The sequence below is a fragment of the Cupriavidus sp. 01T418 genome (genome assembly GCF_056398885.1).
The window spans coordinates 1-55,225 of record NZ_JBFTQG010000026.1 but is presented as its reverse complement, the minus strand read 5'-3'; the positions used below and the strand labels follow the sequence as shown (position 1 = coordinate 55,225).

The 55,225-nt window shown below is 64.5% G+C and carries 52 protein-coding genes, 2 pseudogenes and 1 riboswitch (1 of these 55 cut by a window edge); of the genes and pseudogenes, 29 read left to right on the top strand and 25 right to left on the bottom strand.

The genetic code is table 11. The features are described from left to right. Positions 1 to 482, bottom strand: the 5' portion of a protein-coding gene (locus AC1DQ3_RS22890; protein WP_477122436.1) for a putative bifunctional diguanylate cyclase/phosphodiesterase. Its footprint begins 1,654 nt before the window's first position; only the first 482 of its 2,136 coding nucleotides appear in the window; its start codon is at positions 480 to 482; its stop codon lies beyond the left edge, outside the window. 659 nt (positions 483 to 1,141) lie between these two features. Further along, on the bottom strand, positions 1,142 to 1,516 hold the full coding sequence (locus tag AC1DQ3_RS22885; protein WP_477122435.1) for a hypothetical protein: 375 nt from the start codon (positions 1,514 to 1,516) through the stop codon (positions 1,142 to 1,144). Positions 1,517 to 2,028: 512 nt separating this feature from the next. Between AC1DQ3_RS22885 and AC1DQ3_RS22880 the strand changes: the two genes are divergently transcribed. The 4 genes from AC1DQ3_RS22880 (at position 2,029) to AC1DQ3_RS22865 (ending at position 5,755) form a co-directional block, all read left to right on the top strand. After that, a complete protein-coding gene (locus AC1DQ3_RS22880; protein ID WP_477122434.1) occupies positions 2,029 to 3,792 on the top strand; it encodes an FAD-dependent oxidoreductase in 1,764 nt (587 codons plus the stop codon). Between the two features lie 205 nt (positions 3,793 to 3,997). After that, on the top strand, positions 3,998 to 4,285 hold the full coding sequence (locus tag AC1DQ3_RS22875) for a hypothetical protein (protein ID WP_477122433.1): 288 nt from the start codon (positions 3,998 to 4,000) through the stop codon (positions 4,283 to 4,285). A gap of 293 nt (positions 4,286 to 4,578) precedes the next feature. After that, entirely contained in the window at positions 4,579 to 5,265 is a 687-nt protein-coding gene (locus tag AC1DQ3_RS22870; RefSeq protein WP_477122432.1) for an alpha/beta hydrolase, read from the top strand. Between the two features lie 94 nt (positions 5,266 to 5,359). Then, positions 5,360 to 5,755 (top strand): hypothetical protein, encoded by a 396-nt coding sequence (locus AC1DQ3_RS22865; RefSeq protein WP_477122471.1) that lies wholly within the window; start codon positions 5,360 to 5,362, stop codon positions 5,753 to 5,755. A gap of 32 nt (positions 5,756 to 5,787) precedes the next feature. On the opposite strand, the gene mdtD is transcribed toward AC1DQ3_RS22865, so the two are convergent. Next, positions 5,788 to 7,182, bottom strand: coding sequence for a multidrug transporter subunit MdtD (mdtD, locus tag AC1DQ3_RS22860; protein ID WP_477122431.1), 1,395 nt, complete (start codon positions 7,180 to 7,182; stop codon positions 5,788 to 5,790). A 174-nt stretch (positions 7,183 to 7,356) separates the two neighbouring features. On the opposite strand from mdtD, the gene AC1DQ3_RS22855 reads away from it, so the two are divergent. After that, positions 7,357 to 8,217 carry a LysR family transcriptional regulator gene (locus AC1DQ3_RS22855; RefSeq protein WP_477122430.1) on the top strand — a complete coding sequence of 287 codons (861 nt, stop codon included), beginning with the start codon at positions 7,357 to 7,359 and terminating at the stop codon, positions 8,215 to 8,217. Positions 8,218 to 8,244: 27 nt separating this feature from the next. Here the strand turns inward: AC1DQ3_RS22855 and AC1DQ3_RS22850 are convergent, their stop codons facing one another. Continuing rightward, positions 8,245 to 8,937: a copper resistance protein CopQ gene (locus AC1DQ3_RS22850; RefSeq protein WP_477122429.1), complete on the bottom strand. Its 693-nt coding sequence runs from the start codon at positions 8,935 to 8,937 to the stop codon at positions 8,245 to 8,247. Between the two features lie 366 nt (positions 8,938 to 9,303). Here AC1DQ3_RS22850 and AC1DQ3_RS22845 point away from each other — a divergent pair, with 366 nt between their 5' ends. Further along, positions 9,304 to 10,023, top strand: coding sequence for a Crp/Fnr family transcriptional regulator (locus AC1DQ3_RS22845; RefSeq protein WP_477122428.1), 720 nt, complete (start codon positions 9,304 to 9,306; stop codon positions 10,021 to 10,023). Here the strand turns inward: AC1DQ3_RS22845 and AC1DQ3_RS22840 are convergent. After that, entirely contained in the window at positions 10,020 to 11,186 is a 1,167-nt protein-coding gene (locus AC1DQ3_RS22840) for an AGE family epimerase/isomerase (RefSeq protein ID WP_477122427.1), read from the bottom strand. The genes AC1DQ3_RS22845 and AC1DQ3_RS22840 overlap by 4 nt on opposite strands. A 518-nt stretch (positions 11,187 to 11,704) precedes the next feature. Between AC1DQ3_RS22840 and AC1DQ3_RS22835 the strand changes: the two genes are divergently transcribed. Then, positions 11,705 to 11,977 (top strand): hypothetical protein, encoded by a 273-nt coding sequence (locus AC1DQ3_RS22835; RefSeq protein WP_477122426.1) that lies wholly within the window; start codon positions 11,705 to 11,707, stop codon positions 11,975 to 11,977. A gap of 3 nt (positions 11,978 to 11,980) precedes the next feature. On the opposite strand, the gene AC1DQ3_RS22830 is transcribed toward AC1DQ3_RS22835, so the two are convergent. From AC1DQ3_RS22830 to phnG, 8 genes are all read right to left on the bottom strand, one after another. Next, positions 11,981 to 12,562 (bottom strand): MOSC domain-containing protein, encoded by a 582-nt coding sequence (locus AC1DQ3_RS22830; RefSeq protein WP_477122425.1) that lies wholly within the window; start codon positions 12,560 to 12,562, stop codon positions 11,981 to 11,983. After that, positions 12,559 to 13,791: an alpha-D-ribose 1-methylphosphonate 5-triphosphate diphosphatase gene (locus AC1DQ3_RS22825; RefSeq protein ID WP_477122424.1), complete on the bottom strand. Its 1,233-nt coding sequence runs from the start codon at positions 13,789 to 13,791 to the stop codon at positions 12,559 to 12,561. Before AC1DQ3_RS22825 ends, AC1DQ3_RS22830 begins: the two co-directional genes overlap by 4 nt. A gap of 61 nt (positions 13,792 to 13,852) precedes the next feature. Continuing rightward, on the bottom strand, positions 13,853 to 14,605 hold the full coding sequence (gene phnL, locus AC1DQ3_RS22820; RefSeq protein WP_477122423.1) for a phosphonate C-P lyase system protein PhnL: 753 nt from the start codon (positions 14,603 to 14,605) through the stop codon (positions 13,853 to 13,855). A 2-nt stretch (positions 14,606 to 14,607) separates the two neighbouring features. After that, entirely contained in the window at positions 14,608 to 15,396 is a 789-nt protein-coding gene (gene phnK, locus AC1DQ3_RS22815) for a phosphonate C-P lyase system protein PhnK (RefSeq protein ID WP_477122422.1), read from the bottom strand. Next, entirely contained in the window at positions 15,393 to 16,316 is a 924-nt protein-coding gene (locus tag AC1DQ3_RS22810) for an alpha-D-ribose 1-methylphosphonate 5-phosphate C-P-lyase PhnJ (RefSeq protein ID WP_477122421.1), read from the bottom strand. Before AC1DQ3_RS22810 ends, phnK begins: the two co-directional genes overlap by 4 nt. Continuing rightward, complete coding sequence (locus AC1DQ3_RS22805) at positions 16,313 to 17,467, bottom strand: carbon-phosphorus lyase complex subunit (RefSeq protein WP_477122420.1); 1,155 nt, start codon at positions 17,465 to 17,467, stop codon at positions 16,313 to 16,315. The genes AC1DQ3_RS22810 and AC1DQ3_RS22805 overlap by 4 nt, the downstream gene beginning before the upstream one ends. Before the next feature lies 1 nt (position 17,468). Continuing rightward, complete coding sequence (gene phnH / locus AC1DQ3_RS22800) at positions 17,469 to 18,047, bottom strand: phosphonate C-P lyase system protein PhnH (protein ID WP_477122470.1); 579 nt, start codon at positions 18,045 to 18,047, stop codon at positions 17,469 to 17,471. Positions 18,048 to 18,126: 79 nt separating this feature from the next. Next, a complete protein-coding gene (gene phnG, locus AC1DQ3_RS22795; protein ID WP_477122419.1) occupies positions 18,127 to 18,627 on the bottom strand; it encodes a phosphonate C-P lyase system protein PhnG in 501 nt (166 codons plus the stop codon). Between the two features lie 195 nt (positions 18,628 to 18,822). Between phnG and phnF the strand changes: the two genes are divergently transcribed. The 4 genes from phnF (at position 18,823) to phnN (ending at position 22,293) form a co-directional block, all read left to right on the top strand. Further along, on the top strand, positions 18,823 to 19,557 hold the full coding sequence (phnF, locus tag AC1DQ3_RS22790) for a phosphonate metabolism transcriptional regulator PhnF (protein ID WP_477122469.1): 735 nt from the start codon (positions 18,823 to 18,825) through the stop codon (positions 19,555 to 19,557). A 114-nt stretch (positions 19,558 to 19,671) separates the two neighbouring features. Then, positions 19,672 to 20,868, top strand: coding sequence for an alpha-D-ribose 1-methylphosphonate 5-triphosphate diphosphatase (locus tag AC1DQ3_RS22785; protein ID WP_477122418.1), 1,197 nt, complete (start codon positions 19,672 to 19,674; stop codon positions 20,866 to 20,868). Between the two features lie 10 nt (positions 20,869 to 20,878). Next, positions 20,879 to 21,640, top strand: coding sequence for a DUF1045 domain-containing protein (locus AC1DQ3_RS22780; RefSeq protein WP_477122417.1), 762 nt, complete (start codon positions 20,879 to 20,881; stop codon positions 21,638 to 21,640). Between the two features lie 35 nt (positions 21,641 to 21,675). Next, positions 21,676 to 22,293 (top strand): phosphonate metabolism protein/1,5-bisphosphokinase (PRPP-forming) PhnN, encoded by a 618-nt coding sequence (gene phnN / locus AC1DQ3_RS22775; RefSeq protein ID WP_477122468.1) that lies wholly within the window; start codon positions 21,676 to 21,678, stop codon positions 22,291 to 22,293. Between the two features lie 145 nt (positions 22,294 to 22,438). On the opposite strand, the gene AC1DQ3_RS22770 is transcribed toward phnN, so the two are convergent. From AC1DQ3_RS22770 to phnC, 4 genes are all read right to left on the bottom strand, one after another. Then, positions 22,439 to 22,975: a phosphonate degradation HD-domain oxygenase gene (locus AC1DQ3_RS22770; protein ID WP_477122416.1), complete on the bottom strand. Its 537-nt coding sequence runs from the start codon at positions 22,973 to 22,975 to the stop codon at positions 22,439 to 22,441. Between the two features lie 70 nt (positions 22,976 to 23,045). After that, positions 23,046 to 23,837: a phosphonate ABC transporter, permease protein PhnE gene (gene phnE / locus AC1DQ3_RS22765; protein WP_477122415.1), complete on the bottom strand. Its 792-nt coding sequence runs from the start codon at positions 23,835 to 23,837 to the stop codon at positions 23,046 to 23,048. A gap of 201 nt (positions 23,838 to 24,038) precedes the next feature. Next, entirely contained in the window at positions 24,039 to 25,031 is a 993-nt protein-coding gene (gene phnD, locus AC1DQ3_RS22760; protein ID WP_477122414.1) for a phosphonate ABC transporter substrate-binding protein, read from the bottom strand. Between the two features lie 69 nt (positions 25,032 to 25,100). Continuing rightward, positions 25,101 to 25,940, bottom strand: coding sequence for a phosphonate ABC transporter ATP-binding protein (phnC, locus tag AC1DQ3_RS22755; protein ID WP_477122413.1), 840 nt, complete (start codon positions 25,938 to 25,940; stop codon positions 25,101 to 25,103). Positions 25,941 to 26,626: 686 nt separating this feature from the next. Here phnC and iaaH point away from each other — a divergent pair. After that, positions 26,627 to 28,156 carry an indoleacetamide hydrolase gene (gene iaaH / locus AC1DQ3_RS22750; protein WP_477122412.1) on the top strand — a complete coding sequence of 510 codons (1,530 nt, stop codon included), beginning with the start codon at positions 26,627 to 26,629 and terminating at the stop codon, positions 28,154 to 28,156. Between the two features lie 26 nt (positions 28,157 to 28,182). Here the strand turns inward: iaaH and AC1DQ3_RS22745 are convergent, their stop codons facing one another. Beyond that, positions 28,183 to 28,827: a VTT domain-containing protein gene (locus AC1DQ3_RS22745; RefSeq protein WP_477122411.1), complete on the bottom strand. Its 645-nt coding sequence runs from the start codon at positions 28,825 to 28,827 to the stop codon at positions 28,183 to 28,185. 169 nt (positions 28,828 to 28,996) lie between these two features. On the opposite strand from AC1DQ3_RS22745, the gene AC1DQ3_RS22740 reads away from it, so the two are divergent. Next, a complete protein-coding gene (locus AC1DQ3_RS22740; protein WP_477122410.1) occupies positions 28,997 to 29,398 on the top strand; it encodes an OsmC family protein in 402 nt (133 codons plus the stop codon). A 57-nt stretch (positions 29,399 to 29,455) separates the two neighbouring features. Here the strand turns inward: AC1DQ3_RS22740 and AC1DQ3_RS22735 are convergent, their stop codons facing one another. Continuing rightward, the gene (locus AC1DQ3_RS22735) at positions 29,456 to 30,688 is read right to left on the bottom strand and encodes a bifunctional alpha/beta hydrolase/OsmC family protein (RefSeq protein ID WP_477122409.1); all 1,233 of its coding nucleotides are present in this window, start codon (positions 30,686 to 30,688) and stop codon (positions 29,456 to 29,458) included. Between the two features lie 307 nt (positions 30,689 to 30,995). On the opposite strand from AC1DQ3_RS22735, the gene AC1DQ3_RS22730 reads away from it, so the two are divergent. From AC1DQ3_RS22730 to fliD, 3 genes are all read left to right on the top strand, one after another. After that, positions 30,996 to 31,406 carry an FKBP-type peptidyl-prolyl cis-trans isomerase gene (locus AC1DQ3_RS22730; protein ID WP_477122408.1) on the top strand — a complete coding sequence of 137 codons (411 nt, stop codon included), beginning with the start codon at positions 30,996 to 30,998 and terminating at the stop codon, positions 31,404 to 31,406. 562 nt (positions 31,407 to 31,968) lie between these two features. Further along, positions 31,969 to 32,556, top strand: a complete 588-nt coding sequence (locus AC1DQ3_RS22725) for a hypothetical protein (protein ID WP_477122407.1) — start codon at positions 31,969 to 31,971, stop codon at positions 32,554 to 32,556. Continuing rightward, on the top strand, positions 32,535 to 32,813 hold the full coding sequence (gene fliD, locus AC1DQ3_RS22720; protein WP_477122406.1) for a flagellar filament capping protein FliD: 279 nt from the start codon (positions 32,535 to 32,537) through the stop codon (positions 32,811 to 32,813). Before AC1DQ3_RS22725 ends, fliD begins: the two co-directional genes overlap by 22 nt. A 5-nt stretch (positions 32,814 to 32,818) precedes the next feature. Here fliD and hfq read toward each other — a convergent pair whose 3' ends face one another. Continuing rightward, complete coding sequence (hfq, locus tag AC1DQ3_RS22715; RefSeq protein ID WP_477122405.1) at positions 32,819 to 33,169, bottom strand: RNA chaperone Hfq; 351 nt, start codon at positions 33,167 to 33,169, stop codon at positions 32,819 to 32,821. 331 nt (positions 33,170 to 33,500) lie between these two features. On the opposite strand from hfq, the gene AC1DQ3_RS22710 reads away from it, so the two are divergent. The 7 genes from AC1DQ3_RS22710 (at position 33,501) to AC1DQ3_RS22680 (ending at position 42,259) form a co-directional block, all read left to right on the top strand. Then, positions 33,501 to 34,223, top strand: coding sequence for an alpha/beta hydrolase (locus tag AC1DQ3_RS22710; RefSeq protein WP_477122404.1), 723 nt, complete (start codon positions 33,501 to 33,503; stop codon positions 34,221 to 34,223). Between the two features lie 384 nt (positions 34,224 to 34,607). Next, complete coding sequence (locus AC1DQ3_RS22705) at positions 34,608 to 35,027, top strand: copper resistance protein (RefSeq protein ID WP_477122467.1); 420 nt, start codon at positions 34,608 to 34,610, stop codon at positions 35,025 to 35,027. A gap of 70 nt (positions 35,028 to 35,097) precedes the next feature. After that, the gene (locus tag AC1DQ3_RS22700; RefSeq protein WP_477122403.1) at positions 35,098 to 36,417 is read left to right on the top strand and encodes a TolC family protein; all 1,320 of its coding nucleotides are present in this window, start codon (positions 35,098 to 35,100) and stop codon (positions 36,415 to 36,417) included. After that, positions 36,414 to 37,940: an efflux RND transporter periplasmic adaptor subunit gene (locus tag AC1DQ3_RS22695; protein ID WP_477122402.1), complete on the top strand. Its 1,527-nt coding sequence runs from the start codon at positions 36,414 to 36,416 to the stop codon at positions 37,938 to 37,940. Before AC1DQ3_RS22700 ends, AC1DQ3_RS22695 begins: the two co-directional genes overlap by 4 nt. Then, positions 37,937 to 41,104, top strand: a complete 3,168-nt coding sequence (locus AC1DQ3_RS22690) for an efflux RND transporter permease subunit (protein ID WP_477122466.1) — start codon at positions 37,937 to 37,939, stop codon at positions 41,102 to 41,104. The genes AC1DQ3_RS22695 and AC1DQ3_RS22690 overlap by 4 nt, the downstream gene beginning before the upstream one ends. Positions 41,105 to 41,282: 178 nt before the next feature. Then, on the top strand, positions 41,283 to 41,504 hold the full coding sequence (locus AC1DQ3_RS22685) for a GDCCVxC domain-containing (seleno)protein (RefSeq protein ID WP_477122401.1): 222 nt from the start codon (positions 41,283 to 41,285) through the stop codon (positions 41,502 to 41,504). 86 nt (positions 41,505 to 41,590) lie between these two features. Then, complete coding sequence (locus AC1DQ3_RS22680; RefSeq protein WP_477122400.1) at positions 41,591 to 42,259, top strand: hypothetical protein; 669 nt, start codon at positions 41,591 to 41,593, stop codon at positions 42,257 to 42,259. Between the two features lie 215 nt (positions 42,260 to 42,474). Here the strand turns inward: AC1DQ3_RS22680 and AC1DQ3_RS22675 are convergent, their stop codons facing one another. Both AC1DQ3_RS22675 and AC1DQ3_RS22670 read right to left on the bottom strand, forming a co-directional pair. After that, entirely contained in the window at positions 42,475 to 42,840 is a 366-nt protein-coding gene (locus AC1DQ3_RS22675; protein WP_477122399.1) for a tetratricopeptide repeat protein, read from the bottom strand. Between the two features lie 333 nt (positions 42,841 to 43,173). Next, positions 43,174 to 43,911: a sensor histidine kinase gene (locus AC1DQ3_RS22670; RefSeq protein WP_477122398.1), complete on the bottom strand. Its 738-nt coding sequence runs from the start codon at positions 43,909 to 43,911 to the stop codon at positions 43,174 to 43,176. A 17-nt stretch (positions 43,912 to 43,928) separates the two neighbouring features. On the opposite strand from AC1DQ3_RS22670, the pseudogene AC1DQ3_RS22665 reads away from it, so the two are divergent. After that, a pseudogene (locus AC1DQ3_RS22665) lies at positions 43,929 to 44,588 on the top strand (efflux RND transporter permease subunit); the annotation flags it as partial. Positions 44,589 to 44,753: 165 nt separating this feature from the next. Here AC1DQ3_RS22665 and AC1DQ3_RS22660 read toward each other — a convergent pair. Next, entirely contained in the window at positions 44,754 to 45,092 is a 339-nt protein-coding gene (locus tag AC1DQ3_RS22660) for a hypothetical protein (protein ID WP_477122465.1), read from the bottom strand. A 271-nt stretch (positions 45,093 to 45,363) separates the two neighbouring features. Here AC1DQ3_RS22660 and AC1DQ3_RS22655 point away from each other — a divergent pair, with 271 nt between their 5' ends. After that, positions 45,364 to 46,347 carry a LysR family transcriptional regulator gene (locus AC1DQ3_RS22655; RefSeq protein WP_477122397.1) on the top strand — a complete coding sequence of 328 codons (984 nt, stop codon included), beginning with the start codon at positions 45,364 to 45,366 and terminating at the stop codon, positions 46,345 to 46,347. Positions 46,348 to 46,913: 566 nt separating this feature from the next. On the opposite strand, the gene AC1DQ3_RS22650 is transcribed toward AC1DQ3_RS22655, so the two are convergent. Continuing rightward, positions 46,914 to 48,323 (bottom strand): GGDEF domain-containing protein, encoded by a 1,410-nt coding sequence (locus tag AC1DQ3_RS22650; RefSeq protein ID WP_477122396.1) that lies wholly within the window; start codon positions 48,321 to 48,323, stop codon positions 46,914 to 46,916. An 831-nt stretch (positions 48,324 to 49,154) separates the two neighbouring features. Further along, positions 49,155 to 49,281: riboswitch (glycine riboswitch) on the top strand. Between the two features lie 48 nt (positions 49,282 to 49,329). Between AC1DQ3_RS22650 and AC1DQ3_RS22645 the strand changes: the two genes are divergently transcribed. Further along, on the top strand, positions 49,330 to 50,652 hold the full coding sequence (locus AC1DQ3_RS22645; RefSeq protein WP_477122395.1) for a D-amino acid dehydrogenase: 1,323 nt from the start codon (positions 49,330 to 49,332) through the stop codon (positions 50,650 to 50,652). A 259-nt stretch (positions 50,653 to 50,911) separates the two neighbouring features. Here AC1DQ3_RS22645 and AC1DQ3_RS22640 read toward each other — a convergent pair whose 3' ends face one another. Next, complete coding sequence (locus AC1DQ3_RS22640) at positions 50,912 to 51,115, bottom strand: hypothetical protein (RefSeq protein WP_477122394.1); 204 nt, start codon at positions 51,113 to 51,115, stop codon at positions 50,912 to 50,914. Between the two features lie 673 nt (positions 51,116 to 51,788). On the opposite strand from AC1DQ3_RS22640, the gene AC1DQ3_RS22635 reads away from it, so the two are divergent. The 3 genes and pseudogenes from AC1DQ3_RS22635 (at position 51,789) to AC1DQ3_RS22625 (ending at position 54,808) form a co-directional block, all read left to right on the top strand. Next, positions 51,789 to 52,286, top strand: a complete 498-nt coding sequence (locus tag AC1DQ3_RS22635; RefSeq protein WP_477122393.1) for a phasin family protein — start codon at positions 51,789 to 51,791, stop codon at positions 52,284 to 52,286. Beyond that, positions 52,276 to 53,022 (top strand): acetoacetyl-CoA reductase, encoded by a 747-nt coding sequence (gene phbB / locus AC1DQ3_RS22630; RefSeq protein WP_477122392.1) that lies wholly within the window; start codon positions 52,276 to 52,278, stop codon positions 53,020 to 53,022. Before AC1DQ3_RS22635 ends, phbB begins: the two co-directional genes overlap by 11 nt. Next, positions 53,019 to 54,808 (top strand): annotated as a pseudogene (locus tag AC1DQ3_RS22625) (PHA/PHB synthase family protein). Before phbB ends, AC1DQ3_RS22625 begins: the two are co-directional and overlap by 4 nt. Positions 54,809 to 55,225 lie beyond the last annotated feature (417 nt).

Here is a 55,225-nt window from a genome sequence, read left to right as displayed (position 1 = left end):
CCCTCCCGGTCGAACAGGCACAGCCCCTGCGACATATTCTCCAATGCCAGGTCGAGCTTGCGCGTCACCTCGGCAAGGCGCTCGGCATCGGCCCGTTGTTGCGTCATGTCGCGCGTGACCTTGGCATAGCCCAGCTGCTTGCCGGTGCGATCCAGGATCGGCGTGATCAGCACGTGGGCCCAGAAGCGGCTGCCATCCTTGCGCACGCGCCAGCAGCCCTCGGCCACGAAGCGGCCCGCCTCGCGCGCCAGCAGCAGCGCCTGCTCGGGCAGCCCTGCGGCACGGTCCTCCGGGGTGTAGAAGCAGGAGAAATGCGCGCCCAGGATTTCTTGCTGCGTGTATCCCTTGGCGCGCTGCGCGCCGGCATTCCAGCTGCTCACGCTCCCCGACAGATCCAGCGCGTAGATCGCGTAATCGGTCACGCCGAGGACAAGCGTGCGAAAAAGGTCGGTCTCGGCGGGAGGGCCTTGGATGCGAGGCATGTAGGGGGCAGGTGGATGCAGGTGGAAGGTCGATACCGCCGCGCGCAGCGTCTGCGTCCGTGAGGAGAGCCGCTTGCGCGCGCTGGGATCGACGAAACCGGCTCGGCCTGCGTGCCGGGACGTCGATAGGTATAACGGCAATCCGTGCCCGAAATTTACCCTTGACCCGGCAAGGCGCGCCGCTCATCGATGGCGCGGCCAGGATCGCGGTGGTCGGCGGCGCGGAATCCACACCGCCTCCTCGTCGCGCAGCAAGCCCTCGAAATAGCGTACCCGTTCCCAGCCTGGCGCATCGAGGAAAACCCTCGCAGGCTAAGGGGCGGCTGGCAGCGGGCTGGATTCGCGAGGCGCAAAAGCAATTTCGGCGTGCCGCAAAGGGCACGCCGATCCTGGCCAGCGCGTCGGCGCTGCGATAGGACAAGGACAACTGATGAGGCTGCTCGCGAAGACCTTCAGGCCGTAAGCGTCTGCGCCACCACGGTAGCCATGGAGCCACTGGCAACGCAAACCAGTGCCCAGCCTGCCAATATCCGGAAACTCTTCCAACGGCTCATGATGTGCTCCTGAAATCCGTGCGTCGCCATGGCGAACACGCGGGATGATGCATGGATTGCTGTCCGCCGCGGCCATGCTGACCTCACGGCGTACCGGTTGTTTGCTCAGGCATTCGCGCCGTCGGTGTACACGTCGCGCTGGCCGTTGCGCATACCTTCGGTGTACGGGTCGAAGCTGCGGCTCGGTGCGGAGGACACGCCGGCGCGGTCCAGGCCGGCGGTCAGGCCCCCTTCGCTGAATACGTCGAACTTGCCTGTGCGGGCGCCGTCGGTGAAGGTGTCGAACTTGCCGGTGCGGGCGCCATCGGTGAAGGTGTCGAATTTGCCGGTGCGGGCGCCATCGCTATATACGTCGCGGGTGCGGAATTCATAACCGTACTTGTCGGCGGGGACAGTTGCGGCTTGGGCGTGACCGGCTGCAAACGCGGCGGCGAGGGTGGCGGCGGTGAGCAGGGACCTGGCAAAACGCTTGGTGTTCATGATGTTCTCCAATCGAAGCATGGGTCCGGGGGTCTGCTTTGGCCGCGGGGACCGGGATTTAGCGGGATCGCCACTTTTTCTTCGTTTTACCTACCACTAGGTAGATCAGTGAGGCAAAAAAAATGACTTTCGTCGTTGTTACTGATTTGCTGCGTCGGAAACCGGCTGGCTGGGCCTTGTCTGCCTGGCGTTTCCATGCTGCGGCATCCATGGAACACATCTTATCTACCTGTAGGTAGATAGTCAAGGGTTTTTACCAGATTGCGCTTAGGAATATTTGGATGGGGTATACGAGTCACTAACTACAAGCTGCAAGCAGACAAAAAATACCTTGATGGAAGGTCTTTTGGTCAAGCCATCTGCGCCTGCCCTCTGTGTGTACTAGGCTTTTGGCATGTGCAAGCGCGCCACCACTGGCACCCGCTTGTCGATGTGTGCAATAGTCGGCACAGCGCCGCCAGCACGCGAATCGATCTGCACCGCCCGCGCGGTGCCACCGGGAGGCTGTACTCATGAGCGCAGGCAATGTCATCGCGAGTTCCGAACACGCCGATTCGGCAGCCGTGGCCCCTACGGGAGTGCCAGTTGAGCAAGAGGCAGTGGTGGCGTTCTCCCCGATGGAGTCTCGCCGGCACCAGATGTATCCCGTTCTTACCGCCAGCGAGATCGCGCGACTCCATCATTTCGGCACCGTACGGCAATGGCGCGCCAACGAATACTTGTTCCGCATCGGCAGTCGCGCGCACGGCATGGTGGTGGTGCTGCGCGGGCAGGTGCAGATTTCCCAGCGCGATGCGCTGGACCGCTCCACGGTGCTGAACGAGCACGGGCCTGGCCATTTCCTCGCGGAGGTAGCATCGCTATCTGGCAAGCCCGCGCTGGTCGACGCCTTCGCCCTGGAAAACACCGAGGCCATCGAGATTCCGCCCGAGCGGCTGCGCGCGCTGTTAGTCGCAGAAGCCGAACTGGGCGAGCGGATCATGCGCGCATTGATCCTGCGCCGCGTCGGCCTGATCGAGCGAGGCAAAGGCCTGACCCTGCTGGGCCGCGGCAGCGATGCGCACCTGTTGCTGCTGCAGGCATTCCTGCGGCGCAACGGTTATCCCTACACCGTGGTCGACGCCGACACCGATCCCGACGCCTGCGCGCTGCTCGAATTCAGCGCGGCCGCGTCGAGCGATTTTCCGCTGGTCATCTGCCCGGGCGGCTCGGTGCTGCGCGCCCCCGACCCCGGCCAGCTTGCCACCTGCCTGGGCCTGTTGCCCGAGTTTGATCCGAACCATGTCTATGACGTGATCGTGGTGGGTGCCGGCCCCGCCGGATTGGCAACGGCGGTCTATGCCGCGTCCGAGGGGCTCTCCGTGGCGGTGTTCGACGAGTCCTCGCCGGGTGGACAGGCCGGCGCCAGTTCCCGCATCGAGAACTATCTGGGCTTTCCCACCGGCATCTCCGGACAGGCACTGGCCGGCCGCGCCTTTGTGCAGGCGCAGAAGTTCGGCGCTCACCTCGCGATTCCGCTCAAGGTGGCTGCGCTGCATTGCGGCGAGGACCCGCAGCGCATTGAATTGTCCGACGGGCGCAAGATCCCGACCCGCACCGTTGTCATTGCCAGCGGTGCATCGTACCGCCAGCCTGCCATCGCATCGCTCGATCGCTATGAGGGACGCGGCGTCTACTATTGGGCGTCCCCGGTGGAAGCCCGGTTATGCAGCGGGGACGAGGTTATGCTGGTCGGCGGTGGCAACTCCGCCGGGCAGGCCGCGGTCTTCCTCGCCGCACACGCAAAGCGCGTGCACGTGCTTATCCGTGCCGCGAGCCTGGAGGCCAGCATGTCGCGCTACCTGATCGAGCGCATCGCGGCCCAGCCCAACATCGAACTGCATACCGGCGCTGAAGTCGTGGCGCTGGGTGGGGAAGAACGCCTGACAACCATCGGCTATCGCACGCGCGATAGCGACCGCCTGACCGAGATGGCGATCCGGCATCTGTTCCTGTTCATCGGGGCCGATCCCAACACGGCGTGGCTGCGCACCTGCAATGTCCGCGTGGATGCCAAGGGGTTCGTGCTGACCGGCACGGATGCGCCGCACGAAGGCGAAGCGCCCGCCACCGCGCTCGAGACCAGCGTACCCGGTGTCTACGCAATAGGCGACGTGCGCTCGGGCTCCACCAAGCGCGTGGCGGCGGCCGTGGGCGAAGGCGCCGCGGTGGTCGCCCAAATCCACGGTTACCTGGCGAAACTGAAGCAGCCGGAGCCGGGCATGCTCGCCATGTAAGGCGCGGCATTGTCCGGCAATTAAAACGCGCATTCCCTGAATGCCGCGCACCCTGGAACGACAGGACAACGAATTTACCCTAGCCCAGGTGCGCCGGCAATCGGCCGTGTGGACGGCGCGCGACAGAGCCTGAAACGCGCATTTATTTACTATATTGGTTGCATGGCAGGTGCTTCAATTCGAAGCCGTTGATAGGGAGGTTGCCATGCGTTCGCTTGCAGACAGGTTTAGTCCGCCCACCCCGGAGAAAATTGCAGCAAGGGAATTGCAGCAAATGCGGCTCACGTTATTCCAGGCCGAGCGCCGCCTGCTGGAAGCACAGATGCAGGTCGACTACTACCGCGACCTCGTCGCATTCCTGGAGGACGTGAGCGCCTCCGGCGTCGAGAGCGTGGTGGACAAGCGGCGCGCGCCTGCCGCCGCCGAGCCCGTGCAAGCGCCCCGCTCCGCGCACGGACTCATCACGGTCCCCGCCGTACCTTCAGCAGCCTGACGTTTCGCCGTTGCCGGCGCAACCCGCGCCGGCAAGGCGCTGGCGCGTCCCTCGCCTGTGCGAGGATGCGGCCGGTGCCATGGCGGTCACGTGCGGCATCGTCGCGCGTCGTGATTGCGCGCGGCATTTCCCATGGCCCGTGGCGCATTTCCGTGCGCCGCGCGAACGCTGTGCGATACTGGCCGCCTTTGCGCGGCACCCCGCGCCAGCGACACAGACCCAAGGCCTCGCCCCGCCGCGCACCAGCGCGGCGTCTTCGCCCGCGCGGCCAGAGGCGCCAACCGGAAATTGCCATGAGCGAACTGCTGCCAGCCATTGAAATCGAAACCGCGCCATCGCCGGCATGGTCCGTCATCTGGATGCATGGGCTCGGCGCCGACGGCAGCGATTTCGTCCCCGTGGTGCCCGAGCTGGGCCTGGCGCCCGTGCCGGGCGTGCGCTTCGTGTTCCCCAACGCGCCGGCCATCCCGGTCACCTGCAACGGGGGCTACGTCATGCCGGCGTGGTATGACATCCACTCCTTGGACGACGCGCGCCGCCACGTGGACGAGGCGGGCATCCGGGTCTCCCGCGAGGCCATTCGCGCGCTCATCGCGCGCGAGAACCAGCGCGGCGTGCCCAGCCATCGCATCGTGCTGGCCGGCTTCTCGCAAGGCGGCGCAGTGGCCTACACCACAGGCCTGACGCATCCCGAGGGCCTGGGCGGCATCATCGCCCTTTCCACCTATATTCCCTCGCCCGCGCTGCTTGCCGCCGAGTTCAGCGAGGCCAACCGTGCCACCCCGGTCTTCGCCGGGCACGGCACGGAGGACGATGTCGTGCCCGTGCAACTGGGCATGCTCGCGCGCGACACCCTGCAACAATCGGGCTGCAAGGTGGAATGGCACACCTATCGCATGCCGCACTCGGTCTGCCTGGACGAGATCAAGGACATTGGCGCATGGCTGACCGCGCGGTTCGCGGCGGACGAACAGACGTAATATCCCGAAGCCTGAAAGGCACTGCATGTCCGTCCAGGCGGGCGGCGAGCCCCGGCACGCCAGGCTCGCGCCCGCCGCATTATCCGCACCCAATATGAAATCCTCGCCTTCCGACGCTTCCGCCCCTGCCCCCGCACCGCTCAAGCTGGACTTCGATACCCGCAAGGCGCTGCTGTTCGCCCTTGCCGCCGAGCGTTTGTCGGCGTACTACGAGCACCGCCAGTGGATGACCGATGCCCAGGGCTCGACGCTGGCGGGACTGTGGCTGTCGCGCTCAAAGCTGCAACTGGCGCTCGCCGAGCGGCGCGTGCTCTCGCAACTGAGCGATCAGTTCGCCAGGCAGCTTGCCGCGACCCTGTCGCGCGAAGCCGGGCTGTACACCGCCCACGAGATGATGGAAGCGCTCGATCCCAACTACCAGTCCGCCTTCGCGCACGACCTGCTCGACGAGTGCGAACGGCTGCTGCGCGAGAATGGCGTGACCGAGTGAGGCGCCCCAGGCGGCGCGTTCGCTGACGCGGCTCAACGACTGACCACGCTTGGTGCGCGGCCCTTTTCCAGGTGCTCGCCGTCGAGCCGGCTGAACACCAGCGCCGACAGAAGCGTAATGATGCCGACGGTCAGGAACGCCAGCCGGTAAGCCGTGCCGGCATCGCCAGGCTGGACGCTGAACAGGCTCACCAGTCCGCCACCGATGGTGACGCCAAGGCCGATCGCCAGCATCTGCACCATCGAGAACAGGCTGTTGCCGCTGCCCGCGTCCTCTACGCTCAAACCTTTCAGCGTCACGCCGTTCATGACGGCAAACTGCATGGAATTGGTCGCGCCGAACAGCGCGAGCTGCGCAATGGCCAGGCCCGTCGGCCAGCCCGGCGAAATGGCGGCGAACGATGCAATCGATGCGCCCACCAGCAAGGTGTTGACCAGCAGGAACGTGTCATAGCCAAAGCGCTTGATCAACGGCACGATCCAGCGCTTGGCGACCACGCCGGCCAGCGCGGCCGGCAGCAGCATCAGCCCGGAATGCAACGGCGAATAGCCCATCTGCAACTGCAGCAACAAGGGCATCAGGAACGGCACCGCACCCGAGCCGATGCGGCACACCAGGTTGCCGGCCAGCCCGACGCTGAAGTTGGGCTCGCGGAACAATGCCAGCCGGAACAGCGGATCCTGCCGCCGCCGCGCATGCGGAATATAAAGCAGCGCGGACAGCAGGCTCAGGGCAAACAGGCTCCCGCTCCACGCCGCGTGGCTGGCTCCGTGCGGCGTGTCGAGCGCCAGCGAAAACGCCACCATGCATAGCGAAAGCAAACCGCATCCGAGAAAGTCGAACGGCGGCGCGCGGCCGATGGTGTCATCGGGCAGGTAGCGCAAGACGGCCAGCATCCCGATCGCGCCCACCGGCACATTGATCAGGAAGATCCAGTGCCACGCCACCGACTGCACGATCCAGCCGCCCAGCACCGGCCCGAAGATGGGCCCGGCCTGCCCCGCCACCGAGACAAAAGCCAGCGCCGCCATGTACTGCTCGCCGGAGACGCTGCGCAGCACCGCCAGCCGGCCGATCGGCAACAGCATCGAGCCGCCGATGCCCTGGATCACGCGGGCGATCACAAGTTGGTCGAGGCTCTGCGCGCCGGCACAGAACAATGAGCCCAGCACAAAGATCAGAATCGCCGCGAAATAAACCCGGCGCGTACCGAAGCGATCCGCCAGCCAGCCCGAGGCCGGCGTCAGCATGGCCATGGTCAGCGTGTAGGCCACGACCACCGGCTTCATGTCGAGAGGCGTTTCGTGGAGGCTGCGTGCCATCGCGGGCAAGGCGGTGTTGACGATGGTGGTGTCGAGCGTTTGCATGAAAAAGCCCGCTGCGACGATCCACAGCATGGCCTTTTGCGAGGATTGGCTGTTTATCATGTACATCTCGGCAAGAACCGGTGGGGCACCGGCGCGGCCATTGGCCGGGATCACAGGAGGCAGATCCGGGAAGAACCAAGGGCATGAATGCTATCGATGTTAATGATTGGGGCGCCAATCGTGAACCCCACTGGATATATTGACTGTGATCGGAAATACCGATGACAATGCAGCATGCTCAATCCCGTCTGGATCCAGACCTTCGCCACCGTTGCCGCCGCCCACAGCTTCACCGACGCAGGGCGCCAGCTCGGCCTTTCCCAGTCGAGCGTCAGCGACCATATCCGGCGCCTGGAACAGCACGTGGGCCGGCGGCTGTTTGTGCGCGATACGCACACCTTGACCATGACCGCCGACGGCGAGGCGCTGCTGGCGCACGCGCGGCTGATCCTGGAGACCATCGCGCGCGCGGAGTCCCAGTTCAATGCGCCCCGGCTGCAGGGTCGCGTGCGGCTGGGCACGTCGGACGACCTGGCCCTGGGGCCCCTGCCCAATGTGCTGGCCGCGTTTCGCAACTCGCATCCGGATGTGGAGCTGGAAATCACCATCGGCATGACCGGCAAGCTCTACGAGCTGATGGATGCCGGCGCGCTGGACCTGATGATCGGCAAGCGCCGCGAAGGCGATCGGCGCGGTACCCCGCTGTTCCGGGGCAAACTGGAGTGGCTGGCACGGCCCGGCACGGTGGCGGACCTCAGGCAACCCCTGCCGCTGATCCTGGTCACCGAGCCCAGCGTCACGCGTGCCATCGTGCTCGATACGCTGGCCAAGGCCGGGATGCGCTGGCAGATCGTCTGCACCAGCAGCAGTCACTCGGGCTGCATCGCCGCCGCGCGCGGCGGGCTGGGCATTACCGTCAGGGCGCAATACTTATCCGGGCGCGGCCTGTCGCCGCTGGCCAATAGCGACAGCCTGCCGGCGCTGCCGGAGGTGGAATTCATCTCGCTGCGCGCGGGCCGCCTGAGCCGGCCCGCCGAGACGCTGCTGCAACTACTGCAAAAAAGCGATCTGCGCGGGTCCTGGCTGGACGAGTAGCCCGCACCTGCGCCGTCCCTGCCGGCTTCAGGCCTTGGCGCCGTCCTGGTACGGATCGAAAGCGCGGGCCGGGGGCGCCGATACGCCGCGCGTATCCATGCCAGCCAGCTTCTGCGCGCCGTCACTGAACGGGTCGATGCTGCGTGCCGGATCGGACGAGACGCCAGTGCGGTCCCTGCCGGCGATGCGCGCGCCGTCGGTGTACGGGTCGATGCTGCGCGCCGGATCGGACGAGACGCCAGTACGGTCCCTGCCGGCGATGCGCGCGCCGTCGGTGTACGGGTCGATGCTGCGTGCCGGATCGGACGAGACGCCAGTACGGTCCATGCCGGCAATGCGCGCGCCGTCGGCGTACGGGTCGATGCTGCGGGCAGGATCGGCGGACGGACCAGTACGGTCGAGGCCGGCGATGCGCGCGCCGTCGGTGAAGGGGTCGATCTTGCGGGTGCGGGCAGCGCCGGTGAAGCTATCGAACTTCGCATCACGCGCGCCATCGGTGAAGGCGTCCACGGGTGCCGTGCGCGCGCCGTCGCTGAATACATCGCGCGCGCCACTGTGCATCGACTGGGCATAAGGCGCACTGCCGGCGCTATTGGCAGCCGGGCTGGCGGCTTGGGCGTTGCCCAGGGCAAACACGGCTGCGCCAATGGCGGCGGCGGCAAACAGCGACTTGATGCGGTTCGGGTACATGGCGATCTCCAACTGGGTGAATGTGCCCATTCGTCGCCAGCAYCCGCGAGAACTTACAGCTTTTTTTCAGATTCCTTGCTGACACCCGCCGCCTCCTTGCGCGTGCGGTGGCCCGCACGCGCGCACGCCGCCTGCGCCGTGCTCCGCCCTGTGCGCCGGACCGCATCCGGATGCCTAATCCATGCCTAATCCCTCTGCCCGTCAAAAGGATGAGCCCAGCCAAAAGCCTCTCCCTCCAATACCCGAGCGATATCCAACCTCCGGCCACTGTCGGTAAACGCACGCATGCCGCTAAATACGGTAACAGGTCAGGTCCGGCTGCGTGGCAAACCGAACAGAGAAGAACGGAAGCAACTGACGCAGCGGGGGGGACTTTTGGACATGGGGAGAAACAAAATGACCGACATCGAACTGGATTTATCCGGCAATCATTTGCTGGGTGCCTTGCCACCGCGCGAGCGCCGCTTGCTCTCGCCGCGCCTGGATAGCGTCAAACTGCGTACGGGCCAATTGCTGAGCGATTCCGGGCAGCGCATCCGCCATCTCTATTTTCCCAGCACCGCGGTGATCTCGATGATGTCGCTGCAGGAAAGCGGCGCCACCGTCGAACTCGCCTCCGTGGGCCGCGAGGGGATGGTGGGCCTGCCCGCGCTGACCGGGGGCGAAACCATGCCCAATCGCATCGAGGTACGCAGAAGCGGAAGCGGCTTGCGCGTGGCCGCCAGCGATCTGCGCGCCATCTACGCCGAGTTGCCCACACTGCAGCGCATGGCCTTGCTCTATATGCAGGCGCTTCTCACGCAGGTTTCGCAGACGGCGGTCTGCATCCGCCATCACTCGTTGACCACCCAGTTGTGCCGCTGGCTGCTGCTGGCACTGGACCGCTCTCCCTGCAACGAGCTGGATGTCACCCAGCAGACCATTGCCGACATGCTGGGCGTGCGCCGCGAAGGCGTTACCGAAGCGGTGGGCAAGCTTGAGCAACTGCGCATGATCAGCCACAGCCGCGGGCATATCACCGTCATCGACCGGGCCGGGCTGGAAGGCTTTTCCGGCGAGTCCTACCGCATCGTGCGCAGCGAGTTCGACCGTTTGCTGAGCCCTGTTGCCGGCTAGGCAGCCGGGCCCTGCGCCAGCGCCTGGTAGGCCGTGGCAAGGTGGTAAGGCGTGGTCGAAGGCATTTCGGCCCGCTCGACCTTGCCGTCAGGCGCCAGGCATTCGTACCAGCCGCCCGCATGGAGAAACCGTGCCGGGAAGGCCCGTAGCCAGGCCTGCAGGTGCGCCAGCGCAACGCCATCGCCACGCACCGCCAGCGCCCGCGCGAATTCGGTCTGCGCCCAGATCCGCTGGATCGGGTCGCGCGCCGAGCCATCCAGGTTCAGCGCCGCGGCCACGCCCATGGTGCCGGTATCGACACCGTGTCGCAGGGCAAAGTCGAAGGCGCGCGCCAGCGCCTGGCTGAGCGGCGAGCCATCGAACAGGGCAGGTGCCGAAGCGAGCAGCGAAAACCACTCGAACTGGTGGCCGGGTTCGATCCGGTTGCCGGCGCTATCGGTATCCAGCGGCAGCTCGGCGATGCACCCGCTCGCCGAATCGACAAAGCCGGCCAGCACGGCAGCGGCGATGCCCGCCAGGCGATCCGCGTAGACCGGCTCGCCGGTGACCTCATGCGCCGCCAGGTAGGCCTCGGTCAGGTGCATGATCGGGTTTTGCAGGGGCGTGCCGCCGGCAGGGCTGAAGTCTTGCGCTAGCGCGGCGTGGTAGAGGCCGTCCGCCATGCGGAAACGCTGCTCGATCAGCCGCGCCGTGTCATCCAGCAGGGCACGCGCCTCGGCGCTGCCCGTCCGCTTGCAATACGCCGCGCAGGCGAAGACGACGAAGGCGTGGGTGTACAGGTCCTTGCTGGTATCGAGCGGCCTGCCCTGCGCGTCGATGCTGTAGACGAAGCCGCCGTTCCCGCCATCGGCGAAGCGGCCGTGCAGCGACGCGAACAGCCGCGCGGCGTGGGCGGCCTCGCTGGCGCCATCGCCCTGGGAAAACACATAGAGCTGGCGCGCGCATGCCATGGTGCGATAGCGCGTCACCGGCAGCGGCTGGTGAGCGGTGGCCGACAGCGCCTCGTAGGGCAACTGCATGGCGGCATTCCAGCCCGGGCCGAGCCAAAGCGGCAGGATGGCGGCATCGTAGTGCGCGCGCAGCGTGGCAGCGGACGCGGCCACGGAGGCTGTGGCGGCTGTAGCGGCGCTGGCGGCCGCGGCAAGGGTTGGCGTAACGTTCATGCGGGAAGCAGATTCGGTAAGGGGCGCGCCTTCACACGCAGGCCCGGCTAAGTATTCATGGCCAGCAGCCCGGGGGCGCGGGGGACGGCCGCCGCTGGCGTCCCGGATTCTGGCATCCGTGCAATATACCTCAGCGCGGCAACCGGGCTGCCCGACTGGTCCGCGCCCGGGGTTGAGCCCATATGCACCGAAGCATGCACATAGGCCGGCATCGGCAGCACGGCCCGTATTCCGGCCACCTGCCGCCCCTGGAGTACCGCCCTCGTCCCATCGGTCGTTTCACGCCAAGGACAAACTTGAACCGGCCAGCGGATCGCCTAACCTTACCTTGTGGCCCCCTGTTTCGAGAACCGCGCGAGCGGCTTTCGCGCCGCATTGCGCGCCTGCCGCGGCGCCTGGACCACATCCCTGTTTTGCGCAGAGCTAACGCCCGGAGGGATCCCGCCTTCTGTCCGCCAGTATTTTCTGGTCATCCGGAGCCTGCCGGAGTCCACGTCCATGCTCCTAGGGAGAGCACGATGGAAAAACCAGTTGTAAGCCCCTTGCGTTTTGTCGAGTTGCTGAACGCCAGGCTGCCCGCCCATCCCCTGTATCAGGAGGGAATGCGCGTGTATGCCATTCCCAATCATTCGGAACACCCGCACAGCCTGGTATGCGTCGGCCCGCGCGGTGTCAAGGGCGTCTGCGCAACCGTGGAACTGATCGTGCGCGGCGAGTGCGAGATCTTCCCCGACATACCGGGCGACTGGCACGCCTCTCCCCGCGTCAACGCCCGCGCTTCCCATCGTTAGCGCTCAGACGCGCTCCAGCTGCCGGTGCGGCGGCGGTGGCAGCGTGATGCGGATCCCGTCGCCTGCCCTCACCTCGCCGCCGGCCAGCACAATGCCCATGATGCCGGCCTTGCGTACCAGCCTGCCTTCCTGATCGCGGCCAAGGACTTGCGCCAGCAAGCCCGGCTGGAAGTGCTCGATCTGCGCGCAGGGATTGCGCAGCCCGGTGACTTCGACCCACGCCGTTTCGCCCAGTTGCAGGTGCGTGCCCGCGGGCAGCGCGAGCAGGTCGATGCCCTGCGTGGTGATGTTCTCGCCCAGCGCGCCAGGCGCCACCGCATGGCCCGCGGCCTGCAACATGTCCTGTAGTTCGACTGAAAGCAGGTGAACCTGCCGCAAGTTCGGCTGGCTCGGGTCCACAACGACGCGGGAGCGATGCTTGACGGTTTCGCCGAGATGCGCGTCGCCCTCCACGCCCAGCCCCGCCAGCAGGCGGATGACTGTCGTGTTCGCCTTGCTGAAGGTATGCGTCGCGCTAAGGCTGACCGCGACCACTCGCGCGGATGGCGGGGGCACGGCCCCCTTGTCGTCACTGTGCATGGTCATGCGACTGCCCGGCCTTCCTGCCCGGAAGCGGGCATCCGGATCACGCTCGCGCGGTTCGCGTCCACCGCGCCCATGGGATATCGCGCGGCAAACACCAGGCGGCCCGACGACCATGTATGCGTCACCAGCGGCTGCCCTGCCACCATCGCGACTGCCACCAGGTCGGCGCGCAGCCCCGCCGCAATGCGGCCCCGGTCGGACAGCCCGCAGGCTGCGGCCGGGTTGGCGCTGACCAGCGCGGCCGCCTGCGGCAGACTCAACGCAGCCTGGCGCTCCGCGGCAAAGGCCGCGGCAATCAGCGTGGACGGCTGGTAGTCCGAGCAAAGGCAATCCACCACGCCGGCGCGGATGCCGTCGATGGCGCGCATCGAACCGCTCTGGCTCTGGCCGCGCAGCACATTGGGCGCGCCGAGTATGGTCGGCAAGCCCTTCGCCTTGGCCGCCCGCGCGGTCTCCAGGTTGATCGGGAATTCGCTCATGCACACGCCCAGCGCCTGCATGGTGGCGATGCGCTCGACCGAATCGTCGTCATGGCTGGCGGCAGGAATGCCCACCCGGGCAGCCAACGCCAGCAGGTACTCCACGCGATCCAGCGCGCCCTGCTTCTCCACCAGTTTCTTGTCGGCCGCCGCGCGGGCTTCTTCATGGCTCATGGCATGATTGCCCACCATGTAGGCCAGGTACGCTTCCAGCGTCTTGAACTGGCCCTGGCCGGGCGAGTGATCCATCACTGAGACAAGATCCACCACGCCGGCTTCCATCAGCTGCGCAAGGACCGGCAGCGCGCTGGCATCGGTCACCTCGTAGCGGCAATGGACGCGGTTGTCCACCAGGCTGTGATCGCGCAAGGCAGTGACGGCGCGCACCAGTTCGCCGGCGGTTTCGTAGTTGCGCACGCCGAACGTGTCACCGGCGAACGACACCGCGTGATAAGGCGTGGTGATGCCGGCGGCGGCGTTGCGGCGATCGACCTGCGCCACGGCGAAGTCGAGCGGGAACATCACGCGCGAGCGCGGCTCGGCTTCTTTCTCGATGGCATCGCAATGCAGGTCGATCAGGCCGGGCAGCAAGGTCTGTCCGTGCAGGTCGATCACCTGCGCGGCGCGCGGCACGGCGGCGGCATCCGGCTCGATCGCAGTGATCTGGCCGTTCTCGATCAGCAGGGCACTGTCGGCGAGCACGCCGTCGGGCAGGACGATCCGCGCATGGGTCAGGTAAGCAGGAAGCATGGTCGGTTCCGGAAACGGTTAGGAACGGTTAGCGGCAAAAATCCGGCAATAGGAATTGTACTCAGCCGGCCACCGCGGCAAGCCTGCCGGCGGGCGCGGTCTCCATAGCGGGCGGATGCAAGGGCAGCAGCCTGGTGGCCACGGCCTCGCGCACCGCTTCGTCATGGAAGATGCCGACCAGGCAGCGACCCTCGGCCAGCGCCTCGTGAATCAGCGCCACCACCACCGCGCGGTTGTCGGCATCGAGCGACGCGGTCGGCTCATCGAGCAACAGCACCGGATGGCCGCCGATCAGTCCGCGCGCGATATTCACGCGCTGCTGCTCGCCGCCCGAGAAGGTCGCCGGCGGCAGGCTCCACAGCCGGCCGGGCACCTGCAGCCGCGCCAGCAGCGCCGCGGCGCGCTCGCGCGCTTCGTCGACGCTGGCGCCGCGCTGCTGCAGCGGCTCGGCCACCACGTCGAGCGTGCTCACGCGCGGGATCACGTGCAGGAACTGGCTGACATAGCCGATCACCTCGCGCCGCAGTTGCAGGATGCGCTGCTCGGGCGCGCGGGTGAGTTCCACCCAGTCGTCGCCGGCGCGAATGCGGATGCTGCCCTCGGTGGCCAGGTAGTTGCCGTAAAGGCAACGCAGCAGCGTGCTCTTGCCCGCGCCGGAGCTGCCGGCCAGCACCACGCATTCGCCGGCGGCGGCGTCGAAATCGATGGCCTGCAAGACCGGCAGGCGCGTCCCGCCCTGGTTATGCAGTACGAAGGTCTTGCCGAGGCCGCGCACGTGGATGCGGCTGGCGTCATGCGTCATGTCTTGCGTCATGTTCAGCTCTGGAGGATGGAGGACACCAGCAACTGGGTGTACGGATGGTGCGGGTCGTCGAGAATCTGGTCGGTCAGGCCGCTTTCCACCACGCACCCGCCCTGCATCACCAGCGTGCGGTGCGCCAGCAGTCGCGCCACCGCGAGATCGTGGGTCACGATGATGGCGGCCAGACCGAGGTCCGCCACCAGGCGGCGCAGCAGGTCGAGCAGGCGGGCCTGCACGGAGACATCGAGCGATGCGGTCGGCTCGTCCATGAACACCAGGCGCGGATGCGTCACCAGGTTGCGGGCGATCTGCAGGCGCTGCTGCATGCCGCCGGAGAAATTCGTGGGCGCTTCGTCGAGGCGGCCCAGGTCGAGTTCCAGCTTCTCCATCCACGTGCCGGCCACCTCGCGCAGCTCGCCGTAGTGGCGCCCGCCCACCGCCATCAGGCGCTCGGCGATATTGGCGCCGGCGCTGACGCGCATGCGCAGGCCATCGCGCGCGTTCTGGCGCACGAAGCCCCAGTCGGTGCGCGCCAGCAAGCGCAGCCGGGCATCGGACAGCGTCGCAAGGTCAACCAGGCCATGCTCGCGGGTGTCGTAGCAGACCCTGCCGGACTCCGGCGCGGCCTGCCAGGACACGGCCTGCAGCAAGGTGCTCTTGCCGGATCCGGATTCGCCCACCACGCACAGCACCTCGCCGGGGAAGAGATCGAAGCTGACATCGTGGCAGCCATGCACGCCGTCCCAGGTGCGGGTCAGGCCGCGCACGGACAACAGCGGCTGGTTCGGGTCGGTGCGGTTCATGCTGCCTCCTTGCGGGCTTTGGCGGCCGGGCCGCCCGCCCCTGTTTCGCCTTGTTCCTGGCGCGTGGCGCAGTACTCGGTATCGGAGCAGACGAACATCCGGCCACCGGCGTCGTCGGTGATGATTTCATCGAGATAGCTGTGGGTGGAGCCGCACAGCTCGCAGCAGCCGGACCACGTCTCGACGGCGAAGGGATGATCGTCGAAGTCCAGGCTCTTGACGCTGGTGTAGGGCGGCACCGCATAGACCCGCTTCTCGCGCCCCGCGCCGAACAGCATCAGCGCCGGACTGTGATCCAGCTTCGGGTTGTCGAACTTGGGGATGGGCGACGGCCGCATCATGTAACGCTGGTTGACCATCACGGGGTAGTCGTAGGTGGTGGCGATGCGTCCGTGGCGGGCGATGTCCTCGTACAGCTTGACATGCATGGCGCCGTATTCCGCCAGCGCGTGCATGGTGCGGGTTTCGGTCTCGCTCGGCTCCAGCCAGCGCAGCGGCTCCGGCACCGGCACCTGGAACACCATGATCTGGCCTTGTGCCAGCGGCGTCTCCGGAATCCGGTGGCGGGTCTGCACGATGGTGGCCTCGGCGGTGCGCTCCGTGGTCCGCACGCCGGTGACGCGGCCGAAGAAGCGGCGGATATTGATGGCGTTGGTGGTGTCGTCCGAGCCCTGATCGATCACCTTGAGCACATCGTCGCCGCCGATGATGGAGGCCGTGACCTGGATGCCGCCGGTGCCCCAGCCATATGGCAGCGGCATCTCGCGGCTGCCGAAGGGCACCTGGTAGCCGGGGATTGCCACCGCCTTGAGCAGCGCGCGGCGCAGCATGCGCTTGGTGGACTCGTCGAGATAGCCGAAGTTGTAGTGTTCGTCACGCACGGCGGCGTTGGGATTGGCGTTGGCGTTGGTGTCGTTCATGATGCGATGGCCTCTTGCGCCTGTGCTTGGGCGATGTCGGCAGTGCCTTGCGCAGGCGGCGTGGACGCCGGGGCCTGCATGCCCTGCGCACGCTCGGCGCGCAGCCGGCGCAGCAGTTCGAGATTGGTCTGGAAGTCCACGTAATGCGGCAGCTTCAAGTGCTGCACGAAACCGGAGGCTTCCACGTTGTCGCTGTGATACAGCATGAACTCCAGATCGTTGGCGGGCGCGTCGGCGGCTTCGCCCAGTTCGGCGGCGCGCATTGCGCGGTCGGCCAACGCCATCGACATCGCCTTGCGCTCGCCGTAGCCGAACACCAGGCCATAGCCGCGCGTAAAGCTCGGCCCCTCCTGCGCGTTGCCGGCGAACTGGCTCACCATCTGGCATTCGGTGACCTCGAGCTCGCCGATGGTCACGGCAAAGCCCAGTTCCTCCACGAACAGTTCGACCTCGACCTCGCCGTAGCGGATCTCCGCCGCGAACGGATGCGAGTTGCCATAGCCGCGCTGGGTCGAATACCCCATCGACAGCAGGAAGCCTTCATCGGCACGCGCCAGGTTCTGCAAGCGCGCCGGACGCGCGGCGGGCAGTTCCAGCGGCTCGCGCGTCAGGTCGGGCGGCGCGGGATCGTGCGCAGGCACCGTCTCCGGCTCGATCAGCGATTCCTGGCGCAACAGGTCGGTCACGCGCGGCATGCTCGCATCCAGCGTCGTCCGTGCCGGCGGCAGTGGCGCGTTCTCGCGCCCGGCCTCCAGCGTGAAATCCAGCAGGCGCTGCGTGTAGTCGTAGGTGGGGCCCAGTACCTGCCCGCCCGGCACATCCTTGAAGGTGGACGAGATCCGGCGCTGCAGCCGCATGGCGCCCGTATCGAGCGGCACCGAATAGCCGAAACGCGGCAAGGTGGTGCGATACGCGCGCAGCAGGAACACGGCCTCGATCAGGTCGCCGGCTGCCTGCTTGATGGCCAGCGCGGCCAGGTGCGGGTCGTACAGCGAACCCTCGGCCATCACGCGCGACACCGCCAGCGGCATCTGCTCGCGTACCTGGGCCAGCGTCAGTTCCGGCACGGCGCGGTCGCCGCGGCGGTATTCGTCCAGCATGCGGTAGGAATTGAGGATGGCGCGTTCGCCCCCTTTGACGGCAACGTACATATCAAGCCTCCGCTTGGGTGGTGCGTGGCAGCGCGCACAGGTGGTGGCCACTGGTCAGCAGCACATCCACGCCGAGCGGAAAGCGCGCGTGGTTGGCCTGCCATTGCGTCCAGAAACTGGTGGACAAACCTTGCACGGCCAGCATGGCCTGGGTTTCGATGCCGGGTCCGCGCAGCGTCACCACCGGGCCGTCGTCCAGCGATGCCACTTCGACCAACAGCGTGGCGGAACGATCAGGGTAAGCCGGATCGCCCTGGGCGCACGCCGCGAGATCCGGCATGGCATGGCCGGCCGGCACCGCCACGAAGGTGGCCTGCCCTGGCTCGCTCACCAGCGGGCAGCCGCAATGAAAGCGCAGGAAAGCGCGCACACCCTCGGGCGTTTGCGGCGGCAGCCACACGGGCGTATCGCTATCGGCCAGCGTCAGCAGCAGCGCGCTCAGCGCTGGCGACAAGCCCTGCGGCACACCGCACGGCTCAGCCAACTCGCCGATGCTGCCGGGGCGTGACATGGCGTCCAGCGCGGCGCGGAACGTCCGCTGCGCCGACTGCACCGCATCGTCGAAGCCGGGCAGCAGCATCGGCGCGCCAGCGCCATGGCGGCCCGCAGGCGCGTTGTCGTATCCAGCCGCCTGGGCGGCAATCGGTTGGCCTGGCATCTCAGTCCTCTCCACGCACCATGGTAAAAAATTCAACTTTCGTCTGTGCCGCCACCGCGGCCTCGTGCTCGCCGCGCGCCGCGTGCGCCTTGGCCAGCGGTGCAACCACTTCGGCCTGCACGCGCTCATGCCAGTCGGGCAGTTGCAACAGCGCATCGAGCAGGGCAATTTGTTCCGCCTGGCGATGTGTACGTCCCTGCACGTAGCCCACGCCCACCACGCCCGGGTCCAGCGTCACCGCGCAACGCGTGACGCTGACTTCGCCCAGATTGAACTGCGCACCGGTGCCGCCGGCGCGCCCGCGCACCATGGCCATGCCGCTCTCCGGCTTGCGCAGCAGGCGATAGGCCGGCAATGCGCCGAGCCGGAGAGCGGCCTGTTCCAGTGCTTCCGGCGCCGCCAGGGCCAATACGCGCAGCCACGCTGCGCGCGCCGCCTGGGTGGCTTCATCCTGGGCCGCCGCCTCTGGCTGCGTGCCGGTTCCGGTATTGGTTCGATCCATTTCACATCCCCTATACGTCTATACGTTTAGATGTAGAATACCATCCATGGCCGAACTACAACATAGCCAGATGAAGCTTTGATGACGGCTGGCAACGCAGTTTGCATGGCGCACTGCACGGCGAGGTTGAGGCACAATCGCATTTCATTGAAGCATGCCAACGATGAACGCAGGATGACCAAAAGGCAGGACAACATGGTGGAACAGGAAGTCGAACGGGGTTCGGGAGTTGCGGTATGGCGCCAGATCGGCGAAGCCCTGGCGCTCGACATCCGCAACAAGCTCTATGTGCCGGGCGAGCGGCTGCCGCCCGAGCCCGAACTGGCCAGCCGGTTCGCCGTCAACCGCCACACCATCCGCCGCGCCATGGGCGAGCTGGAACAGAACGGGCTGGTGCGCATCGAGCAGGGCCGGGGCACCTTTGTGCAAGAGCACGCGATCGACTACGCGATCGGGCGTCGCACCCGTTTCTCGCAGAACCTGGCCAGCCAGGGCATGCGCGGGCACATCGAGGTGCTCGAATCGCAAACGATGCGCGCGCCCGAGATCGCCAAGCACCTCGGCCTGGCGCGCAGCGCTTCCATCCTGCGCGTGCAGATGCTGGGCAAGGCCGAAGCCCGCACCATCGACGTAGCCGATCATTACTTCGACGCCACCCGCTTTGCCGACATGGCTGACCAGTTGCGCACGCGGATGTCGATCTCCAAGGCGTTCGCCCATTACGGCGTCACCGACTACACGCGCAAATGGTCTCGCATCACCGCGGCCATGCCGTCCGCGCCAGTGGCTCGCCAGCTCAACCAGCCCAAGACCCGGCCGATCCTGCAGGTGGAGGCGCTCAATGTCGACCCGGAGGGCGTGCCGCTGCAGTACAGCATGGTGCGTTTCGCCGGCGACTGGGTGCAACTCACCGTGGCCGACCAGGACTGAAGGCGGCATAGTGCGCGCATTTGCACACGCCGCAGCGCATCCTCACGCTGCTCAACTGGTCGCTCAATTGGTCTAGACATCTGCTTGTCATCCGCCTGCGCTAAGGTCACCAGCATGGATACCCATCACACCCCCCACCCCACCCCCGCCGGCCTGAGCGGCCGGCGCGTCCTGACCGCCAACGGCATCGCGCCGGCCGCCTTCGCCTTCCGCGACGGATGCCTCGCAGGGCCCGGCAAGACGCCGGCGGCCGGCCTCGATGCGGGCGAGCTGCTGGTCCTGCCCGGCATTGTGGACATCCATGGCGACGCCTTCGAGCGCGCGGTGATGCCGCGCCCCGGCGTGAATTTTCCGTACACCAGCGCGCTGTTCGACGTGGACCGCCAATTGCTCGCGCATGGCATCACCACCGAACTGCATGGCGTCACGCTCTCGTGGGAAGGCGGCTTGCGCGGCGAAGCGTACGCGCAGCGCATGTTCGACGGCCTGGAACGCATGCGCGGCACGCTGGGCGCGCAGCACCACGTGCACCTGCGCTTCGAGGCGCACCATCTCGACGGGCTGGAAACGGCCCTGGACTGGATCGAATCCGGCAAGGTGCGCTTCCTGGCGATCAACGACCACCTGCCGCTGATGGCCAGCCGCGTCCACGATACGCGCAAGCTGGCGCAATACGCGGACCGCGCGGAGTGCGAACCCGCCACCTTCCGCCAGCGGCTCGAGCAGGCTGCCGCCCGGGCCGGCGCCGTGCCGGAAAGCGTGGCCCGGCTGATTGCCGCCGCCCGCGCCGCCGGCCTGCAGGTGGCATCGCACGACGACGGCGATGCCGCCACACGCCAGCGCTACCACCAGCAAGGCTGCACGGTGGCGGAGTTCCCGCTCACCGTCGACGTGGCGCGCGCCGCGCGCGCCTTGCGCAACCACACTGTGTTCGGCGCGCCCAACGTCATCCGCGGCGGCAGCCATACCGGCGCCCCGGATGCCACCGAGATGATCGCCGCCGGACTGTGCGACGTGCTCGCCTCCGACTACTACTATCCGGCGCCGCTGCAGGCCGCATTCCGGGTGGCGCAGCTCGGCGTGCTGCCGCTGCCGGCCGCCTGGGACCTGGTCTCGCGCAACCCGGCGCATGCCGCCGGCATGAACGACCGCGGCGCGCTCAGCCCCGGCCTGCGCGCCGACGCCATCATCGTCGACGACAGCGATCCCGCCCTGCCCCAGGTCTGCGCCGCCATCGTCGGCGGCGTATTGCGGCATGCCACCCGCGCTTTCCCGCTGGCGCGCTCCGGCGACGCGCGCCGCGCCGCCTGAGCGCGCTCCCATGACACCAAGCACCGAGCCAATGCCGATGCCCCAGGCCTATCGCTACGCCATCTACCTCAATCCCGCCACGCCATTCCGGACGGTGGGCGCACAGTGGCTTGGCCGCTGCGCCGAAACGGGCACACCGGTGGCCCGCCCGGCACCGGAGGATGCCCGCATTGCCCGCTGGACCGAGGCGCCGGCCTGCTACGGGCTGCATGCCACGCTGAAGGCACCGTTCCGCCTGGCCCACGGCCGGACGCCCGCCGCGCTCGACGCTGCCATGCGCGCCTTCGCCCTGGATCGCCGGCCCTTCGCCGTGCCGCTCGCGCTGCATAACCTGCGTGGCTTCCTGGCGTGGTGCCTGGGCGGCGATGCGTGCGCCAATGGGCGCATGCACGCCTTGGCGGACGCGGCAGTGCGCGATTTCGACGACTTCCGCGCCCCGCCCACCAGCGCGGAACTCGCCCGTCGCAGCCCCGAGCAACTCAGTGCCGAATCCCGGCGCATGCTGGACGCCTGGGGCTACCCCTATGCATTCGAGACCTTCATCTTCCACATCACGCTGACCGGCATGCTGGACGAAGCCGAGCAGGCCGAAGCCATCGCCATGCTGCAAGCCGCCAGCGGCACGCTGCTGCAAACGCCGATGCCGGTACGCGACGTCAGCCTGTTCGTGCAGCCAGCGCCTGACGCCCCCTTCGTCGCGGCGCGCCACTACGGCTTCGACGGCAGCACCACCGACGCCATCGGTGCGGCCATGCTGGAAGCCGCGCCATGAGCACCAGGCCGACGAGCGCCGCCGCGCGGGCCGGCATGGCGCCGCCGCCGGCGCAGGCCGCCAACGGCAGCCACCTGATCTACCTGATGGGGCCGTCAGGCAGCGGCAAGGACTCGCTGCTGCGCGCGATGCGCGACAAGCTCCGGGACGATGAGCGCGTGCGGATCGCACGCCGCACCATCACCCGCACCAGCAGCGCCGACGAAGACAGCGTGGCGATCACGGCCGCCGAGTTCGAGCGCCGCGCCGCCCAGGGCGCGTTCGCGCTGCACTGGCGCAGCCACGGCCTGTGCTACGGCATCGGCATCGAAATCGACGACTGGCTGGCGCAGGGCGTATGCGTGGTAGTCAACGGCTCCCGCGAACACCTCGCCAGCGCCCACGCCCGCTATCCCGCCCTGCACGCAGTACAAATCAGCGTGCGCCTGCAAGTACTGGGAGAACGCCTGCGCCTGCGCGGCCGCGAAGACGAGCAAGCCATCGTCCGCCGCCTGCAGCGCGCCGGCGAACCGTTCGCCGTACCGGCGGGCTGCCGGCTGACGGTGATCGATAACAGCGGCGCGCTGGAGACGGCCGCGCAGGCGTTGATGCGGCTGACGCACGAGGGCGTGCATGGGGCGAAGACTGGCATGCCGGTGGCTGCGCGGTCCTGAGCAGCAGCCCATCGCTCATTCGGCATTTTCATCGCGGACAGCAAGGCGGCCACGTGCAGCAGTCCGGCGTCGGTACCGGTGACTTCCTGCAGAGCCGGTCCGCCGGCTGCCTGGCCCTCTTCCTGTTGGTTCGCGGGTTGTCAGTTCAGGAAACGCGCCGGATACAGCGCGCCACCATCGGAAGGTAGTACTCCAGCGGCGGCGTGGCAAGGCCCACCACCTTGGCGAGATCGTCATAGCGGCGCAGGCGCACCGCGGCGGGTCCATGCGGATGCGAGACGAAGGCTGCGGCCTGCGTGGCATCATAGGGACCGCCCTGCAAGGCCAGGCTGTGCAGCGAGGCTGGCGACAACGTCGCCTGGTAGCCGGGATCGATGGCGCAGAGGTAGCGCTTGGCCGCCACATGCAGGCGCACCGGCTCGGTCACGGCGGGCCCGAACCCGACCGCCAGCAGGTCGGCTCCGACTTCCTGATGCCGCAAATCGGTGGTGCTGTCTTCGGACATCACGAGATGGCCGAGATCGTGCAGCAGGCTGGCCACCACCAGCGATTCGGGATCGCCGGCCTGCTCCGCCAGTTGCGCGCATTGCAGCGCATGCTCGGTCTGGGTGATGGCCTCGCCGCCGTAGAATGCGGTGCCGTGGCCGGAGAACAGGATTTCGATGCGACGCAGGATCGTCATGAGGATTCGGTTGTGGGCTTTTTGGGGCTCTTGGGCTCTTGTGGGCTTGCTTCGGCTCTTTATGCCGGTATCACACCAGCGCTTTGCGGATGCGCGCCGACAGCAGGTCGACGACAGTGACAAAGCCAATGATGATGATGATCACCGCGCAGGTCTCGGCATACTGGAAGCTGCGGATGATCTCCCACAGCACAGTGCCGATGCCGCCCGCGCCGACGATGCCCAGCACCGTGGCCGAGCGCACATTGGATTCGAAGCGGTACAGCGCAAACGAGATCCACAGCGGCAGCACCTGGGGAATCACGCCATAGACGATCTCCTCGATCGCGCTGGCGCCGGTGGCGCGCACGCCCTCGACCGGGCGCGGATCGATCGCCTCCACGGCTTCCGAGAAAAGCTTGGCGAGCACGCCGGTGGTATGCACCCAGAGGGCCAGCACGCCGGCGAAGGGCCCCAGCCCCACCGCCACGATAAACAGCATGGCGAACACCATCTCATTGATGGCGCGGCAGGTATCCATGACACGCCGCATCGGCTGGTAGATCCATGCCGGCACGATGTTCGAGGAACAAGCCAGGCCCAGCGGCACGGCAAACAGGATGGACAGGAAGGTGCCCCAGATCGCGATCTGCACGGTCACCAGCATCTCGTCCAGGTAGATGCGCCAGTCGCGGAAGCTGGGCGGGAAGAAGTCGGCGGCGAATTTCGCCATATTGCCCGAATCCTTCAACAGGTCGAACGGACGCATGTCGGCACCCTGCCACGACATGGCCAGCAAGGCGAGCACCACCGCCCAGACGAGCATGACTGGCAGGCTGCCACGCGGCGGACGGGCGGCACGAGGCGGAGTGGCTGGAGGCATGGCGGTGTTGGCGGAAGGCTGCATGTGAGCGGGAAGCAAAGACAACAACAAGTACAACGGTGAATAGGGCAACGGCAACAGCAGCAATATGGAGGCGATCGGTGCAGCGTCGGCCGCCGGGGGGCGGCCCGCCCCGCTCGCGGGACGGGCCGCACGTTTTCGCGCCGGCGACGCCGCTGGCAGCGGCGCGGATCGCTCCGCTTATTGCGTGCTGGCGGCCATCTTGTCGAGTTCAGCCAGCTTGCTGCTCAGGTCGGCAAGACGTTTTTCCTTGTCGGCGGCGGCAAGCGTGGTGTCCGACTCGATCTTGGCCTTTTCCCGGGCGAGCTCGATCTGGCGGATCGGCACCAGCTGCGCATCGCTGGAAGCACGGAAGCCCTGGTACGTCAGCTTGGCCAGGTTTTCCTTCTCGCGCGCGGCGTCGGCACCCTTGCCGTAGTTGACGAAGAAGGTCTTGACCTTGGCCTTGATGTCGGCCGGCAGGTCCTTGCGGTAGACCAGCGGATCCGCCGGGATCAGCGGCGACTTCCACAGCACGCGTACCTGGTCATAGGCGTTCTTGCCGGTATTGATGCGGTAGCGCTCCATGTTCTCGGTGTTGTTCACCGCCACGTCGACCTGCTTGTTCAGCACCGACAACAGGTTGGTTTCATGGTTGCTCACGCGCACCGTCTTGAAGAAGGTCTTCGGGTCGATCTTGTGGGCGCCCCACAGGTAGTGGCCGGGCACGGCGGTGCCCGACGTCGAGTTCGGATCGCCCGCGCCGTAGCTCAGGCTCTTGCCTTGCTTGAGGACGTCGTCGAGCGTCTTCAGGTTGCTGTCCTTGTTGACGATCAGCAGCGACCAGTAACCGGGATTGCCGTCCTTGTCGATCACCRAGACGAACACCTCGCCATTGGCGCGGTCCACCGCTTCGATGGCCGACTTGTTGCCGAACCAGGCGATCTGCACCTTGTTGAAGCGCATGGCTTCGATGATGCCGGCGTAGTCGGAGGCGAAGAACGGCTTCACCTGCACGCCCAGCTGCTTGCTCAGGTCATCGATCACCGGCTGCCAGGCGGACTTCAGGTTGGACGAAGTTTCCGTCGAGATAAAGCCCATGTTGAGGACCTTGCCTTCCTGGGCGAAAGCGGGCAGCGAAAGCGCGCCGGCGGCGCTCGTGACGATCAGGGAAAGAAGGGTTCTGCGCAGCATAAGGGAACTCCGTGGCTAAGCCTTGTTGGGGGGTGCTTGCGGGAAAACTTGTCGAGAAACCGGGGGAACTCAGGCTGCCGCCAGGCCGCCCGCCATCATTGAGGGAACAGCCATATCCAGGCCCGCGCCCTGCGGCAGCAGTTCGGCGGCTTCGGTACCGTAAAGGTCGCGCAACATGGCCGGCGTGAGCGCCGCGGAGGGGCCGTCATAGACCACCTTGCCGTGCCGCAACGCGACCACGCGCGAGCAATAGCGCATCGCCACGTCCACCTGGTGCAGCGACACCACCACCGCCACCTTGCGCGTGCGGTTGATCTGCGCCAGCAGTTCCATGACACGCCGTGCCGATTCGGGATCCAGCGAAGCGATCGGCTCGTCGGCCAGGATCACGCGCGCGTTCTGCACCAGCGTGCGGGCAATCGCGGCGCGCTGCTGCTGGCCGCCGGACAGGGTCGAGGCCCGCCGAAACGCATAGTCGTCTATACCAACCTGGGCAAGCGCATCGATTCCTGCGTCGATCTCTTCGTTACGGAAGTAGCGAATCAGGCTGCGCCATAGCGGAACGCGCGGCAGCATGCCGGTCAGCACGTTCGTGATCACCGGCAGGCGCCCCACCAGGTTGAATTGCTGGAACACAAACCCGATCTCGGCGCGCGCATCGCGCACATCGCTGGCCAGCCGGCCGCCTTGCTGGATGGTGCGGCCATTGACCAGCACCTTGCCGGCACCAGCCGCATCCGCTGCGATAAAACCCGCCACATGGCGCAGCAACGTCGACTTGCCCGAGCCCGAGGCGCCCAGCAGGGCAACCATCTCACCGGGCGCAATGGCAAGGCCAACGTCATCCAGCGCCTTGTGTCCCGCCTGGAACGACTTGGACAGGCCGCGCACTTCAATCGCATGCGTCATCCCACTCTCCTTGCATAAACAGTGAGCGCATTCTGGGTGTCGCTGATGACAAAACGATGAAGGTGGCGCAGCAATCGCAAATTAGGCTGAAGACGCCTCCCGGCGTGCCGCGGGCGCGAACCTGCCGGACAAGCACGCCCATGCCTGGCCTGGTTGTACGGCAATGTTGCGCCAACCCGACAATATACCGAGACCACCCCCACCTGGACTGCTGCAGGACATGCCAGGCTCGCATGCCAGCGTGATAGCGCGCGTCAAGGCAGTTGCCACCGCATTCATGCCGCCAAACGCTGCTTGTCGGCGTCTGGCTTGATGCTGTGCACCGCATTCCATGCGCTCAATATTTCGATGCGATCACAATATATTTATTTTAGATATCAGACAAATACGATATTTAAGCCATCGTTTTTCCTAATATCAATGTATTGCGTTCAGTCTATATTTCCTAAAAAAGAAAATGTTTCATATCGTCGGGGGCCCGCAAATTCGCTGGCAACAGCTGACGACCCCATCTCCCACGGGCCATGAACAACCAATACTCCATGTTCGGTCAGATGCCTCACAGGCGACACCATGGAGATCGGCAATAGGTATGTACTTCCCCTCCAAAGGCAAGCATTTAATACCTCAACCAAATGCATTGGCCTGCACGCATGCCTGCCGGGATCAATGGGGAGACACACTGCATGACATGGACCATTGATGAACATCTGGCACTGACGGCAACGGAAGCCGTCGCGGCGATCCGGACAAGACGACTGCTGGCGACCGATTATGTTGCGACGCTGCTGGCGCGCGCAGGAGCGCTGTCGAACCTCAATGCCTTCATCACGCTGAACATCGAAGGTGCGCTGACTGCCGCGAAGCGTATTGATGCGCTGCCGCCCGAGGCTAAAGCGCAATTGCCGCTGGCGGGCCTTCCCATCGTGGTCAAGGACAACATCAATACGACCGGTCTGGCGACGTCGGCGGGTACGCCGGCGCTGGAAAATTTCGTGCCGCGCGGGAACGCGCCCTCGGTGCAACGGCTGCTCGATGCCGGCGCAATCGTGCTCGGCAAGACCAATATGCACGAGCTCGGGTTCGGCATCACCAGCACGAATCTCGCGCCGCACGCTGGACCAGTACGCAACCCCTACAATCCCGCGTTGATACCGGGTGGCTCATCGGGCGGCACGGCAGTGGCGATTGCCGCGCGCATCGCGCCGGCCGGACTGGGCACCGACACGGGTGGCTCCACGCGCATTCCAGCGGCATTGACGGGCATCGCCGGCTTTCGCCCGTCGGTTGGCGACGGCGGCGCCGAGCGGCGCTATCACGACCCGAACGCCGTGGTGCCGATCAGCCATACGCGCGATACCGTCGGGCCGATGGCGCGAACTGTTGCCGATATTGCATTGCTGGACGGCGTCGTGACGGGGGATGGTGCGCTGCCCGCGATCGCTTTGAGCGATTTGCGCATTGGCCTGCCCGCGCCACTGTGGGAGGGTCTCGAGCATACGCTCGAAGACGTCGCGCGCGCCGCGCTGGCCAGGCTCGAAGCGACCGGCGTGACGTGCGTGCCGGTCGAGATGGCCAATTTGCTGCCGCTGAATGCTCAGATCGGCTCGGCGGTCTCGATCCATGAAGCGCGCGAAGATCTGCCCGCATGGCTGATCGCCAACGATGCGCCGGTCAAGACGGTCGCGGAAGTCGCCGCCCGCATTGCCAGCCCGGATGTGCGCAATGCATACGACGCGGTGATTGCCGCCCCGTTCGACAGTCAGTATCAGACGGCACTGACAGTATTGCGTCCGCAGCTTCAGCAGCATTACGCACAAACGTTCGCTGCGCACCATCTCGATGCATTGCTGTTCCCCACCACGCGTCTCGCCGCGGTGCCACTTGACGATGTGAACGGCTCTTCAGTGGTCTCTATCAATGGCGCGGCACCGATCGACGAAATGGACGCGTTTCTGCGCAACACCGATCCGGGCAGCAATGCCGGTATTCCGGGCCTGTCGCTGCCTGCCGGGCTGACGAAGGACGGCTTGCCGGTCGGCCTCGAACTGGACGGTCCCCTCGGCAGTGACCGCCGGCTGCTGGCCATCGGCATGGCATTCGAACAGGTGTTCGGCGTGCTGGCCGCACCGGCGCTCGGTCCGAGCGCACACAGGCGTACTGCCCGCATGGCGTTGCTCCTTTCGCCCGCTCCAACATCCGGTCTGCCTCAGTAAGCGGCCGCCCGCATCCGCAAGGAAGGTCAAGCCCCCTGCCGCCGCCGCACGGCCCGCCACGCACTCGCCACCAGCAACGAGCCCAGCCCAAGCGCGACGCCGAGCAGCACGATCGCGCTCATATGATCCCGCACGACCGGAACATTGCCGAAGAGATAGCCGCCGGCCAGCAACGAGATCACCCATACCGCGGCACCGGCGCCGGCGGCCAGCGCGAAGCGCGCCATGGACATGCCGGACACGCCCGCGACAAAGGGCGCAAAGGTACGCACCACGGCGACAAAGGGGGAAAACAGCAAGGTCAGGCCGCCATGGCGCTCGTAGAAATCATGCGTCCTGCTTAACGCGTCGCGATTGATCCAGCGGTAGCCGCCGGTCAACACGCTTGCCCCGATGGCCTTGCCGATGGCGAAGTTCAACAGGTTCCCCGCGATGGCGGCAATCAGCAGCAATGGCAGGAGCACCCAGAGCTTCAATGCCCCCGAGGCGCAGAACGCGCCACAGATGAACAGCAGCGGATCGCCGGGCAGGAAGAACAGCGGCAGCAGGCCAATCTCGCAGAAAATGATGGCGAACAGGATGCCGTAAACCAGAGTCCCGTACTCCGCGATGGCGGGGCCGAGATACTGATCGAAATGCAGCAACAACGGCAAGATTTGCGTTGAATCCATGTGCCCCCCAACTCTCAAGGCTGAGTTTACAGTGTAGCCACGCCGGAGGCGGGCGGGTGGCGTATTTATTCTGCGTCACATCGCCAAGCCAATTCGCCGGCACCTGTCCAGGCCTTTCCCTCGCGCCCACTCCTGCGTAATATCCGCTCAAACAACTCACGGAAATACCATGTCCAATTCCCAAGCCACTGCCAGGATCGGCCCGGCCGATGCCAACTACCTGGTGCACATCCAGGCGGGCGGCCACGCGCTCGCCGGCGACGAATCCGCCGGACTGGGCGGCACGGACCAGGGCCCGCCGCCCTTCGCCTTCGTGCTGTCCGGACTGGTGTCGTGCACGGCCATCACGCTGAAGATGTATATGCAGCGCAAGCAATGGCCGGTGGCGGACGTGGAAGTGACCGCGGCCTTCCAGGGCAAGGACGAGGCGCGCATCATCCGGCGCGAGGTCAAAGTGAGCGGGGCCGGGCTGGGCGAAGCCGAACGCAAGCGGCTCGCGGAAATCTGCGAGCGTACGCCGGTGACGCTGTTCCTGAAGGCTGCATCGCGGATCGAGACGACCTTCCTCTAAGGACGGAAAGGGGCGGCCATACGGGCCGCTCCGTCTTGCCGAACTACCGCACGCAGCCTATTTGACAGCCGCCTCCGCAAGATGCGTGCGCACCATCACCTCGGAATGCAGCGTCCGGTGGACCGGGCATTTGTCGGCAATTTCCAGCAACGCCGCGCGCTGGGCTTCATCCAGCGGACCGCGCATGGTGATCTCCCGCTCGATCCAGTCGATCTTGCCTTCGGTGGCCGAGCATTCCGCGCAATCGGCCGCGTGGATCTTCTCGTGGCGCAGGGTCACGGCCACGTGTTCGAGCGGCAAGCCCTTGCGCTGCGCATACATGCGCATCGTCATGGCCGTGCACGCGCCGAGCGCGGCCAGCAGCAGGTCGTAGGGCGCGGGCCCGCCATTGAGCCCGCCAAAGGAGACCGGCTCGTCGGCAAGCAGGTGATGCGGCCCGGCGGTAATCCGCTGCTGGTACTTGCCGGCGTGGCTTTCCTCCACGCGGACCAGCCCCTCCTCCGCCACGGCGGCCGGGACTTCCCCCGCATTGATGTCGAGGTAGCGCTGGCTCCATGCGGCGATGGTATTGGCCACATAGACGGCATCCTCCTTGCGGGTCAGCAAGTGATCGGCGCGATCGAGGGAAACGAAACTCTTGGGATGCTTGGCGGCGATGAAGATCTGCGTGGCGTTGTCGATGCCAACGGTATCGTCCTGCGGCGCGTGCATGACCAGCAGCGCCTTGCGCAGCCTCGCCACGCCGTCGAGCAATTTCTGTTCGGCCACGTCCTCGATGAATTGACGCTTGATCTTGAACGAACGCCCGGCAAGGCTGACCTCGGCCTCGCCATCCGCTTCGATGCGCGCGGCCTGGTCGCCGAACAGGCCCACCACGTGGCCTGGATCGCTCGGCGCGGCAATGGTGACGACCGCCTTTGCCTCCGGGATGCCGAGCGCGGCGCTGAGCACGGCCGCGCCGCCCAGGCTGTGGCCAATCAGCAAAGCCGGCGCGCGGTGATGCTGCCGGAGATAGTCCGCCGCTGCCAGCAGGTCGGCTACATTGGACGAGAAATTGGTGTTGGCGAAGTCGCCGCCGCTGCCGCCAAGGCCAGTGAAATCGAATCGCAGGACGGCGATGCCGTGTGCGGTCAGCGCCTGCGCGATACGCGTCGCCGCCAGCACGTCCTTGCCGCAAGTGAAGCAATGGGCGAACAAGGCAAAGGTCCGGATCGGGCCAACCGGCAAGTCCAGCCGCGCGGAGAGTTGCTGGCCGTCACTTCCCGGGAACTGCAGGCGCTGTGCTTCCATTGATGTCCTCATGCATGATGCAAGCTGTCTGAGGTTCCCACTCTAGCCAAGTTTGCCGCCGGGTGCCACTGGCGCCGCATGACCCTCGGCGCACAACGCACAACCGCGTCCGCCAGGCCGATGCGGTCCGCCGTCATCCCCAGAGACAGGAACATGTTTCTTCTTCGGCCGCTGGCGGCGTCAGCATCCTGCTGCCCGAGCTTATTACGGGGTGCGATACCCGCCCCGGTTTAAGATACTGGTTTTGCGGCCGGCGCATCCGGCCGGAACTCTACCCTTCCACCTCGCAAACCGACGCAACCGATATATGAAAAAGATTGCACTGCTACTCGCCGCCCTGGCAATGGCCTCCATCGCCCACGCAGCCGCCCCGGCCAGCGCCGTGGAAGCCCTGCCGTCCGGCATGTCCATCCAGCACATCGTCAAGGGCACCGGCGCCACGCCGAAGGCATCGGACACGGTCAAGGTGCACTACCGCGGCACGCTGACCGACGGCACCGAGTTCGATAGCTCGTACAAGCGCGGCCAGCCAATTTCGTTTCCGCTGAACCGCGTGATCCCGTGCTGGACCGAAGGCGTGCAGAAGATGCAGGTCGGCGGCAAGGCCAGGCTGGTATGCCCGGGCCCGACCGCCTATGGCGCGCGCGGCGTGCCGGGCACCATCCCGCCGAATGCCACGCTGACCTTTGAAGTGGAGTTGCTCGGCATCGGCAACTGACGCCGACAGTCCCATCGTCATGGCAAGGCCCCGGCGACGCCGGCGGGGCCTTACGCGGCCCGGCTCGCGGTGCGTGCATTACAAGAGAATCCCGTCACCTCCAAGCGCGATGACGTAGCGACGCCACCCTCGGCATTGCATGCAGGGTGCAGGGCACAAGGCATTACCGGCTGTTGCACCGGACACATTTCCCAATCCCAGGCAAATATACCAATTAATATTAATCTCATCACTCCAAAACAAGACTATTCCCACCGACCAGTACGAGATTAATTCCGCCTGACCAATAAATATTAAACCTGGACGCCGTTTAAACGCTACCGAGCGGAATCCCTGGCCCGGAACTGGACGTCAGCACGTCGCTGGCGATTGAGGAGGCGGTACAGCGCCGCCACCCTGGCACATCGCATTGATCCTCAGACGGGCGTCGTTGATCCCATCGGATTGCAATTGATTCTATGTCTAGCCCCGTCCTTGTTTGACACAATTCGTCTGCTACAGGGGTGCTTCAATCCTTAACCCGATTGAACAGTTTGAACAGTTCGAACAGGAGCAGTGAAACATGGGGATCAAGATCTTTAAAAACCGCTTGTCCGGACAGGTTGTAAAGATGTCCATTCCGGAATACGGCAGTCCAAATCAGGAAATATCGTATGTAGATGCCTCCAACGATCGAAATTCCGGGTACTGTGACTTTGAATATCACGCCACCGAACAATCTGTTGTGATTACATATATTCTGGCGCGCCCGAAAGCGTCGGGGCTAGGTGCCTTGCTGCTTTCCGAGGTCACGAACCATGCGATGCATGGTTTCCCGTCGGTGACCAATGTAGTTGCCGAATATGTGCTTGATGAATCACGCGGATTTTACCTCCAACATGGCTTTCATCCGACACGCGGCAGCATGAAGCTGAACAACGGTTCTGTGCCTCCTCCGGGGGATGAGGTGAATTTTGCTTCGCGCTATTTTCAGGCCAAAGGCGCGGAAGCGGTGATCTACCAGGCCACCAATGGCCGATCGGTGACCCGCCACAACTTCAGTAACCGCATTGAGGCCGGACGAAATGCACCAGACTGGGAAGCGTCACCGATTACGGTCCTTGCACGAGCCAGGCAAAAATCAGCGCATTGGGAGGAGCTAGTCCCATAAGGCTGCAAATCCACTTTCCCAGTAGTGTTTCGCCTGCCGCTGTCGGGGATTCGCACGCAGGTCACCCCAGGTTAGCCGCCGACGCCAAGCTGACCGTCAATGACATTCCTATCACCAGCAAGTCCAACACGATAAAGGAAGCGGCCCAGGGCATCACGCTCGCGTTGCAGGATGCGAAGTTCTTCCATCTGCCTTGCATCGCACGGCGGGCGCCGCCGGCCAGGCAGTGCGCCAGGGACTTCCTGAAGCCTGTCTGAAGCCTTTACTCGTTTCCGCCGCCGGGCACCATGGCGCGACGCTTGCGCGTCACCACAAGTGGAGCCTGCGTGTTGCCGTCGGGCGCCACGCGGGCCGGACGTGGGCCGGCGCCAGGCGGACGCGCGCCGCCACCGCCGGGGGGCCGCGTGCCGGTGTCCAGCTGAATGGTCGAGATGGCTCGCTTGTAAATCGTCTGCATGCCGCCAGGCGTACTCAGCATCACCACGAACGCGTCGAACGACTCGATGGAGCCGACGAGCCGGATGCCGCTGACCAGGTACACCTGCACACGCTTGCGCTCTTTGCGCGTGGTGTTCAGGAAGGAGTTTTGCGGGTTGGTGTCGTCAAGCTGCATGAGAGATTGAAAATGGGGCAGGCGAAGCGCTGCGGGAAAGATGGGCTACTGCGGCGCTGCTGCGCCAGCGGCGCGCCAATGCACGACACCGGTGCGCCGAGGACGATACACACTGGAATGGCACCGCATCAGGGTTGCTTGCAGGGGCCCGTGTCTGCCATTCTAGCGCAAGCAAGGGAAAACCCCATCCGCAAAATGCATGCCAACGCTCGAAGCGATGCATCCACCCCCGCGGCGCGCCTCCCACGCCTCATGCAGGCCATTGCGCCGTTTGTCATGGGACTCGTCGCAGGGAGCCTCACGCTGACATCTGGTAATGGGTATGAGGACCATGGACGCGCCGATACGTTTCGCCATTGACACTGGTGCCGAAGTTCTGGCCGCCGACCGGCTTGAGGTGGAGGGGCGCGCCAATTGCCTTGTGTTGCATGGCGGAGCAGGCACAAGTGAAAGGTCAAGTTGGCTTGTGCTCCGTCAGAAGCTGGCGAGCCATGGGATTGGGACGGTTGCCGTGGATTTCTCCGGGCACGGAGAGAGTTCGGCACGAACACCCAACTCCCTGAGCAAGCGCTACGATGAAGCAAATGCAGCGCTGAAGTACCTTGATGAAGCCGAGCCGCGCGCTGTCATCGGTATCAGCATGAGCGGCGAAATCGCAGTGCGCCTTGCCGCCAACCCTGACAATCGCATCGGGCGACTGGTCACATTGGTCGGCGCCGCCTACGATTCAGCCGCTTTCGAGGTTCCCTTCGGCGCAGCCTTCACCAAGATACTCCGCACGCCGCAAAGCTGGCGGCGCTCGGTTGTCTTCGAACAGATAGCGTCGTTTCCTGGCCGCTTAACGGTGGTTCGCGCAACTGAGGACACCGTCGTTCCAGCCACCATCGGTGCGCTGCTCATTGCGAACGCCAGCCGCGCGGAGCACGCGGAAATTGTAGATCTCCTTAATACAGACCACGCTCTCGGCTTGGCCCTGCGTGCACAGCCGGGGCTAGCCGGCCACCTCGGAAAGGTCATCTCTCGTGCCATCCTTGCCAGACAGCGGGGCAAATGACTACCGTAGCTTGGCGCCACGCGCAGGCCGATGTCGCTTTATCGGATGACGAGACTGAATGGCTAAAGTTGCGGTTGCACCAGTCGTGTGCCCGGCAACCCGCTCGTATCCCTCGCTCCAGTGCGCGCTCCTCGATGCAGCGCCCAGGCTGTGCGCCGCCGTCGCTGCACGCCATATCGGGGTTCACACGACGCGTCCTGAGGACCGCTCCGCAATGATTTGCCGGGCTCAACGATTGAACCAGGCCAGCCTGGAGTCTCTGTAAGCGACCCATGGGGGACTGATAGCTTTGCGACAATCTGCCACGGCCGATCCAGCCCGATCATGGCTAATCGCTGGTACTATTCCTGGCGTATTTCTTGCCCCATTAAGCGACTGTTTCCCTTGCGCACATCTCTTCGCCGGCTATGGCTTGCCGGCTTCCTCGTCGCCGCCTTCCTGACAGTGCAACTGGCAGCGGCGGCGCACGCCTGTATGGGAAGCCGTTACTCGCTTGAGCAGATGGACGGCATGGACAGCATGGACGACATGGCCGGCACGATGGAGTCGTGCCCGGAGATGGCGAAGCCTGCCAGGCAGGACGCGGGAGCGCATGACGGACTTTGCCTGGAGCACTGCCAGCTCGGGTCCAAATCGGTCGACCACGCATCACCGCAGGTTCCGGCTTTTCTGCCTGTCCTGTTGAACATTGTGGCGCCAACGCCGACGCTGGCAGCCGACCACTTCGCGCTGGTGTATGGCGATGCCATTCCACGCGCCCCACCGCGACCGCTCTCCATCCTCCACTGTTGTTATCGAACTTAGCCTCCTGAGCAACGCAATTCGGGTGCTGTCTCGCTAGTCCGGGACAGCTGTCGTTGCTCCTGGAGGCTTTATGCTTTTCCCTCGTCACCTGCTGCGGGTGCGGTTTTTCGCATCCGTGTTTGGCTTGGCCATGCCGTTCATCGCGCATGCCCAGCCGGCACCACCTCTTTCCATCGAAGAAGCCGTTGCGCTGGCCACCACCCGCGCTGGCAACGCGGAGACGTCTCACGGCGCTGTCGAGGCTTCCATCCAAATGGCAGTGGCGGCCGGCCAACTGCCGGACCCCGTGCTCAAGCTCGGGCTCAACAACGTCCCGGTAACCGGCCCTGACCAGTTCTCCCTTGGCCGGGACTTCATGACCCAACGCTCTGTCAGCGTTGTGCAGGAGTTCACACGCTCAGACAAACGCCGGGCGCGCACGGAGCGCTATGAGGCGGAAGCCGCCGCCGCCGAGGCGCAGAGAGCCGTCGGCCTGGCCAATGTTCAGCGCAATGTCGCCACTGCCTGGCTCGACCTCTGGTATGCCCAGCAGACTGAAGTACTCCTTGGCCACCATGGCCATCCCCTCGAACTTGAACTGCAAGCCGCGACAGCCACCTATCGGAGCGGACGTGGCACGCGAGCAGACGTACTCACTGCGGAGATGGAAATCCAGAGGTTGCATGACCGGCTTGACGAAAGCCGCGCGACCGTCGACGCAGCCAAGGTTGATCTTGAGCGCTGGGTCGGTCCAGCGGCAAACCGTTCACTCTCGGCGCGGCCAGGTTTGGCAGTTCCACAGCGGGCCCGGGAATTTGCCCAGGCTGAACTGGATGCGGTGCCGGAGATGGCTGCCTCGCAACGTGAAATCGCTTTGGCAGAAGCCGACATTCGGGCAGCCACTGAAAACAGGAAGCCAGATGTCACCGTCGAGTTGATGTACAGCCAGCGCGGCTCCGGCTTTTCCAATATGGGTTCTCTTAATGTCAGCTTTCCCGTGCCCTGGGACCAGGGCAATCGGCAGGACCGCGAAGTTGCCGCCAAGCTGGCACAGGCGCGGGAGGCGCGGGCCAAGTCCGAGGTCGTCGCACGCAATACCAGGGCCATGGTCGCGGCCAGGCTCGCAGAGTTGGAGCGCAATATCGACCGACTCAAACGCTACGACGCGACAATTCTGCCGCTCGCAAACGCGCGGGCAGACGCCGCACTGACGGCATACCGGGCCAATACCGGGCCCCTGCTCGCTGTTGCCGAGGCAAACCACCGAGCCATCGACACGGCGCTCGAACGGCTGATACTTGAAGCCAAAACGGCAAAGCTGTGGGCCGAATTGTCCTTCCTTGTCCCGCTGCCGACCGCGCAAACCGAGCCTGCCGAGCCTGCCGAGCCTGCCATTAAGGAATCCAAATGAAGAAGCCAGTCATCTCCATCGTGGCAGGCCTGGTAATCGCGGGGGCCGCGCTCTATGGAGCCTATCGCCTTGGCGTAGCGCAAGGCGGCAACGCCGCGCATGCACCGGCGGTGGCCACCGCCAGTTCCGGCGACATCGCCCCCAAAGCCGGCAAGAAGATTCTGTATTGGCACGACCCCATGGTGCCCGGACAGCGCTTTGACAAGCCCGGCAAGTCGCCCTTCATGGACATGCAGTTGGTGCCGGTTTACGCGGACGCCGGCGGCAGCTCGGCCGCGGTCACCATTGACAGCCGCATCACCCAGAACCTTGGCATCCGCACGGTAGAAGTCAAGTCGGGCCGGATGGAATCGGTACTGGAGGTGCCCGGCAACGTCGCCATCAATGAACGCGGCATCGAGGTCATCCAGGCGCGCACTACCGGGTTCGTCGAACATGCCTATGCCAAGACCACGCTGGACCCGGTCAAGCGCGGCCAGGCGTTAGTGGTCATCTATTCGCCTGAATGGGTGGCCGCCCAGGAAGAGTATCTTGCCGTCACGCGGATGAACGCAAGCCTGCCGGGCGACCTGCGTGGCGCGGCCATCGCACGCATGCGGCAAGCCGGCATGACCGAGAGCCAGATTCGGCTGGTCGAAACCACCGGCAAGCTTCAGCCCCGGCTCAGCATCTCCGGTTCCGTCGATGGCGTCATCACCGAAGTCGGCGCCCGTGAGGGCATGACGGTAACGCCAGGCATGACGCTGTTCCGCGTGGCGGACCTCTCGACTGTCTGGGTACTGGCTGAAGTGCCGGAGAGTCAGGCCTCAGCCGCCAGGCCCGGACAACTGGTTACGGCCACAGCCGCGGGCCTCCCCGGGCAAACGCTGACTGGCAAGGTCGACGCCATCCTGCCGGACGTCAACCCCAGCACGCGCACCCTGAGAGTCCGCGTCGAACTGCGGAACAAGAATCGCTTGCTGGTACCGGGCATGTTCGTCAGTGTCCGCTTTGGCGCGCAGGGCGGGGCCGACAAGATTCTGGTGCCGACCGAAGCCCTTATCCGCACCGGCACCCGCACGATTGCCATGGTCGAGGTTGCCAACGGCGGGTTCAGCCCGGTCGAGGTGAAGACTGGCGCGGAGGCGGACGGGCAGACAGAGGTCACGGCGGGCCTGAAGGTCGGCCAGAAGGTTGTGGCTTCGGGCCAGTTCCTGCTTGACTCGGAGGCGAGCCTGCGCGGTACCGCGACGCGCATGGAGAGCGCTTCCACACCGGCTGCGCCGGCAATGGCGGGACCGGAGCACGAAGGCATCGGGCGCATTGAGGCCATGTCCCCGGAAGCGCTGACCCTCTCCCATGGGCCCATCCCGACTATCCATTGGGGTGCCATGACGATGGATTTCAAGGCGCCGCCGAGCGGGTTGCCCAAGGGCCTGAAGGAGGGACAACAAGTTCGCTTCAAGTTCCACATGGACGCCGACGACGAGCCGGTGCTCTCCTCAGTGCAGCCGGCCTCCACCGCCGGGGAGACCAAGCCATGATTGCTCGACTCATCCGCGCCTCCATCCATCAGCGCTTTCTCGTGCTGATGGTGACCGCCATGCTGACCGCATGGGGACTGTGGGCCGTGCGCAGCACGCCGCTAGATGCGCTGCCCGACCTGTCGGACGTCCAGGTCATCATCCGTACGCCATTTCCCGGCCAGGCACCACAGATTGTCGAGAATCAGGTCACCTATCCGCTAACCACCACCATGTTGTCGGTGCCTGGGGCCAAGACCGTGCGGGGCTACTCGTTCTTCGGTGACTCCTTTGTCTACGTGCTGTTCGAGGATGGCACCGACCTCTACTGGGCGCGGTCGCGCGTGCTGGAGTACCTCAACCAGGTGCAAGCCCGCCTGCCAGCTGCTGCCAGGCCGGCGCTGGGCCCGGATGCCACCGGCGTTGGCTGGGTCTACGAGTACGCACTGGTGGACAAGACCGGCAAGCATGACCTGAGTCAGCTGCGCGCGCTGCAGGACTGGTTCCTGCGCTTCGAGCTGAAATCCCTGCCTAACGTCGCCGAAGTCGCCTCCATCGGCGGCATGGTCAAGCAGTTTCAGGTCGTACTGATGCCGGACCGGCTGCGCGCCTATAACCTGTCCCAAGCCAAGGTCCTCGCGGCACTCAAGGGAGCCAACCAGGAAGCCGGTGGTTCGGTGCTGGAACTGGGCGAAGCGGAATACATTGTGCGCGCCTCCGGCTATCTGAAGACGCTTGACGATTTCCGGCAGATACCCCTGGTGACAAGCGAAGCCGGTATCCCGGTGCGGCTGGGAGACGTCGCCTCCGTGCAGCTCGGCCCCGAAATGCGGCGTGGCATCGCCGAACTGGACGGCCAGGGCGAGGTGGCCGGTGGCGTTATCGTGATGCGCTCGGGCAAGAACGCCCTGGAAACCATCGAGGCGGTGAAAGCCAGGCTGGCCACGTTGCAGAAGAGCCTGCCCGCCGGTGTCGAGATTGTCACGACCTACGACCGGTCGGCGCTCATCAACCGTGCGGTGGAGAACCTGACGCACAAGCTCATCGAGGAATTCATCGTCGTCGCGCTGGTCTGCCTGGTGTTCCTCTTCCACTTGCGCTCGGCCCTGGTTGCCATCGTCTCCCTGCCACTCGGCGTCCTTGCGGCATTCCTGGTCATGCGATACCAGGGCGTCAACGCCAACATCATGTCGCTTGGCGGGATTGCCATCGCCATCGGCGCCATGGTTGATGCCGCCGTGGTCATGATCGAGAATGCGCACAAGCATCTGGAGCGATGGCATGAAGAGAATCCCGGAAGAGACCTCAAGGGCCATGAGCACTGGACCGTCATTGGCGAGTCAGCCGCCGAGGTCGGGCCTGCGCTGTTCTTCTCCCTGCTGATAATCACGCTGTCGTTCATTCCCGTGTTCACCCTGGAGGCACAGGAAGGCAGGCTGTTTTCCCCGCTCGCCTTCACCAAGACCTACTCGATGGCGGCAGCGGCAGGACTTTCAGTCACGCTGGTCCCAGTCCTGATGGGCTACATGATTCGCGGCAAGATACCCACGGAGCAATCCAATCCCCTGAGCCGCTGGTTGATTCGCGCCTATCAGCCCGTCCTGGCGAAGGTGCTCGCTTATCCCAAGACGACGGTGGCCATTGCTTTCATACTGCTTGTTGCCACGGCATGGCCGGCGATGCGAATTGGCGGTGAGTTCATGCCGCCGCTTGACGAGGGGGACCTGCTCTACATGCCGTCGGCCCTGCCGGGGCTCTCTGCCGGCAAGGCTGCCCAGCTCCTGCAGCAGACCGACCGTCTCATCAAGACAGTTCCTGAGGTAGCGTCTGTGTTCGGCAAAGCGGGCCGAGCGGATACCGCGACCGACCCGGCACCCATGGAGATGTTCGAGACGACGATTCAGTTCAAGCCGCGCGACCAGTGGAGGCCCGGCATGACGAGCGACAAGCTGGTGGAGGAACTGGACCGGGTGGTGAAAGTGCCGGGTCTGTCCAACATCTGGGTGCCGCCTATCCGCAATCGTATCGACATGCTCGCGACGGGCATCAAGAGCCCGGTCGGCATCAAGGTGGCAGGAACCGACCTACAGGAAATCGACCGCTTGTCGACGCGGATCGAGGAGGCCGTCAAGACGGTCCCGGGTGTCACGTCTGCGCTGGCCGAACGGCTATCCGGCGGACGGTATGTTGACGTGAACATTGACCGCATGGCCGCTGGCCGATATGGACTGAACATCCAGGATGTCCAGAGCATTGTCTCGTCCGCCATCGGTGGCGACAACGTGGGGGAAGTCGTAGACGGCCTGGCACGCTATCCCATCAATGTTCGCTATCCGCGCGACTACCGCGACTCGGTGGAGCAACTGCGCAGCCTTCCCATCGTCACAGACAGAGGTCAGCAGATTGTTCTGTCCGATGTAGCCACCATTCGGGTGGTCCAGGGCCCACCCATGTTACGCAGCGAGAATGCCCGCCTCTCGGGCTGGATATATGTGGACATCCGGGGACGGGACCTGCGCTCGGCGGTACAGGATATGCAAGCTGCGGTGATCAAGGCCGTGCCGATGCCGGCGGGCTACTCACTTAGCTGGTCCGGGCAGTTTGAGTATCTGGAACGCGCGACCGCGAAGCTGAAAGTGGTCGTGCCGTTCACATTGCTTATCATCTTCGTGCTGCTTTACCTGGTGTTTGGCCGTATCGATGAAGCCATTCTCATCATGGGCACGCTGCCGCTGGCGCTCATTGGCGGATTCTGGCTGCTCTATCTCCTGGGCTACAACCTCTCCGTCGCTGGCGTGGTTGGCTTCATCGCCCTGGCCGGGGTAGCTGCCGAATTCGGCGTCATCATGCTTCTGTATCTGAAGCAGGCGTGGGGAGAGCGTGAGCAGAATGGGAGCATCACCACCGACGCGCTGCTGGAGGCCATCCAGGAAGGTGCCGTGCTGCGCGTGCGACCGAAGGCAATGACCGTCGCTGTGATTCTCGCCGGCCTCATTCCCATCATGTGGTCGAGCGGCACCGGCTCAGAGGTGATGCAGCGCATCGCCGCGCCGATGGTAGGCGGCATGGTGACCGCACCGTTGCTCTCCTTGTTTGTCGTGCCGGCAGTCTACTTGCTGATGCGCAGACACCGTACGGACGCACGTGCCGGTTCCCCTCAACCCGCTCTTCAGGAGGAATCATGATGAAACTCGCTTCCACTCGGACGAGCACTTAGCGCGTAGACTGCAATATCATATTGAACCGGCTGAACCGGCAATAGCGCGCCGCGGTGGTCTTCGACCCAATCAGGACTTCCCCGGCAGCGCTGACGGCAGCGACGGCAAATGCCGGCTATCCGTCGACCGTCAGGCAGGAGAAACGATGAGCACCATCGAACTGCAGTCAACCATCACCTGCCCCGTGTGCGGGCACGTGAAAGCAGAGACGATGCCCGCTGATGCCTGTCAGTGGTTCTACGAGTGTGAACATTGCAACACCCTCTTGAGGCCCAAGGCTGGTGACTGCTGCGTTTTCTGTTCGTATGGCACTAACAAATGCCCACCAATACAACAGGAGCCGGGTTCATGCTGCTCCTGCGAATGAACTGTGCCTGGACTTCGCCAAGCGCCTGGATTCGGTTAGCGTGCAAAAAAACTACGGAATTTGGCAATCCTCGCAAAGGAAAGAGCATGAAGATACCTAAAAAGCTGAGACTCAAGTACGCCACAGCCATCTGCCTGGCTGGCCTGGGGAGCTTGACGGCCATGGCAACGCATGCGGCCACCGAAAGCCGGGTGTTGGACTTTGAAACACATGCGGCATTCTTTTCCAATGAGACACACCAGAATCCGCCACTAGATCCACAAGTGTTCGTCGCTGCCAAAGGCGCACCAGCGGCCGTCGGCCCCCAAGGCATCAAGCGCAGCGCTGGCTTGCGCAATGCGTTGATTGCCGACGCACCGGCCTTGCCTGTCATGAGCGCGTCGGGCCAGCCGCTTGAGATGTCACTCGGCGCCTGGCTTGGTGCCAAGGGGCAGGTCATTCTGACGCAGCAGCCTGATGGGCGGGAAAAGGTCACCGTGATTCTTTCTGGCCTGAAGCCCCATGGGCACTTCAGCCTGTTCGAGAATCACTTTGACCAGAAGCCAGTTGGCTTCACGCCGCTCGATGGGAACGGAACGGATAACAACTTTGTGGCTGATGCCGAAGGCAAGGCCGTTGTGTCCACCATTTCGCCAAGCACCATCACACACGACAATGCCGTACTTGTCGTCTACCACTCGGACAGCAAAACGCACGGGAAAGTGCGGGGAGAGATTGGTGTCAACGCGCATCATCAACTGATAGCACGGCCGTAATCGTTTCATGGAGGCCTGCTGGACAGGATGGCTCAGCAGTTCCGCGCTCTGCGCTGAACGCGCCAATGCCAGCAAGACCATGTGTGCCGACCGTGTGGTGACTGTCGGGTGACCATCGACTATCTGCCTTACGTGGCAGGGCTCTTGGTATCGAAGGTATCGAAGGTATCGCCAACCAGTTTCCCCGCGCCCCGGCAGACTGTCCCTGCGCACGACTACGTCTTGCCCTCTCCTGATTCACCGCCAGCAGCGCCTGATTGCCGGTCCAAACGTCGGAGACGGACGGTCATTTCCTTCTCAACTTGTTTGTCGCCGTGGTCTCTTGCGACTTCGATACCTTTCTGAAATGCGAGACGCGCCCTCGCGTCCTCGCCGAGCTCCACGTACAGAACACCGAGCGCCCGCCAAGCGCTCGAGTAGTACGGGTCTAACTCGGTAGCTTTGACCAGATGGGAAACGGCAGCAGCCAAGTCTCCTTGTTGGTGGTAGGCCGTTGCAAGCGTGATTCTGAGCACAGCGGAGTCCTGGCCAGCTGCGATTCTTCGCTCCAGTGGCCCTATCGAAAACTTTGGCGTGGTCATGGCCCTCCTACGTCTACGCCGGTCAACCCAACGCTCAAGTGTACAGCGGACTTACACTTTGGGCTGGTGCCACGAGTCCGTCCCCCCGTTGAGGTCATTGCACGCCGAGAAGAAAATTCAGGGCAACTCGAGCTTGCATAACTCGCGCTTGTCGATTCCTGCGAAGCGGACGACGAGCCTGTCGAACGAGCACCCTCACGCGACGCAGACGCGGGGCGAACGAAATCGTAAGCGGGCCCTTGGGTGTCATGTCACTTCTGCCCTGGAGGCACGGTACCTTGCGTAGCGACAAGCGCAGTACTAATTCGTTTCAAAGCGCGGCAAAGAGGACCTTCATTTTCCCCAGTCCGGTAAGTTTGAACGTGCAGGCGGAGAGCCTCTCGATGCGTCCACTGCTTCTTGAACGTAGACAAGACGAAGCCCCGTCTTGTCCCTCGTCGTGATGGTATGCAAACTGACCTTGCCTCCAAGTCGCGCCGCAGCGCTCCGCACAATGGCCAGCCCAAGCCCACTCCCCGGCTGCCCCGACCCGACAACCCGATAGAACGCGTCAAACACGCGGGGAAGCTCCTCGTGGGGGATGCCCGGCCCGGAGTCCTCCACTTCAAACACGGCAGCGTTGCCCTCTCGATACAGTCGTACATCAACCTTGCCGCCAGGCGGGGTGTACAGGACGGCATTGTCGATGGCATTGCGAACCAGCGCGCGAAAGTCCTCTTGACTCCCTTGAATCGTCAGGGGCTCACCCACATCCAGACCAAGGTCAATATCCTTGGAATCCGCGAACGGAAATATCTCCCCAAGAACGTCGATGACCACAACCTTCGCGTCGATGTCGTGACTGAGCGTTGGCGGGCCTGCCTCTCGCTCGGCCAACATCAACAATTGTTCCACCAGGGAGCGCATGCGTGAGATGCTCTTCCCCAGAGGCGCGAGACGAGCCAGGACCGCATCGCTGGTGCCCTCCACAGCCATCGCGGTCTCGAGCTGCAACGTCATCGCAGTCACTGGCGAGCGCAGACCATCGGATAGTTCGCCCGGCAGGGTCAGCGACAGGTCTGGCGTAACCAATCGGGTGGCTCGCTTGGCACGATGGCGGCCAGCGGTTGCAGACCGTGACCGCGCATCTCAACGGTCCTTCGCTCGGTCAGTTTGTCAGTCAGGCCCAACGTCGCATCGCCGCTGACGTGAAGTTTCCGAAGGGCTATTACTTCGCCCTGTCGGGCGAGGCTCAGGCCCAGACGCAAGCACAGCGAGACTTATTGGTCTATTTCGCCTTCGCGGCCGCCGGCATCGGCCTGCTCGTCTATCTGGCACTGCGCAGCTGGCGCGGCCTGGTCCTCGTCATGGCAAATCTGCCGTTCGCGCTGGTGGGCGGCGCACTTACGGTATTTGCCACGGGCGGACTGCTGTCACTAGGGTCGATGGTCGGCTTTGTGACCCTGTTCGGTATCACGTTGCGCAACTCCATCATGCTCATCTCCCACTACCAGCACTTGGTCCAAGTCGAAGGCCACGCCTGGAACCTGGAGACGGCAACCCTGGGAGCGACTGAGCGGCTGGCGCCCATTCTGATGACAGCGCTCGTTACCGGGCTGGGCCTGTTGCCACTGGCGCTTCAGTCTGGTGAGCCAGGTAACGAGGTGGAGGGACCGATGGCGATTGTCATTCTTGGCGGCCTATTCACCTCGACCGTGCTGAACCTGCTGGTGTTGCCGACCCTGGCGCTCCGCTTCGGCCAGCGTTAGCCATGCGGCGAATCTTGTGACCACGAGAAGACGACCGGAGGAACACTGAACCGGCCGTCGGCAGCGTACCCGCAATTTAACTCGCTAGCATGACCGCCATCGAGCACGGTGTTGGAGAATAGAAAAAAGCCGGCGTGTTGCCGGCCTTTTTACGCGGATGGGAGATTATTTTCCGGCGTCAGCTTCGCATTTTTTCATAAACGACGTCTTTGCAGCGCCGGCAAGTGGCTTACCGTTCTTCCCAACTGCCTTGGCTTCACAGGTGGCTGACGCGTTGCCATTGTTGCCACTTTCGCACTTCTTGATAGAGGAGGCCTTGGCGGCTCCTGCTAGCGGTTTGCCATTTTTGTCAACCGCCTTCGCTTCGCAATTCGAGGAAGCAGCCGGAGCTGCAGCAGCGGCGGGCGCTGCAGGCTTGGCGGCGGCCGCCGGTGCAGCTGTTTGCGCGTAAGCAAAACCTACCGAAAAAAGCGCTGCAGCGGCGAGCGCACAGAATCTTTTCATCACGATACCCCTCCTCAGAATATAAGGCACAGTGCCCCGCCTTCATAAACGATTCTGCGGCAGAATCGTTGACATTGGCCCCGCCTGTATATGTTGCGCCGCAACTCCTCTTGCCAGGCAAGGGGCTCAGAATTTGGATTGGTCATGGGAGGTAGTCTCGGTGGGGAATGACATCCGCCATCATGGAATTGACTGGGAAGCATTATGAAATACAATAAATTGATTCCTCCAATCAATAACCTGGATGGCCGGAAAGTGCCTTAGGAGGCATATGGATATCAAGCAACTGCGTGCGCTGCTGGCCATCGCGGAGACTGGGAGTTGCACCAAGGCCGCCGAACTCCTTCGCATTGTTCAACCTGCCATTTCCCGGCATGTAAGGCTGCTTGAGCAGGAATTCGGTGTAGAGCTTTTTGAGCGCGAGCGGCATGGGATGGTCCTGACAGACGCAGGGCGCACACTGGTTGAGTACGGCCGACGCGCATTGCGCGAACTTGACCGGGCGAAGGCTGAGATTCAACCAGCAAAAGGCACCATTTCTGGCACTGCCGTCATCGGCTTGCTGCCGAGTACGTGCGAGTTGCTGGCGGCCGAGCTTGTCGCCACCGTGAAATGCAGGCATCCCCACCTGGTCGTCCGGCTCAACGTGGGCTACGCAGGCAACCTCCTCCAGTGGCTCGCTGCAGGCGACGTTGAGATAGCACTGCTGTACGACATAAAAGCTTCGGCTGGCCTGCAGGTAGAGGCGCTGCTCGACGAACAGCTTTATCTGGTCGGCCTTCCTGGCACTCTTCCGCAAAGCGATACGCACACCATCGAGAGCCTTCGACACCTTCCGCTTGTGCTACCAAACGCGCCACACGGTCTTCGCACAATGGTCGAGCATGCGTGCGCTGTCGCAGGAATCAAACTCACTGTCGCGGTCGAGACCAATTCCCTGGCTGTCCAAAAATCTCTGGTTGCAAAGGGCTTTGGGTACACAGTTCTACCCAGCTCGGCGGTATCCGAAGAACTGGAAAAAGGCAAATTGGCGGCGGCGCCAATTACCTCCCCCAACCTCTCCCGGCGAATCGTGCTGGCACATGCGGCTACGCGGCGAATATCCCCGGCCGCCAGCTTCGTTTCGGCGGAACTGGTGACCCTGGTCAAACGGCTAGTGCGCGATGGGGCCTGGCCAGGCGCCGAGTTGGTGGGCTCAAAGCGGCATGCATCGGTGACGGGTCAGTCCGGCTGGATAGCCCGCTTGGAATCTTAAACCTTAAAACGAATTCGATTTGGTGGCCCGCCGAGTCCCAAGCTCCGTACTCCCCTGCTCATGAAACGGGTGGTTCCGCATTTTCGGGTGCATGGTTGCCGCCGTCGGTGAACGGGTCGCGGGGGCTGTCGGTCGAGCGCGCACCATCCGTGAACGGGTCAAACTTCCCAGCGCGCGCCGAGAGGAAACGTGCGTCGGCTTGACTTACGCGGCTCCGGCCACCATCCGTGTAAGGGTCGCGAGCCCCCATGGAATGGCCGCCGTCGGTGAATGGGTCGCGAGTCCCCATCGAATGTCCACCGGCGGTGAACGGGTCACGTGGCGAGGTAACATCTGCACTTGCCACACCAGCGACAGAACCAAGCGCAGCGAAGGTGGCGGCGGCGAGTACTAATCTCTTTAAGGTTCTCACTTTGATTCTCCTGTTTGCTTAACAGACGGCTTATCCAGCCTCGTAAGCAAGTCTAGAGAACCAGGCCAACAGGAACCTGACGCCAGGATTACAAATCTGTCATCAAGTGCGGCCGGCGCTGCTCGCCCTATCAAGCCCTGACCTGAAAGCCGCGTTACATTGCGACTACGCGGTTACGGCCTCCAGCCTTCGCGCGATAGAGACGCTCGTCAGCGGCGCGCAGAATCGCGTCGATTGTGCTACCGTCGCGCCCGAACTGGGAAACACCGATGCTGACAGTGAGCGTGACCCCGACCTTGCGCCCAATCGCGCTTTCGAACACGGCGCATTCTATGGCTGACCTAATGCGCTCACCGATCGAATAAGCGAACCCCAGGGCAGCTTGAGGTAGCAACACCATGAATTCCTCTCCGCCCACACGGGCTACGCCGTCATAGGGCTGGATTGCATCGAGGCATTGCTGCACGAACCCCTGCAGTACTTTGTCGCCGACCTGATGTCCATAGTAGTCGTTTATCTGCTTGAAATTATCCAGGTCGAGCGCGAGGAGAGAAAACGGTGCCCCCTCTCGCTTGGCACGCGCAATTTCGGCTTCGACACGCTCGATGAACGCGCGGCGGTTTGCCGCTCCGGTGAGTGGGTCGGTCGCGGCAAGATGCTCCAACTTTTGGTTGGTTCGTTGGAGTTCCTGAAGCGCACTCTCCGCACGCGCCATTGCAGCGGTCAATCGAGCCATCAATTCCTCCTGACTGTAGATGGTCGCAAACGAATGCGTTGTGTGAAACGCCTTGACGACCCCATAGCTCAGCAGAAAGAAGCCACCAGCGAAAATCGCGTGGGCTAGCCACCACATATGATTCCATGGGCGACCAAGAATAAATGCGACCGAGGAAAGGGCGAACGCAGTCACCGAGATGCCAAAAATCAGCATGAGAGGTGAGCGAATGCGGCGAACAAGCATCGCTGCTACGTTCAGCGTGGAGAACAACAGTGCTCCTCCTTCCATTGACAGGCGCACAGCGACATGGCCTGCGATGGTGGAATTGGCCACAGCAGCAACCACTAAATCGACGAGAATGAATGCGGCAATCCAGCCCCACCAGCCGACTGGCTTCGTGCGCATTTCGACTGTGTCCGGCTTTCGCTCGAACGAGAGCAGTCCGACGAATAGCAGTATGGACATGACGAGGCGTGAAGCTGGCCCGTAGAGCAGGAACAGCCAGATATTGTGGTGAGCTAACCCAGTGAACGCGCCGTGTAACGAGTAAATCAGCACGAATCCGAGAAAACCCAACGTCAGCCAGCGTAGCAGCGGTTCGCCTGAAGACAGGTAACAACGCCACGTCACGTACGTGATGAAGAGGCCCTCAAGTGTTGCCGCAACGATTGCGACTTCGTGGAACGGGTGATTCTCGAATTTCAGGGTGGCGTCCTGAAAGAAGAATAGGTATGCAATAAGGTAAGCTGGGAGAAGTGCAATACCGACAACCAGGAAATGTGAATACGCTTTGGTCACGAGATGGATTGCTGGCGCTGGCTCTTCAATTATTGTGCTTGCGCTCATGTGCTTTCTCCCGGTTTTAACAAAGCCCGTGTTCGCCTTCTGAGCCTACTTGTCCGTTTTGCCGCCCCCCACCTTTCGCGGTGCGCCGTCGAACATCCACCAGCCGGAGCCGAAGCACGCCCAATACTTGCAATACATTGGCGGACTTCTCTGGAATCACACTCTCGCTGGTACCGCTTCCTCCCACGGGCCCTCGGTGTCTCTTCCACATCCAGCCTGGTCTCCTTTTTCTCCGCATCCACGAACTCTGCAATTTGCTACCTTTTATCCGGCTTTGTCTCAACCGGGGACGCTAGTATGCAGGCCGGCAATGCTGGTGGGGCAGGCACAATGCAGGTGCGAGCAAGAACCCCATCGGCCGGGAGTGACGGGGAGGTCCCCAATCGCAAAGATAGTCCAGCGATTGGCTCTCACCGCTTCTTTGTTTGCAGTTCTGATTGAAAGTCCATCGAACTCTATGGCAAGGTGCGTCGCCGCGTCGGCCCTCGCCCCTGCAGTCGCGCGTCGCCACATCCAACGGTAACGGTGGCTCCGCAAGCGATGGCTGCACTTGAATCCTGCACAAGAAAGAAGCCCCGACTGCCGTCGAATGGCGTCGGGGTTTTGTCCAGGACAGTATTGGCTGACCAGACTGCTACAGAACCCTGCTACAGCGTGCGGCCCCGCAGCGGGCTGGCGGCGCGCCTGCCGGGCACCTGTACTGCCCTTGCAGTCTCCCCGCCACGCGTGCTATGGTGCGGCTTCCAGGAGAATGAGGCGGTCTGGCTACCACCGGATTACCCCCTCTACCGAAGGCGTACCCCTGAAACGCTCAGGTGCAAAAGACTGGAAAACGATACAACTGGAGAGCGCCGGGCCGGACCACCTAATGTGGCGCGGCATGCGGCCGCCGAAGGGGCAAGCCGGCACCCGTGGTGGGTGCGGCGAATCTCTCAGGCAAAAGGACAGTGGGGGCAGACAGGCCGGATGGCCGGTCTGCCCCTTTTTGCTATCCGGAGCCTGAAGAATGAAAGTCATCGTAATGGGAGCCGGCGTGATCGGCGTCGCTTCTGCGTGGTACCTGGCCAGGGCCGGGCATGAGGTGGTGGTGCTGGAGCGCAATGCGGGCGCAGCCCGGGAAACCAGTTTTGGCAACGGCGGCCAGATCTCCGTCAGCCATGCCGAGCCGTGGGCCAACCCGGCCGCGCCGCTCAAGATGCTGCGCTGGCTGGGCCGGGAGGACGCCCCCCTGCTGTTCCGCCTGCGCGCCGATCCGGCGCAGTGGTCCTGGGGCCTGAAGTTCCTGCGCGAGTGCACGGCCAGGCGCTCCACCCACAATATGATCCAGTTGCTCAACCTGGGCACTTACAGCCGGGCCAGCCTGCAGGCGCTGCGCGCCGAGACCGGTATCGAATACGACCACCTGACGCGCGGCATCCTGCATTTCTACACCAGCCGGAAGGAGTTCGACGCCGCCATCGAGCCGGCGCGCATCATGCGCGAACTGGGCTGCGAGCGGCGCGTGATCGGCCCCGACGAAGTCGTGCGGCTGGAACCGGCGCTGGCCAATATCGCGCCGCGCCTGGCTGGCGCCACCTACACCAGCGAGGACGAGTCCGGCGATGTGCACCGCTTCACCACCGAACTGGCCGCCAAGTGCGAGGCACTCGGGGTGCGCTTTCGCTATGGCGTGCGGGTGCAACGCCTGCATGCCGAAGGAGGCCGCATGCGCGGCGTGGAAATCGCCGATGAAACCGGCGGCTACCAGATCGAAAGCGCCGATGCCTACGTGCTGGCGCTGGGCAGCTTCAGCCCAATGCTGGCGCGCCCGCTGGGGGTGAAGCTCGATATCTATCCGGCCAAGGGCTACTCGGTGACGCTGCCGGTGCTCGACGCCGCGCGCGCGCCCAGCGTGAGCCTGACCGACGACGAGTACAAGCTCGTGTTCTCGCGCTTTGGCGACCGCCTGCGCGTGGCGGGCACCGCCGAGCTTAACGGCTATGCGATGGACCTCAACCCGGTGCGCTGCGATGCCATCGTCAAGCGCACGCTGGACGTGTTCCCGGGCATGAGCCGGCCCGAACTGGCGCGCTTCTGGACCGGGCTGCGCCCCGCCACGCCGGGCAACGTGCCGTATATCGGTGCCAGCGGGATCGAGGGCCTCTACCTCAACACCGGCCACGGCACGCTGGGATGGACGCACGGCTGTGGCTCGGGCCGCGCCATCGCCGACATCATCAGCGGCTATGTGCCCGAGGTGGACTTCGCCTTCAGCGGGAAGCTGCCCGCGCACAAAGGGCCACGCGCGATCGCATCGTCGCCCGGCCCGGCCAACGCAGCGGTCCGCTAGGGCACTCCCCGGATTCGCCGGCTCACGCCGCCTGTAAAAAAACCGCTGCGTTTGTAAAAAGCGCTGGCTTGCCGCCGATCCATCGCGCAAGGCATGTGCGGGCGCGCGAACATCGCGGCGCCCGAGCGGCCGGTGGCGAGAGGGAAGGAACAGCCAGGGATGGCGCAGCCCCCTGTCCATCGCGCCATGGAAAGGCGCGCCATCCCGGGTGCTCGAGAGGTTCCATGGGGCCCGATGCGTGGCACGCCGCTTGCACCCTTCAATGAACGCGGCATTCCGCCGCGCCATGGAGAGCACAATGGGACAGCAACAGCAACCCGGACAAGGCCAGCAGGATCAAGGCAGGCAACAGCAGCAATCTGGCCAGCAAGGCCAACAGTCCGGCAGCCAGGACCAGAGGGGCGGCCAGCAAGGCGGCCAGCACGACAGGCAAGGGCAGCAAGGCCGGAAGGGTGGCCAGCAAGGCCAGCGCTGATTTCCTGGCATGAAAGCTTGAAGCTCGCGGCGGCATTGCGCGCCGCCGCTATGCGCCGCCTGCGCGTGCATGCGTGGAGGCGGCTTTCTTGCTGATAGCTCCAGCGCGGGAATCACGCAGGCGGTAGCGTCGTGGACATCGGACAGTGTGCAGTGCGGCCCCTTGCACGGCTTGGCGAGCATGAAGGCCAGTGCCTCTTGTTGTCAGCAGTATCCGCAGAATTCGCCCTGTAAAGGTTCAGCCTCGCCGCAGCAGCAAAAAGGCTTGCTACCCGATTTTTTTCGCCTTGAATGAAAACGTTTTCATTTCGCGGCAACAGCCAGGCGCGCCGGCTCACGACCGGAAGTACCACGGTCAATTACCTGTTCCGCCTGCCCGTCCATGAGATGGAAGACGACGGGGTCTATTGCGAGTCACGGTGGCCGCGGCATAGCCATTGAAATCGGGATCACTTAGCCGCGACCGCTTCCGGGATTCTCTTGCGGCGCGGCGTGCGCTCCACGTTATTTGCACGTCAGAGTTGCCGTAGATCAAAGCCACCGCCAGCCAGCCGGCTATATTGGGTTGGCGCAGCCGCCGTATCGCGCGACGACCGGTGAAGCCACACCTACCGGCCTTGCAGCAGCGGATACGGTATGCCCCACCATCACGGAGAGAAACCATGACAGACCAGACCAACGTTCCACTTGCATTCTTCAGCGCCAACTGCGAGGCGGGTCTGCGAGCACTGACCCTGGTGCAGGAGAGCCGACAGCGCTTTCTTGAAATCCAGCTCGATGCGATACGCAAGGACATCAAGACCTCGCATGAAGTCAGCGCGCAACTCGCGAACGCCGGCGACTTCGCCGCGCTGGCCACGCTGCCGGCCACGTTTCTGCGCAACGCGGCCGAGCATTGCACCGAGATGATGCAAGCCTGGATGAGCCTCGCCATCCACAACCAGAACGCCATGGTCGAGCAGATGCGCGAAACCGGCGAATCCTGGCAGCGCTGCCAGGCCGCGAGCATGCAGCAGGCCGGCAATGCCGCGTCGCTGACAGCGCCAATGCAGGATATGTTCGAGAAGTTCAGCCAGGCCGCGGCATCAATGCCGGCAGGCAACGGTGCCGCCAACAGCACGGCAGCCACTGCGCGCAGGAAGGCCATCCATGCCAGCTAAGCGGACTGCGCTGGTGACCGGCGGCATGGGCGGCCTGGGCGAGGCCATTGCGATTCGCCTGCACGGCGCCGGCCATCGAGTGGCCGTCACCCACTCGATCGGCAATGACCATGTAGCGGCCTGGCTTGATCGGCAGCGGGCCGACGGACGGGAATTCCAGGCGTTCGCGGTGGACGTGGCCGATTTCGAAGCGTGCCAGCAATGCGCCGCGCAGGTGCTGGCCGCGCTGGGTCAGGTCGATATCCTGGTCAACAATGCCGGCATCACGCACGACGTGACGTTCAGGCGGATGACCAAGGCCGACTGGGACACGGTGCTCAGGACGGACCTGGACTCCATCTTCAACATGACCAAGCCGTTGTGCGAAGGCATGGTCAGCCGCGGCTGGGGGCGCATTATCAACATTTCCTCGGTCAACGGCTCCAAGGGTGCGTTTGGGCAGGCCAACTACGCTGCCGCCAAGGCCGGCATCCATGGCTTCAGCAAGGCGCTGGCGCTGGAGCTGGCCACCAAGGGCGTCACCGTGAACACCGTGTCGCCCGGCTACCTCGCCACGCACATGGTCACCGACATCCCCGCCGACATCCTCCAGACCAAGATCCTGCCGCAGATTCCGGTCGGCAGGTTGGGACGCCCGGACGAGGTTGCCGCGCTCATCACCTTCCTGTGTTCCGAGGACGCAGCCTTCGTCACCGGCGCAAATATTGCCATCAATGGCGGGCAGCACATGCAATGAACGCACCGATACCAGGCAAGGAAGTCGCCGCCGCGCCCAAGGCGGAATGTGGCTGCGGTCCCGCCGGGGCCGAAGGGGACCAACTGGACGAACAGATCCGCTCCACGCTGGCCGTCGCGACGCAGGGCTTGTCGATCGCCTCGCTCTGGCTGGCCGGGCTGGACTAGGCACTGCACCTGGCCATCTCTCCCGGCAAGGTGAATGCCGCCCTGGGGCGGTGGGTGAGCGGCGCAATCGCCACGAGCGCCGGCATGTGGCCAGGCCTTGCGGCCGCCCATCCGACGTCTGGCGTGCCGGCGCCGCCCTCCGACCTGCGCTTCGCCGACCCTGCGTGGCTGCAGTGGCCTTACCGCTGCTGGCGCGACGCCTTCCACAACAACGAAGCGCTATGGGAGTCGCTCACGCACGGCCTGCGCGGCGTATCTCCGCACCATGAGCGGCTGGCCTCTTTCTGCGCACGGCAGGTGCTCGACACCTTCTCGCCCGGCAATGCGTGGTGGCTCAATCCCGTGGTGCTGCGGGCCACTGCCGCCAGCGGCGGCGCCAATCTCCTCCATGGGGCACGGCACTGGCAGCACGATATGCAGGACGTGGTGGCCGACCTGACGCGCGATCCCAAGCTGCGCCGGCCGCTCGACTTCAAGGTCGGACGGGATGTCGCCGTCACGCCGGGCAAGGTGGTGTTCCGCAATGCGCTGATCGAGTTGATCCAGTACTCGCCGGCCGGCGCCGAGGTATGGCGGGAGCCGGTCCTGATCGTGCCCTCCTGGATCATGAAGTACTACATCCTGGACCTGCAGCCGCGCGACTCGATGGTGCGCTACCTGGTGGAACAGGGCCACACGGTCTTCATGATCTCGTGGAAAAACCCGGGTGCGGAAGCCAGCAACCTCGGGCTCGACGATTACCTGCGACAAGGCGTGCAAGCCGCCCTGCAGGCGGTGCAGGAACGCTGCCCCGATACGCGCATCCACGCCGCCGGTTATTGCCTGGGCGGCACGCTGCTGTCGATCTGCGCGGCGGCGCTCAGCCGGGACGACGACGGCGCGCCACTGCAGAGCCTGACCTTGTTCGCCAGCGAGACGGACTTCTCCGAGCCGGGAGAGCTCGGCCTGTTCATCGACAGCAGCGCCTTGTCGACGCTGGACGCCATGATGCGCCGGCAGGGCTACCTGGATGGCCCGCAGATGGCTGCGGCCTTCCAGATGCTGCACTCTCGCGCGACCTGGTCTGGTCCCGCATGATGAGCGAGTATCTGCTCGGCAAGCGGCTGCGCCCGAACGACCTGGTGTCATGGAACCGGGACCTCACCCGCCTGCCCTTCCGCATGCATTCGGAGTGCCTGCACAAGCTGTTCCTCGGCAACGACCTGGCGGCGGGCCGCTATTGCGTGACCGGCCGCTCCGTCGTCTTGTCCGACCTCGGCATGCCGGTCTTCGCGGTAGGCACCGAGTACGACCATGTCTCGCCCTGGCGCTCGGTCTACAAGCTGCATTTGCTGACCTCGGCCCCGTTGACGTTCCTGCTGACCTCCGGCGGCCACAATGCCGGTATCGTCTCCGAGCCGTCCCACCCCGGTCGGCGCTACCGGGTGGCAACGCGCCCGGCCCGAGGCCCGTACAGCAACCCCGAGCACTACCTCGCGCACGCCGAGCGGCACGAGGGCTCCTGGTGGCCCTGCTGGCATGACTGGCTGGTATCGCACTCCACAGGCCGTGTTCCCGCACGCGATGCTGCGCCCGGCGCGCTCACCGACGCGCCGGGGAGCTATGTGCTGGAGCGATAGGAACGCGCGTTTCGCTGCCCGGTGGTTGTCCGCGTGGTCGTGGCGCGTGGCTAGCCGTCGACGGGCTGCCGGCCCGAATCCGGCGCACAGCTGCCACCCGCATTGTCCAGGGACGACATCAGCAATTCCAGCTCCGCGGTGATATCGGACTGGCGCAGGCGAAAATATCGCCGCCCCAGTATCCGTGCCGCTTCGTCAAGATGCTTCTGGGCACGCTCTCCGCGTCAATCCAACTTTCGGCCACGCGCATAGCATGGGGGCATATGATCTGCCCGATCGGGGAGACAGGCACCTGGGAGAGCCCGGCATGGAACCGGCTGTACTCACGCAAGCGTTGATGCGCCCCACGGCCTACCTACATCCCGTGGCCAAAGTCAGCCTCATCGAGACGCACATCTCGCAAGTGTTCCTTGCCGG

Bases quoted from the DNA above. Each gene is read 5' to 3' on its own strand.
- AC1DQ3_RS22655 (WP_477122397.1), top strand. From the start codon at position 45,364: ATGGATATCAAGCAACTGCGTGCGCTGCTGGCCATCGCGGAGACTGGG.
- AC1DQ3_RS22645 (WP_477122395.1), top strand. From the start codon at position 49,330: ATGAAAGTCATCGTAATGGGAGCCGGCGTGATCGGCGTCGCTTCTGCG.
- hfq (WP_477122405.1), bottom strand. From the start codon at position 33,169: ATGCAGCTTGACGACACCAACCCGCAAAACTCCTTCCTGAACACCACG.
- phnG (WP_477122419.1), bottom strand. From the start codon at position 18,627: ATGGATCGAACCAATACCGGAACCGGCACGCAGCCAGAGGCGGCGGCC.
- AC1DQ3_RS22690 (WP_477122466.1), top strand. From the start codon at position 37,937: ATGATTGCTCGACTCATCCGCGCCTCCATCCATCAGCGCTTTCTCGTG.
- phnN (WP_477122468.1), top strand. From the start codon at position 21,676: ATGGCGCCGCCGCCGGCGCAGGCCGCCAACGGCAGCCACCTGATCTAC.
- phnF (WP_477122469.1), top strand. From the start codon at position 18,823: ATGGTGGAACAGGAAGTCGAACGGGGTTCGGGAGTTGCGGTATGGCGC.
- phnK (WP_477122422.1), bottom strand. From the start codon at position 15,396: ATGAACCGCACCGACCCGAACCAGCCGCTGTTGTCCGTGCGCGGCCTG.
- AC1DQ3_RS22875 (WP_477122433.1), top strand. From the start codon at position 3,998: ATGCGTTCGCTTGCAGACAGGTTTAGTCCGCCCACCCCGGAGAAAATT.
- AC1DQ3_RS22660 (WP_477122465.1), bottom strand. From the start codon at position 45,092: ATGAAAAGATTCTGTGCGCTCGCCGCTGCAGCGCTTTTTTCGGTAGGT.
- AC1DQ3_RS22650 (WP_477122396.1), bottom strand. From the start codon at position 48,323: ATGAGCGCAAGCACAATAATTGAAGAGCCAGCGCCAGCAATCCATCTC.
- AC1DQ3_RS22685 (WP_477122401.1), top strand. From the start codon at position 41,283: ATGAGCACCATCGAACTGCAGTCAACCATCACCTGCCCCGTGTGCGGG.
- phnC (WP_477122413.1), bottom strand. From the start codon at position 25,940: ATGACGCATGCGATTGAAGTGCGCGGCCTGTCCAAGTCGTTCCAGGCG.
- AC1DQ3_RS22710 (WP_477122404.1), top strand. From the start codon at position 33,501: ATGGACGCGCCGATACGTTTCGCCATTGACACTGGTGCCGAAGTTCTG.
- AC1DQ3_RS22730 (WP_477122408.1), top strand. From the start codon at position 30,996: ATGAAAAAGATTGCACTGCTACTCGCCGCCCTGGCAATGGCCTCCATC.
- phnL (WP_477122423.1), bottom strand. From the start codon at position 14,605: ATGACGCAAGACATGACGCATGACGCCAGCCGCATCCACGTGCGCGGC.
- AC1DQ3_RS22745 (WP_477122411.1), bottom strand. From the start codon at position 28,827: ATGGATTCAACGCAAATCTTGCCGTTGTTGCTGCATTTCGATCAGTAT.
- AC1DQ3_RS22885 (WP_477122435.1), bottom strand. From the start codon at position 1,516: ATGAACACCAAGCGTTTTGCCAGGTCCCTGCTCACCGCCGCCACCCTC.
- AC1DQ3_RS22870 (WP_477122432.1), top strand. From the start codon at position 4,579: ATGAGCGAACTGCTGCCAGCCATTGAAATCGAAACCGCGCCATCGCCG.
- AC1DQ3_RS22830 (WP_477122425.1), bottom strand. From the start codon at position 12,562: ATGACCATGCACAGTGACGACAAGGGGGCCGTGCCCCCGCCATCCGCG.
- AC1DQ3_RS22725 (WP_477122407.1), top strand. From the start codon at position 31,969: ATGGGGATCAAGATCTTTAAAAACCGCTTGTCCGGACAGGTTGTAAAG.
- iaaH (WP_477122412.1), top strand. From the start codon at position 26,627: ATGACATGGACCATTGATGAACATCTGGCACTGACGGCAACGGAAGCC.
- AC1DQ3_RS22675 (WP_477122399.1), bottom strand. From the start codon at position 42,840: ATGACCACGCCAAAGTTTTCGATAGGGCCACTGGAGCGAAGAATCGCA.
- AC1DQ3_RS22825 (WP_477122424.1), bottom strand. From the start codon at position 13,791: ATGCTTCCTGCTTACCTGACCCATGCGCGGATCGTCCTGCCCGACGGC.
- AC1DQ3_RS22840 (WP_477122427.1), bottom strand. From the start codon at position 11,186: ATGAACGTTACGCCAACCCTTGCCGCGGCCGCCAGCGCCGCTACAGCC.
- AC1DQ3_RS22700 (WP_477122403.1), top strand. From the start codon at position 35,098: ATGCTTTTCCCTCGTCACCTGCTGCGGGTGCGGTTTTTCGCATCCGTG.
- AC1DQ3_RS22865 (WP_477122471.1), top strand. From the start codon at position 5,360: ATGAAATCCTCGCCTTCCGACGCTTCCGCCCCTGCCCCCGCACCGCTC.
- AC1DQ3_RS22845 (WP_477122428.1), top strand. From the start codon at position 9,304: ATGACCGACATCGAACTGGATTTATCCGGCAATCATTTGCTGGGTGCC.
- AC1DQ3_RS22880 (WP_477122434.1), top strand. From the start codon at position 2,029: ATGAGCGCAGGCAATGTCATCGCGAGTTCCGAACACGCCGATTCGGCA.
- mdtD (WP_477122431.1), bottom strand. From the start codon at position 7,182: ATGATAAACAGCCAATCCTCGCAAAAGGCCATGCTGTGGATCGTCGCA.
- phnE (WP_477122415.1), bottom strand. From the start codon at position 23,837: ATGCCTCCAGCCACTCCGCCTCGTGCCGCCCGTCCGCCGCGTGGCAGC.
- AC1DQ3_RS22735 (WP_477122409.1), bottom strand. From the start codon at position 30,688: ATGGAAGCACAGCGCCTGCAGTTCCCGGGAAGTGACGGCCAGCAACTC.
- phnH (WP_477122470.1), bottom strand. From the start codon at position 18,047: ATGCTGCTGCCCGGCTTCGACGATGCGGTGCAGTCGGCGCAGCGGACG.
- AC1DQ3_RS22850 (WP_477122429.1), bottom strand. From the start codon at position 8,937: ATGGGCACATTCACCCAGTTGGAGATCGCCATGTACCCGAACCGCATC.
- AC1DQ3_RS22785 (WP_477122418.1), top strand. From the start codon at position 19,672: ATGGATACCCATCACACCCCCCACCCCACCCCCGCCGGCCTGAGCGGC.
- phbB (WP_477122392.1), top strand. From the start codon at position 52,276: ATGCCAGCTAAGCGGACTGCGCTGGTGACCGGCGGCATGGGCGGCCTG.
- AC1DQ3_RS22680 (WP_477122400.1), top strand. From the start codon at position 41,591: ATGAAGATACCTAAAAAGCTGAGACTCAAGTACGCCACAGCCATCTGC.
- AC1DQ3_RS22855 (WP_477122430.1), top strand. From the start codon at position 7,357: ATGCTCAATCCCGTCTGGATCCAGACCTTCGCCACCGTTGCCGCCGCC.
- AC1DQ3_RS22805 (WP_477122420.1), bottom strand. From the start codon at position 17,467: ATGTACGTTGCCGTCAAAGGGGGCGAACGCGCCATCCTCAATTCCTAC.
- AC1DQ3_RS22695 (WP_477122402.1), top strand. From the start codon at position 36,414: ATGAAGAAGCCAGTCATCTCCATCGTGGCAGGCCTGGTAATCGCGGGG.
- AC1DQ3_RS22780 (WP_477122417.1), top strand. From the start codon at position 20,879: ATGACACCAAGCACCGAGCCAATGCCGATGCCCCAGGCCTATCGCTAC.
- AC1DQ3_RS22740 (WP_477122410.1), top strand. From the start codon at position 28,997: ATGTCCAATTCCCAAGCCACTGCCAGGATCGGCCCGGCCGATGCCAAC.
- AC1DQ3_RS22770 (WP_477122416.1), bottom strand. From the start codon at position 22,975: ATGACGATCCTGCGTCGCATCGAAATCCTGTTCTCCGGCCACGGCACC.
- AC1DQ3_RS22810 (WP_477122421.1), bottom strand. From the start codon at position 16,316: ATGAACGACACCAACGCCAACGCCAATCCCAACGCCGCCGTGCGTGAC.
- AC1DQ3_RS22835 (WP_477122426.1), top strand. From the start codon at position 11,705: ATGGAAAAACCAGTTGTAAGCCCCTTGCGTTTTGTCGAGTTGCTGAAC.
- AC1DQ3_RS22635 (WP_477122393.1), top strand. From the start codon at position 51,789: ATGACAGACCAGACCAACGTTCCACTTGCATTCTTCAGCGCCAACTGC.